Origin of the sequence: Paenibacillus enshidis (genome assembly GCF_042136365.1) — a bacterium.
In the GTDB taxonomy this organism is placed as follows: domain Bacteria; phylum Bacillota; class Bacilli; order Paenibacillales; family Paenibacillaceae; genus Paenibacillus; species Paenibacillus enshidis.
In genome coordinates this window covers 1-55,966 of sequence record NZ_JBHHMI010000022.1, presented here as the reverse complement: position 1 = coordinate 55,966, position 55,966 = coordinate 1, and the positions used below count along the sequence as shown (strand labels likewise).

General features: G+C 49.7%; 70 protein-coding genes, 1 rRNA gene and 1 other annotated feature (1 of these 72 cut by a window edge). Of the genes, 2 read left to right on the top strand and 69 right to left on the bottom strand.

Translation table 11 applies throughout. The annotated features are described in order from the left end of the window. A protein-coding gene (locus ACE41H_RS19665) for an NAD-dependent malic enzyme (RefSeq protein ID WP_375357263.1) crosses the window boundary here: on the top strand, positions 1-835 show its 3' portion. The gene continues 878 nt to the left of window position 1, outside the view; the window shows 835 of its 1,713 coding nt (coding positions 879-1,713); its start codon lies off the left edge, out of view; it ends in the stop codon at positions 833-835. A 160-nt stretch (positions 836-995) separates the two neighbouring features. On the opposite strand, the gene rpsI is transcribed toward ACE41H_RS19665, so the two are convergent. From rpsI to ACE41H_RS19365, 60 genes are all read right to left on the bottom strand, one after another. Beyond that, on the bottom strand, positions 996-1,388 hold the full coding sequence (rpsI, locus tag ACE41H_RS19660) for a 30S ribosomal protein S9 (protein ID WP_375357262.1): 393 nt from the start codon (positions 1,386-1,388) through the stop codon (positions 996-998). A gap of 19 nt (positions 1,389-1,407) precedes the next feature. After that, positions 1,408-1,845 carry a 50S ribosomal protein L13 gene (gene rplM / locus ACE41H_RS19655; protein ID WP_375357261.1) on the bottom strand — a complete coding sequence of 146 codons (438 nt, stop codon included), beginning with the start codon at positions 1,843-1,845 and terminating at the stop codon, positions 1,408-1,410. Positions 1,846-2,050: 205 nt separating this feature from the next. Continuing rightward, a complete protein-coding gene (gene truA / locus ACE41H_RS19650; protein ID WP_375357260.1) occupies positions 2,051-2,836 on the bottom strand; it encodes a tRNA pseudouridine(38-40) synthase TruA in 786 nt (261 codons plus the stop codon). 77 nt (positions 2,837-2,913) lie between these two features. After that, on the bottom strand, positions 2,914-3,069 hold the full coding sequence (locus ACE41H_RS19645) for a hypothetical protein (RefSeq protein WP_375357259.1): 156 nt from the start codon (positions 3,067-3,069) through the stop codon (positions 2,914-2,916). A 277-nt stretch (positions 3,070-3,346) separates the two neighbouring features. Beyond that, complete coding sequence (gene rplQ, locus ACE41H_RS19640) at positions 3,347-3,712, bottom strand: 50S ribosomal protein L17 (RefSeq protein WP_305753562.1); 366 nt, start codon at positions 3,710-3,712, stop codon at positions 3,347-3,349. Between the two features lie 33 nt (positions 3,713-3,745). Beyond that, positions 3,746-4,690 carry a DNA-directed RNA polymerase subunit alpha gene (locus ACE41H_RS19635; RefSeq protein ID WP_305753563.1) on the bottom strand — a complete coding sequence of 315 codons (945 nt, stop codon included), beginning with the start codon at positions 4,688-4,690 and terminating at the stop codon, positions 3,746-3,748. A 136-nt stretch (positions 4,691-4,826) separates the two neighbouring features. Next, positions 4,827-5,222: a 30S ribosomal protein S11 gene (gene rpsK / locus ACE41H_RS19630; protein ID WP_076315711.1), complete on the bottom strand. Its 396-nt coding sequence runs from the start codon at positions 5,220-5,222 to the stop codon at positions 4,827-4,829. 19 nt (positions 5,223-5,241) lie between these two features. Then, a complete protein-coding gene (gene rpsM / locus ACE41H_RS19625) occupies positions 5,242-5,610 on the bottom strand; it encodes a 30S ribosomal protein S13 (RefSeq protein ID WP_355325481.1) in 369 nt (122 codons plus the stop codon). A 21-nt stretch (positions 5,611-5,631) separates the two neighbouring features. Beyond that, positions 5,632-5,745: a 50S ribosomal protein L36 gene (gene rpmJ, locus ACE41H_RS19620; RefSeq protein WP_003333770.1), complete on the bottom strand. Its 114-nt coding sequence runs from the start codon at positions 5,743-5,745 to the stop codon at positions 5,632-5,634. Between the two features lie 124 nt (positions 5,746-5,869). Then, the gene (infA, locus tag ACE41H_RS19615; RefSeq protein WP_006212898.1) at positions 5,870-6,085 is read right to left on the bottom strand and encodes a translation initiation factor IF-1; all 216 of its coding nucleotides are present in this window, start codon (positions 6,083-6,085) and stop codon (positions 5,870-5,872) included. A gap of 2 nt (positions 6,086-6,087) precedes the next feature. Continuing rightward, the gene (locus ACE41H_RS19610) at positions 6,088-6,396 is read right to left on the bottom strand and encodes a hypothetical protein (RefSeq protein ID WP_375357258.1); all 309 of its coding nucleotides are present in this window, start codon (positions 6,394-6,396) and stop codon (positions 6,088-6,090) included. Positions 6,397-6,405: 9 nt separating this feature from the next. Beyond that, a complete protein-coding gene (gene map / locus ACE41H_RS19605) occupies positions 6,406-7,158 on the bottom strand; it encodes a type I methionyl aminopeptidase (RefSeq protein WP_375357257.1) in 753 nt (250 codons plus the stop codon). 5 nt (positions 7,159-7,163) lie between these two features. Next, entirely contained in the window at positions 7,164-7,808 is a 645-nt protein-coding gene (locus ACE41H_RS19600; RefSeq protein WP_375357256.1) for an adenylate kinase, read from the bottom strand. A gap of 90 nt (positions 7,809-7,898) precedes the next feature. Next, a complete protein-coding gene (gene secY, locus ACE41H_RS19595) occupies positions 7,899-9,197 on the bottom strand; it encodes a preprotein translocase subunit SecY (RefSeq protein ID WP_375357255.1) in 1,299 nt (432 codons plus the stop codon). After that, positions 9,197-9,637, bottom strand: coding sequence for a 50S ribosomal protein L15 (gene rplO / locus ACE41H_RS19590; RefSeq protein ID WP_375357254.1), 441 nt, complete (start codon positions 9,635-9,637; stop codon positions 9,197-9,199). The genes secY and rplO overlap by 1 nt, the downstream gene beginning before the upstream one ends. A gap of 40 nt (positions 9,638-9,677) precedes the next feature. Further along, complete coding sequence (rpmD, locus tag ACE41H_RS19585; RefSeq protein WP_375357253.1) at positions 9,678-9,863, bottom strand: 50S ribosomal protein L30; 186 nt, start codon at positions 9,861-9,863, stop codon at positions 9,678-9,680. 12 nt (positions 9,864-9,875) lie between these two features. Beyond that, the gene (gene rpsE / locus ACE41H_RS19580) at positions 9,876-10,373 is read right to left on the bottom strand and encodes a 30S ribosomal protein S5 (RefSeq protein WP_375357252.1); all 498 of its coding nucleotides are present in this window, start codon (positions 10,371-10,373) and stop codon (positions 9,876-9,878) included. Positions 10,374-10,400: 27 nt separating this feature from the next. Next, positions 10,401-10,769 carry a 50S ribosomal protein L18 gene (gene rplR, locus ACE41H_RS19575; RefSeq protein WP_375357251.1) on the bottom strand — a complete coding sequence of 123 codons (369 nt, stop codon included), beginning with the start codon at positions 10,767-10,769 and terminating at the stop codon, positions 10,401-10,403. 114 nt (positions 10,770-10,883) lie between these two features. Continuing rightward, positions 10,884-11,426: a 50S ribosomal protein L6 gene (gene rplF, locus ACE41H_RS19570; protein ID WP_375357250.1), complete on the bottom strand. Its 543-nt coding sequence runs from the start codon at positions 11,424-11,426 to the stop codon at positions 10,884-10,886. 31 nt (positions 11,427-11,457) lie between these two features. Then, positions 11,458-11,856 (bottom strand): 30S ribosomal protein S8, encoded by a 399-nt coding sequence (gene rpsH / locus ACE41H_RS19565; RefSeq protein WP_375357249.1) that lies wholly within the window; start codon positions 11,854-11,856, stop codon positions 11,458-11,460. Positions 11,857-11,888: 32 nt separating this feature from the next. Further along, the gene (locus ACE41H_RS19560) at positions 11,889-12,074 is read right to left on the bottom strand and encodes a type Z 30S ribosomal protein S14 (protein WP_013312154.1); all 186 of its coding nucleotides are present in this window, start codon (positions 12,072-12,074) and stop codon (positions 11,889-11,891) included. Positions 12,075-12,142: 68 nt separating this feature from the next. Beyond that, positions 12,143-12,685, bottom strand: a complete 543-nt coding sequence (gene rplE / locus ACE41H_RS19555; protein WP_375357248.1) for a 50S ribosomal protein L5 — start codon at positions 12,683-12,685, stop codon at positions 12,143-12,145. 30 nt (positions 12,686-12,715) lie between these two features. Beyond that, a complete protein-coding gene (gene rplX / locus ACE41H_RS19550) occupies positions 12,716-13,072 on the bottom strand; it encodes a 50S ribosomal protein L24 (protein WP_375357247.1) in 357 nt (118 codons plus the stop codon). A gap of 78 nt (positions 13,073-13,150) precedes the next feature. Then, entirely contained in the window at positions 13,151-13,519 is a 369-nt protein-coding gene (gene rplN, locus ACE41H_RS19545) for a 50S ribosomal protein L14 (protein ID WP_305753576.1), read from the bottom strand. A 35-nt stretch (positions 13,520-13,554) separates the two neighbouring features. Beyond that, a complete protein-coding gene (gene rpsQ, locus ACE41H_RS19540; protein WP_375357246.1) occupies positions 13,555-13,818 on the bottom strand; it encodes a 30S ribosomal protein S17 in 264 nt (87 codons plus the stop codon). Positions 13,819-13,867: 49 nt separating this feature from the next. Then, positions 13,868-14,065 (bottom strand): 50S ribosomal protein L29, encoded by a 198-nt coding sequence (rpmC, locus tag ACE41H_RS19535; protein WP_355325528.1) that lies wholly within the window; start codon positions 14,063-14,065, stop codon positions 13,868-13,870. Next, positions 14,055-14,489, bottom strand: coding sequence for a 50S ribosomal protein L16 (rplP, locus tag ACE41H_RS19530; protein ID WP_305753579.1), 435 nt, complete (start codon positions 14,487-14,489; stop codon positions 14,055-14,057). The genes rpmC and rplP overlap by 11 nt, the downstream gene beginning before the upstream one ends. A gap of 2 nt (positions 14,490-14,491) precedes the next feature. After that, positions 14,492-15,157, bottom strand: a complete 666-nt coding sequence (gene rpsC / locus ACE41H_RS19525; RefSeq protein ID WP_355325532.1) for a 30S ribosomal protein S3 — start codon at positions 15,155-15,157, stop codon at positions 14,492-14,494. A gap of 13 nt (positions 15,158-15,170) precedes the next feature. Beyond that, positions 15,171-15,503 carry a 50S ribosomal protein L22 gene (gene rplV / locus ACE41H_RS19520; protein ID WP_375357245.1) on the bottom strand — a complete coding sequence of 111 codons (333 nt, stop codon included), beginning with the start codon at positions 15,501-15,503 and terminating at the stop codon, positions 15,171-15,173. Between the two features lie 35 nt (positions 15,504-15,538). Continuing rightward, a complete protein-coding gene (gene rpsS / locus ACE41H_RS19515; RefSeq protein ID WP_375357244.1) occupies positions 15,539-15,817 on the bottom strand; it encodes a 30S ribosomal protein S19 in 279 nt (92 codons plus the stop codon). A gap of 66 nt (positions 15,818-15,883) precedes the next feature. Further along, positions 15,884-16,714, bottom strand: a complete 831-nt coding sequence (rplB, locus tag ACE41H_RS19510; protein ID WP_305753583.1) for a 50S ribosomal protein L2 — start codon at positions 16,712-16,714, stop codon at positions 15,884-15,886. Between the two features lie 30 nt (positions 16,715-16,744). After that, positions 16,745-17,035 carry a 50S ribosomal protein L23 gene (gene rplW, locus ACE41H_RS19505; RefSeq protein WP_375357243.1) on the bottom strand — a complete coding sequence of 97 codons (291 nt, stop codon included), beginning with the start codon at positions 17,033-17,035 and terminating at the stop codon, positions 16,745-16,747. After that, on the bottom strand, positions 17,035-17,658 hold the full coding sequence (gene rplD / locus ACE41H_RS19500; protein WP_375357242.1) for a 50S ribosomal protein L4: 624 nt from the start codon (positions 17,656-17,658) through the stop codon (positions 17,035-17,037). Before rplD ends, rplW begins: the two co-directional genes overlap by 1 nt. Before the next feature lie 26 nt (positions 17,659-17,684). Then, positions 17,685-18,308 carry a 50S ribosomal protein L3 gene (gene rplC, locus ACE41H_RS19495; RefSeq protein WP_375357241.1) on the bottom strand — a complete coding sequence of 208 codons (624 nt, stop codon included), beginning with the start codon at positions 18,306-18,308 and terminating at the stop codon, positions 17,685-17,687. 39 nt (positions 18,309-18,347) lie between these two features. Continuing rightward, entirely contained in the window at positions 18,348-18,656 is a 309-nt protein-coding gene (gene rpsJ, locus ACE41H_RS19490; protein WP_006676490.1) for a 30S ribosomal protein S10, read from the bottom strand. Positions 18,657-18,960: 304 nt separating this feature from the next. Continuing rightward, entirely contained in the window at positions 18,961-20,151 is a 1,191-nt protein-coding gene (gene tuf / locus ACE41H_RS19485; RefSeq protein ID WP_375357240.1) for an elongation factor Tu, read from the bottom strand. A gap of 92 nt (positions 20,152-20,243) precedes the next feature. Then, a complete protein-coding gene (gene fusA, locus ACE41H_RS19480; RefSeq protein ID WP_375357239.1) occupies positions 20,244-22,319 on the bottom strand; it encodes an elongation factor G in 2,076 nt (691 codons plus the stop codon). A gap of 46 nt (positions 22,320-22,365) precedes the next feature. Then, positions 22,366-22,836, bottom strand: coding sequence for a 30S ribosomal protein S7 (gene rpsG / locus ACE41H_RS19475; RefSeq protein ID WP_375357238.1), 471 nt, complete (start codon positions 22,834-22,836; stop codon positions 22,366-22,368). A 51-nt stretch (positions 22,837-22,887) separates the two neighbouring features. After that, the gene (gene rpsL / locus ACE41H_RS19470) at positions 22,888-23,310 is read right to left on the bottom strand and encodes a 30S ribosomal protein S12 (protein ID WP_375357237.1); all 423 of its coding nucleotides are present in this window, start codon (positions 23,308-23,310) and stop codon (positions 22,888-22,890) included. A gap of 148 nt (positions 23,311-23,458) precedes the next feature. Further along, the gene (locus ACE41H_RS19465) at positions 23,459-23,710 is read right to left on the bottom strand and encodes a ribosomal L7Ae/L30e/S12e/Gadd45 family protein (protein WP_375357236.1); all 252 of its coding nucleotides are present in this window, start codon (positions 23,708-23,710) and stop codon (positions 23,459-23,461) included. Positions 23,711-23,934: 224 nt separating this feature from the next. Continuing rightward, positions 23,935-27,549, bottom strand: coding sequence for a DNA-directed RNA polymerase subunit beta' (gene rpoC, locus ACE41H_RS19460; protein WP_375357235.1), 3,615 nt, complete (start codon positions 27,547-27,549; stop codon positions 23,935-23,937). A 120-nt stretch (positions 27,550-27,669) separates the two neighbouring features. Then, a complete protein-coding gene (rpoB, locus tag ACE41H_RS19455) occupies positions 27,670-31,215 on the bottom strand; it encodes a DNA-directed RNA polymerase subunit beta (protein ID WP_375357234.1) in 3,546 nt (1,181 codons plus the stop codon). 363 nt (positions 31,216-31,578) lie between these two features. Then, complete coding sequence (locus ACE41H_RS19450; protein ID WP_375357233.1) at positions 31,579-32,175, bottom strand: class I SAM-dependent methyltransferase; 597 nt, start codon at positions 32,173-32,175, stop codon at positions 31,579-31,581. Positions 32,176-32,271: 96 nt separating this feature from the next. Beyond that, entirely contained in the window at positions 32,272-32,637 is a 366-nt protein-coding gene (gene rplL, locus ACE41H_RS19445) for a 50S ribosomal protein L7/L12 (RefSeq protein ID WP_375357232.1), read from the bottom strand. 74 nt (positions 32,638-32,711) lie between these two features. Further along, positions 32,712-33,215 (bottom strand): 50S ribosomal protein L10, encoded by a 504-nt coding sequence (rplJ, locus tag ACE41H_RS19440; protein WP_375357231.1) that lies wholly within the window; start codon positions 33,213-33,215, stop codon positions 32,712-32,714. Between the two features lie 57 nt (positions 33,216-33,272). After that, positions 33,273-33,424 (bottom strand) — a sequence feature (ribosomal protein L10 leader region). 66 nt (positions 33,425-33,490) lie between these two features. Beyond that, a complete protein-coding gene (gene rplA, locus ACE41H_RS19435; RefSeq protein WP_375357230.1) occupies positions 33,491-34,183 on the bottom strand; it encodes a 50S ribosomal protein L1 in 693 nt (230 codons plus the stop codon). Between the two features lie 77 nt (positions 34,184-34,260). After that, positions 34,261-34,686, bottom strand: coding sequence for a 50S ribosomal protein L11 (gene rplK / locus ACE41H_RS19430; protein WP_375357229.1), 426 nt, complete (start codon positions 34,684-34,686; stop codon positions 34,261-34,263). A gap of 70 nt (positions 34,687-34,756) precedes the next feature. Next, positions 34,757-35,290, bottom strand: coding sequence for a transcription termination/antitermination protein NusG (gene nusG, locus ACE41H_RS19425; protein WP_355325582.1), 534 nt, complete (start codon positions 35,288-35,290; stop codon positions 34,757-34,759). A 22-nt stretch (positions 35,291-35,312) separates the two neighbouring features. Then, positions 35,313-35,504 (bottom strand): preprotein translocase subunit SecE, encoded by a 192-nt coding sequence (gene secE / locus ACE41H_RS19420; RefSeq protein ID WP_375357228.1) that lies wholly within the window; start codon positions 35,502-35,504, stop codon positions 35,313-35,315. Positions 35,505-35,525: 21 nt separating this feature from the next. After that, positions 35,526-35,675, bottom strand: a complete 150-nt coding sequence (gene rpmG, locus ACE41H_RS19415) for a 50S ribosomal protein L33 (protein WP_076176720.1) — start codon at positions 35,673-35,675, stop codon at positions 35,526-35,528. 318 nt (positions 35,676-35,993) lie between these two features. Beyond that, entirely contained in the window at positions 35,994-36,638 is a 645-nt protein-coding gene (gene sigH / locus ACE41H_RS19410) for an RNA polymerase sporulation sigma factor SigH (protein WP_355325587.1), read from the bottom strand. Between the two features lie 162 nt (positions 36,639-36,800). Further along, complete coding sequence (locus ACE41H_RS19405; RefSeq protein ID WP_375357227.1) at positions 36,801-37,322, bottom strand: NYN domain-containing protein; 522 nt, start codon at positions 37,320-37,322, stop codon at positions 36,801-36,803. Between the two features lie 3 nt (positions 37,323-37,325). Beyond that, the gene (gene rlmB / locus ACE41H_RS19400) at positions 37,326-38,072 is read right to left on the bottom strand and encodes a 23S rRNA (guanosine(2251)-2'-O)-methyltransferase RlmB (protein WP_375357226.1); all 747 of its coding nucleotides are present in this window, start codon (positions 38,070-38,072) and stop codon (positions 37,326-37,328) included. 69 nt (positions 38,073-38,141) lie between these two features. Further along, positions 38,142-38,597, bottom strand: coding sequence for a Mini-ribonuclease 3 (locus ACE41H_RS19395; RefSeq protein WP_375357225.1), 456 nt, complete (start codon positions 38,595-38,597; stop codon positions 38,142-38,144). After that, the gene (cysS, locus tag ACE41H_RS19390) at positions 38,594-39,997 is read right to left on the bottom strand and encodes a cysteine--tRNA ligase (protein ID WP_375357224.1); all 1,404 of its coding nucleotides are present in this window, start codon (positions 39,995-39,997) and stop codon (positions 38,594-38,596) included. Before cysS ends, ACE41H_RS19395 begins: the two co-directional genes overlap by 4 nt. A gap of 88 nt (positions 39,998-40,085) precedes the next feature. Then, a complete protein-coding gene (gene cysE, locus ACE41H_RS19385) occupies positions 40,086-40,733 on the bottom strand; it encodes a serine O-acetyltransferase (RefSeq protein WP_375357223.1) in 648 nt (215 codons plus the stop codon). A 492-nt stretch (positions 40,734-41,225) separates the two neighbouring features. Beyond that, entirely contained in the window at positions 41,226-42,686 is a 1,461-nt protein-coding gene (gene gltX / locus ACE41H_RS19380) for a glutamate--tRNA ligase (RefSeq protein WP_375357222.1), read from the bottom strand. Positions 42,687-42,713: 27 nt separating this feature from the next. Further along, positions 42,714-43,205 (bottom strand): 2-C-methyl-D-erythritol 2,4-cyclodiphosphate synthase, encoded by a 492-nt coding sequence (gene ispF / locus ACE41H_RS19375; RefSeq protein ID WP_375357221.1) that lies wholly within the window; start codon positions 43,203-43,205, stop codon positions 42,714-42,716. Beyond that, a complete protein-coding gene (gene ispD / locus ACE41H_RS19370) occupies positions 43,202-43,900 on the bottom strand; it encodes a 2-C-methyl-D-erythritol 4-phosphate cytidylyltransferase (protein WP_375357220.1) in 699 nt (232 codons plus the stop codon). Before ispD ends, ispF begins: the two co-directional genes overlap by 4 nt. 96 nt (positions 43,901-43,996) lie before the next feature. Further along, positions 43,997-45,079: a PIN/TRAM domain-containing protein gene (locus tag ACE41H_RS19365; RefSeq protein ID WP_375357219.1), complete on the bottom strand. Its 1,083-nt coding sequence runs from the start codon at positions 45,077-45,079 to the stop codon at positions 43,997-43,999. A 225-nt stretch (positions 45,080-45,304) separates the two neighbouring features. Between ACE41H_RS19365 and ACE41H_RS19360 the strand changes: the two genes are divergently transcribed. Then, complete coding sequence (locus tag ACE41H_RS19360; RefSeq protein ID WP_375357218.1) at positions 45,305-45,700, top strand: nucleoside triphosphate pyrophosphohydrolase family protein; 396 nt, start codon at positions 45,305-45,307, stop codon at positions 45,698-45,700. A gap of 284 nt (positions 45,701-45,984) precedes the next feature. Here the strand turns inward: ACE41H_RS19360 and pssA are convergent, their stop codons facing one another. From pssA to rrf, 9 genes are all read right to left on the bottom strand, one after another. Then, positions 45,985-46,722, bottom strand: coding sequence for a CDP-diacylglycerol--serine O-phosphatidyltransferase (pssA, locus tag ACE41H_RS19355; protein ID WP_375357217.1), 738 nt, complete (start codon positions 46,720-46,722; stop codon positions 45,985-45,987). Positions 46,723-46,775: 53 nt separating this feature from the next. Next, positions 46,776-47,852: a DNA integrity scanning diadenylate cyclase DisA gene (gene disA, locus ACE41H_RS19350; protein WP_375357216.1), complete on the bottom strand. Its 1,077-nt coding sequence runs from the start codon at positions 47,850-47,852 to the stop codon at positions 46,776-46,778. A gap of 14 nt (positions 47,853-47,866) precedes the next feature. After that, entirely contained in the window at positions 47,867-49,237 is a 1,371-nt protein-coding gene (radA, locus tag ACE41H_RS19345; RefSeq protein ID WP_375357215.1) for a DNA repair protein RadA, read from the bottom strand. Positions 49,238-49,499: 262 nt separating this feature from the next. Beyond that, complete coding sequence (clpC, locus tag ACE41H_RS19340; protein ID WP_375357214.1) at positions 49,500-51,944, bottom strand: ATP-dependent protease ATP-binding subunit ClpC; 2,445 nt, start codon at positions 51,942-51,944, stop codon at positions 49,500-49,502. Between the two features lie 52 nt (positions 51,945-51,996). Then, positions 51,997-53,058, bottom strand: coding sequence for a protein-arginine kinase McsB (gene mcsB / locus ACE41H_RS19335; protein WP_375357213.1), 1,062 nt, complete (start codon positions 53,056-53,058; stop codon positions 51,997-51,999). Positions 53,059-53,088: 30 nt separating this feature from the next. Then, a complete protein-coding gene (mcsA, locus tag ACE41H_RS19330; protein ID WP_375357212.1) occupies positions 53,089-53,613 on the bottom strand; it encodes a protein-arginine kinase activator protein McsA in 525 nt (174 codons plus the stop codon). 51 nt (positions 53,614-53,664) lie between these two features. After that, the gene (locus ACE41H_RS19325; protein ID WP_375357211.1) at positions 53,665-54,126 is read right to left on the bottom strand and encodes a CtsR family transcriptional regulator; all 462 of its coding nucleotides are present in this window, start codon (positions 54,124-54,126) and stop codon (positions 53,665-53,667) included. A 419-nt stretch (positions 54,127-54,545) separates the two neighbouring features. Further along, the gene (locus ACE41H_RS19320) at positions 54,546-55,715 is read right to left on the bottom strand and encodes a GNAT family N-acetyltransferase (RefSeq protein ID WP_375357210.1); all 1,170 of its coding nucleotides are present in this window, start codon (positions 55,713-55,715) and stop codon (positions 54,546-54,548) included. A 177-nt stretch (positions 55,716-55,892) separates the two neighbouring features. After that, positions 55,893-55,966, bottom strand: a 5S ribosomal RNA gene (rrf, locus tag ACE41H_RS25315); the annotation flags it as partial.

Below are 55,966 nucleotides of genomic sequence, written 5' to 3'. Positions count from 1 at the left end.
GGTCCCTCTGGCCGAGCAGCGGATCGTTGTCTTCGGTCCCGGGGCAGCCGGCATAGGCAATGCCGATCAAATTCTTGACGCCATGATGCGGAGCGGCCTGTCGGAGCAAGAAGCGCGAGGCTGCTTCTGGGCCTACGACTATCGCGGTTTATTAACGGATGAAACGGAGCATGTGCTCGGTTTTCAGAAGCCATATGTCCGTAAAGCATCTGAAGTCCATGAATGGAACCGCAGCCCAGATGGTACAATAACACTGCTTGAAGTCATTCGTCAGGTTAAACCGACGATGCTGATCGGAACGTCCGGTTCTGCCGGTGCTTTTTCCGAGGAAGTGGTCAGGGAAATGGCCAAACATGTCGAGCGTCCAATTATTATGCCGATGTCCAATCCTACACTGCTTGCCGAGGCGATTCCTGAAGAACTGATCCGTTGGACGGACGGCAAAGCGTTGATTGCTACAGGCAGCCCTTTTGAGCCTGTCGCTTATAATGGAACAACTTATGAAATCGGCCAATCGAACAATGCGTTTGTTTTCCCGGGTCTGGGCCTGGGTGCGATCGCCGTGAAAGCCCGCGTGATTACAAGCGGAATGTTTACGGCCGCTGCAGAAGCCGTTGCGCGCATGGTGGATCTGTCCCAGCCTGGGGCAGCCCTGCTGCCTAATATCAGCCAGCTGCGCGAAGTGTCGCTTGCTGTTGCGGAGGCCGTAGCTCAGGCGGCGATTAATGATAACGTCGCCCGTGTGCGTCCGAATGACGTCCGTCAGGCTATTGATCGTTTAATTTGGGAGCCAGCCTACCGGAGGGTAAAAGCTGTTATGCCTTTACCTGTTTAATATTTCGTACATATGAAATGTAAAGCCTTGAAACTCAGCTTCCTGCGCAGTTCACTGCTCCTTTGCATGAACTCACAGGGAGCTCTTTTTTATTTGGGCCTGCCAAAAAGCCCCTGGCCAAAAGGCCAAGGGCTTGGTGATCCTTGAAATACAAGGAATATTAACGTTTCGAGAACTGAGGCGCACGACGAGCGGCTTTGAGACCGTATTTTTTACGTTCTTTCATCCGTGGGTCACGAGTCAGGAAGCCAGCTTTTTTCAGAGCTGGACGGAACTCTGGGTCTGCTTTGAGCAGAGCGCGGGAGATCCCATGACGGATTGCGCCGGCTTGACCAGAAATACCGCCGCCATGAGCGATAACGATGACGTCATAGTTTCCAGCTGTTTCAGTCAGGTTCAACGGTTGCTTTACGATCATTTTCAGTGTTTCCACACCGAAATATTCATTGATATCACGTTTGTTAATGACAATGCGTCCTTCACCCGGTACGAGACGAACACGAGCCACCGAATGTTTACGACGACCTGTCCCATAGTATTGTACTTGTGCCATGAAACTGCCCTCCTTTTAATTAACCGCGAAGTTCGTAAACTTCAGGTTTTTGTGCTGCATGTGGATGCTCAGTGCCTTTGTAAGCTTTCAGTCTCAGCTTCATTTTCTCGCCCATGCGAGTTTTCGGAAGCATACCGTGAACAGCCAGCTCCAGCATACGTTCAGGCTTGTTTTTCACCATATCTTGAGCGGTCGTTACTTTCAGACCACCTGGATGCAGGGAGTGACGATAGTATTTTTTGTTCTCCATCTTTTTGCCTGTCAGAACGATTTTCTCCGCATTGATGACAACAACGAAATCGCCGCCGTCCACATGTGGAGTAAATTCAGGCTTGTGTTTGCCGCGGATCAACGCAGCCGCTTCACTGGCCAGACGACCAAGCGTTTTGCCTTCAGCATCAATAATATGCCATTTGCGCTCAACTTCACTTGGCTTAGCCATATACGTAGTACGCATGGAAAGTTTCCTCCTTCAGATCGCTCACAATTATGAAATTCATCTTTTTTCAAAAGTCTCATTTATCTTCGTTCATTAAGTCATTGCATTTGTGATGGATAGATGTTGCTATAAGGTGTAAATCTTAACTGGGGCTGTGGGAAAGCCATTAAGAAAACACAACTTATATGTTACATGATTTCTATACATTCCGCAAGCAAAAAACTCAAGTTTTTTGGACGTTTTCATCATATTCCACATTCCACAGCATCAGCCCGTACGCGACAGCCGTAGGCCCCGCTTTGATGCGATCCTTGGCCTCCAGAATGGCAGGAATATCCTCAGGCGACTTTTTACCTTCGCCCACGTCCATCAGCGTTCCGACCATAATCCGAACCATATGCTGAAGAAAGCCGCTGCCGGTCACATACGTATGGATGATTCCTTGATCATCCGAGCCAGGACGTGAAAAGGAATAATCGACTGTTATATAGGCCTCATAAACGGTCCGTACATGATTGAGTTTCTGTGACTGAGTGGACGCAAACGAGGTATAGTCATAGGTGCCGACCATCAGTTGCAGCGCCTTGCGCATCGCTTCAATATCCAGACGCGTAGGGTGATGAAACTGCGTGCGGCGATGAAAAATATCCGGAAAACGGTTAGCATTAATACTATAACGGTACGTCTTCCGTTTGGCCATGTGGCGTGCATGAAACGACAGCGGAACCTCTTTCGCATCCGTAAGAATAATATCCTCCGGCAGCCAGGCGTTCAGCGCCAGACACCAGCGGTGGATCGGAATAGGTGATTCGGTCATAAAATTAAAGACCTGACCGTAAGCATGCACTCCCGCGTCCGTGCGGCCTGAGGCCGTGAGTTTGACCTTCTCTCCCGTTAAGGAGTAGATGGCACTTTCTATATGATCCTGGATCGTATTGCCATCCGGCTGTGTCTGAAAGCCGTGATAGCCGGTTCCGTCATAGTTCACTCTCATGCAAATATTCCGCATGTTCCTAACACACCTTAGCATTTAAATCAGCAAGCTCTCCGAAAGCTTGCTGTTGATCTTTACGAGCCGTTGCTTCGTCAGCTATGCCTCCACATATTGCGAAACGCTGATCCGATATGAGGATCAGTCGTTTCGCCGTCATAGCGAAGCGCTGGCCCGAAGTAGGCCGGTCGCTTCGCAATTCCCGCGGAGCGCTGGCCCACAGCAGGCCAGTCGCTCCGCCCCGCTCGCATGAAAGGCTCTCCTGAATCGCTGCCCATGGGGTAGTGATTCAGGAGAGAGCCGCTCCTACACCAAAAGCCCTGTATCCCGCCATATTCCCGCCATACACCAAAATTTGCGGGGGTCCAGGGGGTCGCAGACCCCGCTGGGGTCCCCCTTGGCTAAGGGGGATTTAGGGGGATCGAAAAACATATAAAAGGAGAAGCCCACACAGAGCTTCCCCTACAGAGAAAAAAGGGCTGCTCAGAATCAACCGACTCTGCCCACCCTTTCCTCATCCATACCTGCTTACGCGCGGTCAACCAGTTCCAGGTAAACCATTGGAGCGGCGTCGCCACGACGAGGTCCCAGCTTCAGGATACGAGTGTATCCACCTGGACGCTCGGCATAACGAGTAGCCAGTTCGCTAAACAGTTTTTGAATTGCGTCCTGCTCACCATCCAAAGTTTCACGGCGAACGTATGCAGCTACCTGACGGCGTGCATGCAGATCTCCCTGTTTTGCTTTGGTGATCAGTTTTTCAGCAATAGAACGAACTTCTTTAGCTTTCGCTTCCGTAGTCTGGATACGCTCGTACAAGAACAAGTCAGTTACCATGTCACGGAACAAAGCTTTACGGGCACTGGAGTTGCGGCCCAGTTTTTGATATGCCATGTTTTTCCCCTCCTTCTTACAAACGTTGCTGTCCTACTCTTCCGTACGGAGTCCTAAACCAAGTTCCTCGAGCTTCTCTTGAACCTCTTCCAAAGACTTGCGGCCCAAGTTGCGGACCTTCATCATATCTTCTTCCGATTTCGTGGTAAGCTCCTGTACTGTATTGATACCAGCGCGCTTGAGGCAGTTATAGGAACGGACGGAGAGATCCAGCTCTTCAATCGTCATTTCCAGAACTTTTTCTTTCTTGTCTTCCTCTTTTTCAACCATGATCTCAGCATCTTTGGCTTCGTCGGTCAAACCAACAAACAGCATCAAATGCTCAGTCAGGATTTTAGCCCCAAGACTGACAGCCTCTTCAGGCCGAATGCTTCCGTCGGTCCATACTTCCAGTGTCAGCTTGTCATAGTTGGTCACTTGGCCTACACGCGTATTTTCCACACCGTAGTTTACGCGGGAAATCGGAGTGTAGATGGAATCGACAGGGATTACGCCAATTGGCTGATCCTCACGCTTGTTACGATCTTGCTTAACATAGCCGCGTCCGCGATTGGCGAAAATACGCATGTGAAGTCTCGAACCTGGTCCAAGCGTAGCGATATGAAGATCCGGATTCAGAATTTCAACATCGCTGTCCGCACGAATATCCCCTGCCGTTACGGCTCCTTCGCCTTCCGCGTCGATTTCGAGCACTTTCTCTTCATCGGAGTGGATCTTGAGCGACAAAGCTTTCAGGTTAAGAATGATCTCCGTTACGTCTTCCATTACGCCAGGAACCGTTGCAAATTCGTGTAAAACCCCATCAATCTGTACTGATGTGACTGCCGCACCCGGCAGGGAGGAGAGCAAAATACGGCGAAGCGAGTTGCCCAGCGTCGTACCATATCCGCGTTCCAAAGGTTCTACCACGAATTTCCCGTAGGTGCCATTATCATTGACGTCAACCGTCTCAATTTTCGGCTTTTCGATTTCAATCACTGCAATATCCCTCCTTCAAAACGTCGCTCCCATAATGAAACATTCACCTTATCCAAACTTTACCATGCAGTATGCCTAAACAACCATTCTTGGCAGAATGCGCCGGTTTTATACTACACGCTGAGGGAAAATCTCATTAGACACGACGGCGTTTTGGAGGACGGCATCCGTTATGAGGAACCGGAGTCACGTCTTTAATCAGGTTAACTTCGAGACCTGCAGCTTGCAGCGAACGGATAGCTGCTTCACGGCCTGCGCCTGGTCCTTTAACCATAACTTCAACAGTTTTCATGCCGTGCTCCATTGCAGCCTTGGCAGCTGTTTCAGCAGCCATTTGCGCTGCGAACGGAGTGGATTTACGGGAACCGCGGAATCCCAGACCGCCGGAGCTGGCCCAAGAGATTGCGTTACCGTGCGGATCCGTGATGGTAACGATCGTGTTATTGAACGTGGAACGGATGTGTGCCACGCCGGATTCGATATTTTTACGGTCACGACGTTTTGTACGTACGACTTTTTTCGGTTTAGCCATTGAATGTTATCCTCCCTTCTTATTTCTTTTTATTTGCTACAGTACGACGAGGTCCTTTACGTGTACGGGCATTCGTTTTTGTACGTTGACCACGAACAGGCAAACCACGACGGTGACGAATACCGCGGTAGCAGCCGATCTCAGTCAGACGTTTAATATTCAAGGAAATTTCACGACGCAGGTCGCCTTCCACTTTAACCGCTTTATCGATCGTTTCACGTAATTTGCTCACTTCATCTTCCGTCAAGTCACGAACACGAGTGTCCGGATTGATGCCTGTTTCTTTCAGAACTTTTTGGGAAGTCGTTTTACCGATTCCGAAAATGTAAGTCAAGGCGATCTCAACGCGTTTGTCACGTGGCAAATCCACACCAGCTATACGAGCCATTTTACGCTACACCCCCTTCTATTAACCTTGTTTTTGTTTGTGCTTCGGATTTTCGCAAATAACCATTACATTCCCTTTGCGGCGAATGACTTTGCACTTTTCGCAAATGGGTTTTACAGAAGGTCTTACCTTCATGTTCATTCCCTCCTCCAAGCTCTGCCACCGGCACAGCTCGTATCGTAAGTCTTCTTAAAGAGTTTTGCGGAACATAACCTGTTGATTCAGATAGTGCTGATCTCCCAATGAGATCAAACACAATTTATTTACGGTAAGTTATACGACCTTTGGTTAAATCGTAAGGTGATAACTGTACGACCACTTTGTCGCCTGTCAGAATGCGGATAAAATGCATGCGCAGCTTTCCGGATACGTGAGCAAGAATCTGGTGACCGTTCTCAAGCTCCACTTTGAACGTCGCGTTCGGAAGCGGCTCAATCACCGTACCTTCCACTTCAATGACATCTTCCTTGGCCAAAATTAGTCTCCTTTCTCTTCAGCGTGAAATTCGGCAGATTCCAGAAAACGGTTCACCGCAAAACGCAGCTTGCCGTTGGTAACCCGGCCACTTTCATTCAAACTGTTTACTACCTCGCTGCTGATCATCGGCTGGGGCTCCAGGTGAAGAATATTCTTCTTCTTGGCCTGGTCAAACTTCCGTTTGTCCCCGTCCGCAATATATACAAACCTGCTGTCCGCAATGGAAACGACGACCGCTGCCTGGCCGGCATCTCTGCCTTTCAGGATTTTCACAAGCTGACCTATTTGCAGGCTGCCTTGATCTTTCATCAATATCACCTACGAATTCAGTGTAGTGAAAATTTCCATGCCGTCCGGGGTTACTGCCACTGTATGCTCGAAATGGGCACACAATGACCCGTCCACCGTCACGACCGTCCAGTTGTCTTCCAGCGTCCTTACATGGCGGGCTCCGGCGTTAACCATCGGTTCAATCGCCAGCACCATGCCGGGTTTCAGTCTCGGTCCCCGATCAGCAATCCCGTAGTTTGGAATCTGCGGTTTCTCATGCAGCTTGGCTCCTATACCGTGTCCGACATATTCCCTCACTACCGAAAAACCAGCATCCTCAATATATTTCTGTATCGCATGCGATATAGTAAACAAGCGAACATCCGGTTTGACAAGTGCCAGTCCCGCCATCAGGGCCCCTTCCGTCACATCCAATAACCGCCTTGCATCTGATGAGATGCTGCCGACTGGATACGTCCAAGCGGAATCCCCATGGTACCCCCGGTACTGTGCGCCAATGTCAAACGTAACGATATCACCTTCGTTTAATGTGCGGCTGCCGGGAAATCCGTGAACCAGTTGTTCGTTGACTGAAGCGCAAATACTGGCAGGAAAACCATTATAACCTTTAAAAGACGGCACAGCTCCTTGACTGCGAATGTACTGATCAGCCATATGATCGAGTTCCCCTGTAGTTATGCCAGGCTCAATATGTTCGGCCAGTAGGCGATGACAATCCGCAACGATCCGCCCGGCTTCCCTCATAAAGCTCAATTCCGTTTCGGACTTGCAAATGATCATTACAGTTAACCCCGCAGCAAGGATACGATATCAGTGGAGACTGCATCGATATCCTGCTCCCCGTCTATTTGACGCAGAAGACCTTTATTCTCATAAAACGTGAGGAGTGGTGCTGTTTTGTTACTGTACTCGTCAAGCCGTTTTCCTACGCTCTCTTCGTTGTCGTCAGAGCGCTGGTACAGCTCGCCGCCGTCTTTATCGCAAATGCCTTCAACCTTGGGCGGATTAAATATCATGTGATAGGTCGCTCCGCAGGTTTTGCAAATACGCCGTCCGGTAATCCGCGCCATTAAACGGTCACGGTCTACTTTCAAATCAACGACATGATCGAGTTTGGTGCTCAGCCGACCAAGAATTTCGTCCAACGCTTCAGCCTGGGCCAGAGTTCTTGGAAATCCGTCCAGCAAGAATCCTTTCTCGCAGTCTGGCTGTTGGAGCCTTTCTTCGACAATGCCAATCGTAACATCATCCGGAACGAGTTCACCGCGTTCGATGTACTCCTTCGCTTTCACTCCGATTGGAGTTCCAAGCTTCATGGCCAGACGAAAAGCGTCTCCGGTTGAAATGTGAGGGATGCCGAACTCATTTACGATGACACCCGCTTGTGTTCCTTTTCCAGCCCCGGGAGGGCCCATGATAAGAATGTTCACAACCTGTCACTCCCTCAAGACGACCCCTACACAAGAAACAGCACAATAGGTGCCGTTGACAAGCAAATGACCTGTCCCGGAACCTATCGCCTATTTATTGATGAAGCCTTTGTAATGGCGTTTAATCAATTGGCTTTCGATCTGCTTCATGGTATCCAATGCCACACCGATGATGATGAGCAGTGAAGTACCGCCGATTTGCACCGAACGAGGCAGACCCGAAAGTGCCCCCAAGAATACCGGCAACACGGAGATGACAGCCAGGAACAATGCTCCTGTCATCGTCAAACGCGACATGACGCGAGTCAGGTACGTCTCCGTTGCTTTCCCTGGACGGATGCCCGGAATATAACCGCCGTTCTTCTTCATGTTGTCTGCCATTTGCTGCGGATTCATCTGTACAAATGTATAGAAGAAAGTAAAGCCGATAATCATCACAATGTACAAAACCATACCGAGCGGCTTGTCATAGTACAGGTGGTTGGTTACCCACTTAGCCCATTGCATATCTGCCCAGAAGCTTGCAATAATGATCGGAAACTGCAACAATGACACTGCAAAGATCACCGGAATAACGCCCGCTGCATTGATCTTCATCGGAATATGCGTGTTTTGGCCGCCGTACATTTTGTTGCCGACTACCCTTTTCGCATATTGCACCGGAATTTTCCGAATCCCTTGTTGGATAAAGATAACTCCGACGACGACCAAAAGAATGACCAAAGCAATGATAATTGCTTTCAGAATATTCAGGAAGAGCTGATCCGCCTGAATGAACTGGGATTCAGCGATCGTTCGGATATGTCTCGGAATGCCGGCAGCGATGCCCGCAAAGATGATAATGGAAATACCGTTTCCGATTCCCTTCTCGGTGATCTGCTCACCAAGCCACATCAGGAACGTAGTACCGGCCGTCAGTACAATCGCAATCACAATAAAATCCGCAATGGTTGCCCCTGGAATCATTTCTGCGTTATACAGACGATTAAAGCCGATTGAAGTACCAAATGCCTGAATCAGAGCCAGTATAACCGTACCATAACGGGTTATCTGTGCCAACTTCTTTTTGCCATGCTCCCCTTGTTTAGCCCATTCCGCCAGTTTCGGAATGACGTCCATTGAAAGGAGCTGCACGATAATAGATGCCGTGATATACGGCACAATACCGAGGGCAAAGACCGAGAACTGATACAATGCACCCCCGGAGAAGGTGTTCAGAAGACCGAACAATTCGCTTCCTGCCTGATCGGTTGCCGTAAAGACATCCTTATTTACTCCCGGAACCGGAATGAAGGAGCCAATACGGAACACAATCAGGATCATCAGTGTGAAGAGGATGCGAGTGCGAAGATCTTCAACCCGCCATATATTCTTCAGGGTATTGAACATTAGATCACCTCGGTTTTACCGCCGGCAGCTTCGATTTTCTCTACCGCAGATTGAGAGAACTTGTTCGCTTTGACAGACAGCTTTACAGTGACTTCGCCGTTACCCAGAATCTTGATGCCGGATTTAGCGTTTTTCACAATACCGTTTTCCATCAGGAATTCAGGAGTCACTTCAGTACCTTCTGCAAAACTGTTCAGATCTTCGATATTCACAACTGCATACTCTTTACGAGTCGGATTTACGAAACCGCGCTTAGGCAAGCGACGATACAGTGGGTTTTGACCACCTTCGAAGCCAGGACGAACACCACCGCCGGAACGAGCGTTTTGACCTTTGTGACCGCGACCTGATGTTTTACCTGTACCGCTACTTGTACCGCGACCAACGCGTTTGCGTTCTTTGCGGGAGCCTGGAGCGGACGAAAGTTCATGTAACTTCATCGTTCGTTGCACCTCCTTGTTTTTGTTGGAAATCTATAACTTAAGCCTCGATTTCTTTAACAGAAACCAGATGGCTGACTTGATTGATCATCCCACGGATCGCAGGATTGTCGTTGTGAACCACTGTTTGGTTGATCTTGCGTAGACCAAGCGTGTTTACAGTCGTTCTCTGTGTACCTGGACGGCCGATCAATGAACGAACGAGAGTAATTTGCAGTTTGCTCATGCCATTTCCTCCTTAGCCGCGCAGCTCTTCGACAGTTTTACCGCGCAATTTCGCAACGTCTTCAGCGCGCTTCAAGCGGGACAAACCTTCCAAAGTCGCATTGACCATGTTCATGGAATTCGAAGAACCCAGAGATTTTGTCAAAATGTCGCCTACGCCAGCCAGTTCCAATACGGCACGAACCGGACCGCCGGCGATAACGCCAGTACCTTCGGATGCAGGTTTCAACAGCACACGGCCTGCTCCGAACTTACCTGTGATCTGATGAGGGACGGTTGTTCCTACGAGCGGAACATGAATCAGATTTTTCTTGGCATCTTCAATACCTTTGCGAATCGCATCAGGTACTTCGCCAGCTTTACCAATTCCGGCACCAACCCAGCCATTGCCGTCGCCGACAACAACCAATGCGCTGAAACTGAAACGGCGTCCGCCTTTTACAACTTTAGCAACACGATTAATATTTACAACTCTTTCAGTCAGTTCCAAAGTGTTAGGATCTACACGCAAGTCGTTAACCTCCTTTTGAAAAATGTCTTAAAACTCAAGTCCTGCTTCACGCGCAGCTTCAGCCAACGCTTGAATACGGCCATGATACAAGTAACCTCCGCGATCGAATACGATCTCGGAAACACCTTTTTCTTTTGCACGCTTAGCAACCAGTTCTCCGACTTTACGTGCGGATTCAACGCTGCCGCCGTTTTGGATCTCTCCGCTCAGTTCTTTGTCCAATGTCGAAGCTGCAGCAAGGGTTACACCTGCCACGTCATCGATCAGTTGAGCATAGATATGTTTGGAGGAACGGAACACGTTCAAACGAGGACGTGCTGCTGTTCCGGTGATTTTTTTACGAACACGCAGATGTCTTCTTACACGCGCTTTGTTTTTATCCTGTTTCGTAATCATTTTCTCGTTTCACTCCCTTCAGTTTGCCTTTACAGCTTTATCTCAAGACGCACTGGGTAAAAAAGAAACACACTGTCTCTCCGGAGGAAAGACCGCGCAAAGGCGGCAAGAACATTATTTCTTCTTACCGGCTTTACCTTCTTTACGAATAATGCGTTCACCTTCATACTTGATTCCTTTGCCTTTGTATGGCTCAGGCTCGCGAACGGAACGAATTTTAGCAGCATATGCGCCTACACGCTCTTTATCGATACCGCGAACGATGATTTTTGTATTCGAAGGAACTTCGAATTCAATGCCAGGTTCCGGAGCGATTTCTACCGGATGGGAGTATCCGACGTTCAAAACGACTTTATCTCCGGATTTGCTTGCACGATATCCGACCCCAACCAGCTCCAGAGATTTTGCAAAACCTTCCGTTACACCACTCACCATGTTGTTGACAACGGAGCGGGTTGTTCCGTGAAGGGAACGGTGAAGTTTGTTGTCCGAAGGACGAACAACATTAATTTCATTGTTCTCCACAGTGACCTTCATGTCTTTATGAAGCTCGCGTGTCAAAGTTCCTTTTGGGCCTTTAACCGTGATTACTGTGTTGTTCAGTGTGATATCCACACCACTTGGTACTGCGATTGGCTTGCGACCAATACGGGACATATGTTGCACCTCCTATCTTGTTAACGTGGTATTACCAAACGTAGCAAACAACCTCGCCGCCGGCTTTGGACTGACGTGCTTCTTTATCAGTCATTACACCTTTGGAAGTCGAAATAATCGCGATGCCCAGACCGCCGAGTACGCGAGGAACTTCGTTGCTCTTCGTGTACACGCGAAGACCTGGCTTACTGATTCTTTTCAGACCAGTGATGACACGCTCATTGTTGGCACCGTATTTCAGGAAAACACGGATAATCCCTTGTTTGTTATCTTCAATAAACTCCGCATCCCGGATAAAACCTTCACGTTTCAGGATATCGGCGATTTGCTTTTTCATTGTCGAAGCAGGCATTTCTACTGTTTCGTGACGAACTGTGTTCGCGTTACGAATACGAGTAAGCATATCTGCAATTGGATCAGACATAGTCATTGTGTGTAAACCTCCTTCCCGTACAGGACTTTTTACCAGCTTGCTTTTTTCACGCCAGGAATCTGGCCTTTATAAGCTAATTCACGGAAGCAAATTCTGCAGATCTTGAATTTTTGCAGCACCGAATGTGGACGACCGCAACGCTCGCAGCGAGTGTACGCACGAACTTTGAACTTCGGCGTGCGTTGTTGTTTAACTTTCATCGAAGTTTTTGCCACTTAGCCTGACACCTCCTAAATATTTTCGGAGAATTGGGTTATCATAAACCCACTACGTTAAGCCGACATTATTTTACAAAAGGCATTCCCAATTGAGCCAACAGCTCACGGGACTCTTCGTCGGTTTTGGCAGTCGTTACGATAACGATGTCCATACCGCGCACTTTATCAACTTTATCATACTCGATCTCAGGGAAGATCAGCTGTTCTTTCAGACCCAGTGTATAGTTGCCACGGCCGTCAAAGGCTTTGCTGGATACACCACGGAAGTCACGTACACGCGGAAGCGTGATGTTGAACAGTTTATCCAGGAAGTAGTACATACGCTCACCGCGCAGTGTTACTTTAACCCCGATCGGCATGTTCTCACGCAGTTTGAAACCGGCGATCGATTTCTTCGCACGTGTGATAACCGGTTTTTGACCGGCGATCAGTTGCATGTCGTTGACAGCCGAATCAAGCACTTTGGAGTTTTGAACAGCGTCGCCAACTCCCATGTTGATTACGACTTTCTCGATTTTTGGAACCTGCATAACCGTTGTATAGTTGAACTTCTGCATCAAAGCAGGAGTAATTTCATTCTGGTAACGTTCTTTCAATCTTGCTGCCATAAATTATAGGCCTCCTTTCTTGCAACAGTCTTATTTATCGATTTGTTCACCGGAACGTTTTGCAATACGCACTTTCTTACCGTTCTCCAGCACTTTGTAACCGATACGGGTTACTTTTCCGCTCTTAGGATCGATGTGCATAACGTTGGACACGTGGATCGGAGCTTCCTGCTCGATAATACCGCCTTGTGGATTTTGCTGGTTAGGCTTTTGGTGTTTTTTGATCATATTCACACCTTCCACGAGCACGCGGTTTTGACGAGGATAAGCAGCGATAACGCGACCTTTCTTACCTTTATCCTTACCGGTAATCACCATAACCGTATCGTCTTTTTTGACGTGAAGCTTGTTGTTGTGGGATTCCAGGACCTTTTTCACTTTTGGCATTTCGTACACCTCCTATTGCTTTCTTCATAACAAGGGGCTAAGAACTCGCTCTATTCGAAATTCCGCAGAATCTGTTATTTAGATAACTTCCGGTGCCAAGGAAACGATTTTCATGAAGTCTTTATCGCGAAGTTCACGAGCAACCGGTCCGAAAATACGTGTTCCACGCGGGCTTTTATCTTCTTTAACAACAACAGCTGCGTTTTCGTCAAATCCGATGTAAGACCCGTCCTTACGGCGAGTGGAACGCTTCGTACGAACCACAACCGCTTTAACAACGTCACCCTTTTTGACAACGCCGCCTGGTGTTGCTTGTTTTACGGAACAAACGATCAGATCACCGATTTGAGCCGTACGACGTCCCGTACCACCAAGTACGCGGATACACATCAATTCCTTCGCACCGGAGTTGTCAGCCACAGCCAAACGTGTAAATGGTTGAATCATTTAGATTTCCTCCTTTCGGCAAAACTGCAGGTTCATTAGATGATTACTGCTTTTTCAACGATCTCGACCAGTCTCCAGTTTTTATCCTTGGACAGAGGGCGAGTTTCCATGATTTTAACAGTATCACCGATTTGCGCAGTGTTGTTCTCATCATGAGCTTTGAACTTTTTAGTGTACTTGATGCGTTTATGGTACAGATCATGCTTCTTGTAGGTTTCTACAGCAACCACAATCGTTTTGTTCATTTTGTCGCTAACTACTTTGCCAACTTGCACTCTACGGGCATTACGTTCGCTCATTGTGGGCCTCCTTCCTGAATACATACGGAATATGGATCAAGCTGTGATCTTAGCTAATTCCAAGTTCTCTTTCACGAATCACGGTTTTTGCACGAGCAATATCCTTGCGCACATCACGGATGCGGACAGGATTGTCGAGCTGACCGGTAGCGAGTTGAAAGCGGAGGTTAAAGAGTTCTTCTTTAAACCCGGAAATTTTTTGCTCAAGTTCAGCAGTGGTTAGGTTACGAAATTCATTAGCCTTCATTTACTTCACCACCCAATTCTTCACGTTTCACAAACTTAGTTTTGATTGGCAGTTTGTGAGCGGCAAGACGCATAGCTTCACGAGCAACCTCTTCAGGCACACCTGCAAGCTCAAACATGATCTTACCAGGCTTCACAACTGCAACCCACTTTTCCACATTACCTTTACCGCTACCCATCCGCACTTCAAGAGGCTTTTGTGTAATCGGTTTGTCAGGGAAAATTTTAATCCAAACTTTACCGCCACGTTTGATGTAACGAGTCATCGCGATACGGGCGGATTCGATTTGACGGTTTGTGATCCATGATGGTTCCAGAGCTTGCAAACCGTATTCACCAAAGTTCAATGTTGTTCCGCCTTTAGCACGGCCTTTCATGTGACCGCGTTGCTGCTTGCGGTGTTTGACACGTTTTGGTACCAACATGATTAGTTGCCTCCTTCCTGAGCAGCTTGTTTCTTAGCCGTAGGAAGAACCTCTCCACGATAGATCCATACTTTTACGCCGATACGGCCATAAGTAGTATGAGCTTCAGCTGTACCATAATCAATGTCGGCACGAAGCGTGTGCAGTGGAACAGTTCCTTCACTGTAGCCTTCCGAACGAGCGATCTCAGCACCGCCAAGACGGCCGCCCACTTGAGTTTTAATCCCTTTTGCTCCGGCACGCATCGTTCTTTGGATCGCTTGTTTCAAAGCACGACGGAAGGAAACACGGCGTTCCAGCTGTTGTGCGATGCTCTCGGCAACCAGAATTGCGTCCAGCTCAGGGTTTTTAATTTCAGAAATGTTAATGTGAACTTTTTTACCGCCTGCGATCTTGGTAATTTCACCACGCAGATTTTCAACTTCAGAACCACCCTTACCGATAACCATGCCTGGCTTCGCAGTGTGGATTGTTACGTTGATGCGGTTCGCTGCTCTTTCGATCTCGATACGGGATACAGCGGAGTCTTTCAATTTATTTTTCAGGTGTTCACGAATTTTTACGTCTTCCAGCAGAAGATCACCGAAATCTTTGCCTGCGTACCATTTGGATTCCCAATCACGGATAATACCGATTCGGAGTCCGACGGGATTTACCTTTTGTCCCACACGTTTTCCCTCCTTATTTTTCAGATACCACCAAAGTGATGTGGCTGGTGCGTTTGTTAATCCGGCTTGCACGTCCCATTGCACGCGGACGGAAACGTTTCATCGTTGGACCTTGGTTGACGAATACTTCGGAAACAACCAGGTTGTTTACGTCCATGGAATAGTTGTGCTCCGCATTGGCAATTGCAGAGTTCAGCAGCTTTTCAACTACCGGAGAAGCAGCTTTAGGTGTGTGGCGAAGGATAGCTACCGCTTCACCCACTTGCTTACCGCGAATCAAGTCAATCACGAGTTTGACTTTACGGGCGGAGATCCGTATAGATCTAGCGTGTGCTTTTGCTTCCATTGAGTTTACCTCCTCTCAAACATGGCGCTCGTTCATTATCTTCTTGTTTTCTTGTCGTCGTCCGTGTGGCCTTTGTACGTGCGGGTTGGAGCGAACTCGCCCAGCTTGTGGCCAACCATATCTTCAGTTACGTATACAGGCACATGTTTACGGCCGTCGTATACACCGAAAGTGTGTCCGATGAACTGAGGGAAAATAGTAGAACGGCGGGACCAGGTTTTGACTACGACTTTCTTGTCCTGCTCGTTCAGCACCTCAACTTTTTTCAACAGGTATCCATCAACAAATGGACCTTTTTTAAGACTGCGGCTCATGTGTAAATCCTCCCTTCGTCAAACATTCGTCCTTGTGGCTCGTTCACGCATTATGCACAGCGTGCATTACTTCGTGCGGCGGCGAACGATGTATTTATCAGAAGCTTTACCTTTTTTACGCGTTTTGTAACCAAGAGTCGGTTTGCCCCATGGAGACATAGGCGATTTGCGTCCGATTGGAGCACGACCTTCACCACCACCGTGTGGGTGATCGTTAGGGTTCATTACTACCCCGCGGACTTCAGGACGTTGTCCCAACCAGCGGCTGCGTCCGGCTTTACCGATTTTCACGAGCTCATGGTCTTCGTTGCCTACGGAACCGATCGTAGCGCGGCAAACTTTCAGAATGCGGCGTACTTCACCGGAAGAAAGGCGGACAGTTACATACTTTTCTTCTTTACCGAGCAATTGAGCTTCCGTACCTGCTGCACGAACCAATTGTCCGCCTTTACCAGGTTTTAACTCAATGTTGTGGATAACCGTACCTACCGGAATGTTTTCCAGTGGAAGAGAATTACCGATTTTGATGTCGGAACCCGCTCCGGATACCACTTCGTCTCCTACTTTCAGACCTTTAGGAGCGATGATGTAACGTTTCTCGCCGTCCACATAGTGAATCAGTGCGATGTTGGAAGTCCGGTTCGGATCATATTCGATCGTAGCAACGCGGCCCGGTATTCCGTCTTTGTTACGTTTGAAGTCAATGATGCGGTATTTACGCTTATGTCCGCCGCCATGGTGACGAACCGTAATTTTACCTTGGTTGTTGCGGCCGGCTTTTTTGCTCAGAGGCGCCAGCAAGGATTTCTCCGGCTGATTTGTCGTGATCTCTTCAAAAGTAGAGACGGACATTGCGCGTCTAGCCGGGGATGTCGGTTTGTACTTTTTGATTGGCACTGAATTTCCCTCCTTACTTTACAGTTTCAATTATACCGTTTCAAAAAACTCAAGCGGTTTGCTGTCTTTAGTCAGCGTTACGAAAGCTTTTTTCCACTCACTGGTGTAGCCGGAATAACGGCCGTAGCGTTTAGGCTTCGCAGGAACACGCAGAGTGTTCACATTTGCAACCTTCACGTTGAAAATCGCTTCGATCGCTTTCTTGATTTCCGTTTTGTTCGAGCGGATATCCACTTCAAACACGTATTTCAAGTCATTCATCATTTCAGCCGTACGCTCAGTGATGATCGGACGTTTGATAATATCACGAGGATCCTTCATTACGCGAACACCTCCTCAACTTTCTGGACTGCTTCTTTCGTAATGATCAGTTTGTCGTGTTTGAGCACGTCAAGAACATTAATGCCATCTGCCGCGACAAATTTCACGCCAGGAATATTCCGTGCGGAAAGAGCCACATTATCATCATAGCTAGGAGCTACGACCAAAGCTTTGCGATCTGCTTTGAGGTTATTCAAAATGGCAACAAATTCCTTCGTCTTAGGAGCGCTCATAGTCAGAGCGTCCAGTACGATAATTTGGTTCTCGATCACTTTGGAAGACAGTGCCGATTTGATAGCCAAACGGCGAACTTTCTTAGGCAGTTTATATGCATAGCTACGAGGTGTCGGTCCGAAAACAATACCGCCGCCTTTCCATTGCGGAGCGCGGATGGATCCTTGACGAGCGCGACCAGTGCCTTTTTGTTTCCAAGGCTTGCGACCGCCGCCGCGTACTTCGGAACGACCTTTCACTTTATGAGTCCCATGACGCAGGGATGCCAGTTGCATAACAACTGCTTCATGAAGAACGTGCTGGTTCGGTTCGATACCGAACACCGTATCTTTCAATTCAACTTCACCAACCTGGCTACCACTGATATTGTAGACTGCTACTTTTGGCATTTCGTGTTCCTCCTTTCTTCAGGCGATTATTTTTTCACCGTTGCTTGAATTTTTACGAAGCTGTTTTTCGGTCCTGGAATGGAGCCTTTCACGAGCAGCACATTGCGCTCTGCATCGACTTTTACAACTTCAAGACGTTGAATAGTTATCGTATCATGACCCATATGTCCTGGAAGACGTTTGCCTTTAGGAACGCGGTTCGCTTGGATGGAACCCATGGAACCTGGTCCTCTGTGGTAACGGGAACCGTGAGACATAGGTCCTGTACTTTGTCCCCAACGTTTGATTACGCCGGCAAAGCCTTTACCTTTGGATGTACCTGTTACGTCAACGAATTCGCCTTCTGCAAAAATATCGGCTTTGATCTCTTGACCAACCTCATATCCTGCCAGATCAACACTGCGGAATTCACGAACGTAGCGCTTAGGTGCAGTGTTTGCTTTTTTCGCATGTCCTGCTTCAGGTTTATTGGCATTCTTTTCTTTCTTATCGGAGAAGCCGAGCTGTACCGCTTCGTAGCCATCATTCTCAACGTCTTTCTTTTGCAGAACTACGTTAGGACCAGCTTCGATAACTGTAACGGCGACTACGTTGCCCTCAGCGGTAAATACTTGGGTCATTCCAAGTTTTTTTCCTAAGATACCTTTCATGTTGACACCTCTTTTCCTTTCTTTAATCACGCATGTTTATTACAGTTTGATTTCGATATCTACACCGGACGGCAGGTCCAAGCGCATCAAGGCATCCACAGTTTGTGGAGTCGGGTTCACGATGTCGATCAGACGCTTGTGAGTGCGCATTTCGAACTGCTCCCGGGAATCCTTGTACTTGTGCACCGCACGGAGAATAGTAATCACTTGTTTTTCAGTAGGCAGTGGAATCGGTCCGGAAACACCTGCACCCGAACGTTTCGCTGTCTCAACAATTTTCTCAGCGGATTGATCAAGAATTCTATGATCGTATGCTTTCAAACGAATACGAATTTTTTGCTTTGCCATTTTAGTCCCTCCTTCTATCGCCCAATTTGGTATCGGACATACTCCGTGAAAATTTTCTAACCACCGCTCCATGGCAAAGGGGCCGGGTGTGTCAGTAACCTCTCACATCATCGCACAGTCGCAAACAACATTCTTATTATATAGAATATAAAAGCCTAATGCAAGCAAAATCCTAAAAGATTTTCTTACCCCAACTCTTCAATGCAAAAAGCCCCCGTCTGAAAGACGGAGGCTTCTGAATCCTTTACAGTACACTGTTGCTCGTTCCAGTACATTGTTACTTATATGCAAGGGTTAACCCTTATTATTTCAGGATTGTTGCTACAGCGCCTGCACCTACTGTACGGCCGCCTTCGCGGATCGCGAAGCGAGTACCTTCTTCGATCGCGATTGGAGCGATCAATTGTACAGTAACTGCGATGTTGTCGCCAGGCATAACCATTTCAGTACCTTCTGGCAGGTTAATGATACCTGTTACGTCAGTTGTACGGAAATAGAATTGTGGACGGTAGCCAGTGAAGAAAGGCTTATGACGTCCGCCTTCTTCTTTAGTCAGTACGTATACTTGAGCCGTGAACTCCGTGTGAGGCTTAACGGAACCAGGTTTAGCAAGTACTTGACCACGCTCAATTTGGGCACGGTCAACACCACGCAGCAGAGCGCCGATGTTGTCACCAGCTTGAGCGGAATCCAGCAATTTACGGAACATTTCTACGCCCGTAACTACGGATTTCTTAGTTTCTTCGTGGATACCAACGATTTCAATTTCCTCGCCGACTTTAACAGTGCCGCGCTCTACACGACCAGTAGCAACTGTACCACGGCCAGTGATGGAGAATACGTCCTCGACTGGCATCAGGAAAGGCTTATCAGTGTCGCGTTCTGGAGTTGGGATGTAAGTGTCGATTTCTTTGAACATCTCAACGATTTTTTGTGCCCACTCGCCTTCAGGATTTTGCAGAGCCTCACGAGCAGAACCGCGAGTGATTGGAGTGTCGTCACCTGGGAATTCATATTCGTTCAGCAGGTCGCGAACTTCCATTTCAACCAGTTCCAGAAGCTCTTCGTCTTCAACCATGTCGCATTTGTTCAGGAATACGACGATGTAAGGAACGCCTACCTGGCGGGAGAGCAGGATGTGCTCGCGAGTTTGCGGCATTGGGCCGTCAGCTGCGGATACAACCAGAATCGCTCCGTCCATTTGAGCAGCACCAGTGATCATGTTTTTAACATAGTCAGCGTGACCTGGGCAGTCAACGTGCGCATAGTGGCGGTTGTCAGTTTCGTATTCAACGTGAGCTGTGGAGATCGTGATACCACGCTCTCTTTCTTCTGGTGCTTTGTCGATTTGATCGAATGCTACTGCAGCACCACCGTAAGTTTTGGACAATACAGTTGTGATTGCAGCAGTCAGAGTTGTTTTACCATGGTCAACGTGACCGATAGTACCAATGTTAACGTGTGGTTTAGTACGTTCAAACTTAGCCTTTGCCATTTGAACAATTCCTCCTCAATATCATGGGTTTATGTTTAGACCGTCAGGCGAACAAATAAAAATTCATGCACCTGACGCCCCCGTAAAACTTATTACTCGCCTTTGGCTTTGGAGACGATCTCTTCAGCGATGTTCTTAGGAACCTCTTCGTAGTGAGACAGTTCCATGGAGAATACGCCGCGGCCTTGTGTACCGGAACGAAGTGTTGTGGAATATCCAAACATTTCGGACAGAGGTACCTTAGCACGAATAATTTGAGCGCCACCGCGGGAGTCCATACCTTCGATACGGCCACGGCGGGAGTTCAGCATACCCATTACGTCACCCATGTACTCCTCAGGAACCGTTACTTCAACTTTCATAATCGGTTCAAGCAGTACAGGCTTACACTTGTCTTTCGCTGCTTTCAGCGCCATTGAGCCAGCGATTTTAAACGCCATCTCGTTGGAGTCGACATCGTGGTAAGAACCGTCAACGATTGTAGCTTTAACGTCTACAAGCGGGAAGCCGGCAAGTACACCGTTCTTCATTTGTTCTTCGATACCTGCAAGAGCTGGAGCGATGTACTCACGAGGAACGGAGCCACCGACAACTTTGCTCTCGAACTGGCTGCCTGTACCTGCCTCCAGAGGTTCGAATTCAACCCATACGTGACCATACTGACCACGGCCACCGGACTGACGAACAAATTTACCTTCAACGCGTGCAGCTTGACGGAATGTTTCGCGGTAAGCAACCTGTGGTTTACCCACGTTGGTTTCCACCTTGAACTCACGGCGCATACGGTCAATGATGATGTCCAGGTGAAGCTCGCCCATACCGGCCAGAATCGTTTGACCTGTCTCTTCATCAGTGTGTGCACGCAGAGTTGGATCCTCTTCCGTCAGCTTGCTGAGAGCATTACTCATCTTATCTTGGTCAGCTTTCGTCTTCGGCTCAACCGCAATTTCGATAACCGGATCCGGGAAGTTCATGGACTCCAGAATTACCGGATGCTTCTCATCACACAGTGTATCACCTGTGCCTGTATCTTTCAAACCTACGGCAGCAGCGATATCACCGGAGTACACTTCAGTAATCTCCTGGCGGCTGTTCGCATGCATCTGAAGGATACGTCCGATCCGCTCACGCTTGCCTTTGGTCGCATTCAATACGTAAGATCCGGATTGAAGCACTCCTGAATACACGCGGAAGAATGTCAGCTTACCAACGTAAGGGTCTGTCATGATTTTAAAAGCCAATGCAGAGAAAGGCTCTTCATCAGAAGACTTACGGATAGCTTCCGTACCGTCTTCAAGGACACCCTTGATGTCAGGCACGTCGATTGGAGCAGGCAGGTAATCGATAACAGCGTCCAGCATCAGCTGAACCCCTTTGTTACGATAAGAAGATCCGCAAATTACCGGGAAGATCTTAACTTCTACGACACCTTGACGGAGAGCGCCTTTGATTTCTTCAACCGTCAGCTCTTCCCCTTCAAGATATTTCATAGTCAGTTCTTCGTCCAGCTCGGCAACCTTCTCTACCAATTCCATACGAAGCTCTTCAACTTTGTCTGCATATTCTGCAGGAACTTCGGTTTCTTCGATATTTTGACCAAGGTCATCTTTGTACATGTAAGCCTTGCGCTCAATGATATCGATGATACCGACAAAATCATTTTCAGCACCGATTGGCAGTTGAATCGCCACAGCGTTAGCTTGAAGACGATCGCGCATGTCGTTCACAACGTTCAGGAAGTCGGCACCGATGATGTCCATTTTGTTTACATATGCGATCCGTGGAACGCCGTAACGGTCAGCCTGTCTCCATACGGTTTCAGACTGAGGCTCAACGCCTTCCTTCGCACTGAAAACACCTACTGCTCCGTCCAATACACGAAGGGAACGTTCAACTTCAACCGTGAAGTCAACGTGCCCTGGGGTATCAATGATATTAACGCGATGACCCTTCCAAGCGGCAGTGGTAGCAGCGGATGTGATCGTGATCCCGCGCTCCTGCTCCTGTTCCATCCAGTCCATCGTCGCAGCGCCTTCGTGAACTTCACCGATTTTGTGCGTACGGCCTGTGTAGAACAGAATCCGCTCAGTTGTAGTCGTTTTACCAGCGTCAATATGAGCCATGATCCCGATATTACGTGTATTTTTCAAGGAGAACTCTCTTGCCATGAAATGGGTCTCCCTTCAAAATTGAAGTTTATTAGTGAGCTGAATCCTACCAGCGGTAGTGAGCAAACGCTTTGTTCGCCTCAGCCATTTTGTGTGTGTCTTCACGTTTCTTAACGGAAGCACCGGTGTTGTTGGATGCGTCGATGATTTCTGCAGCCAGACGCTCTTCCATTGTTTTCTCACCGCGGCTGCGCGAGTAGTTCACGAGCCAACGGAGTCCTAGGGAAGTACGTCTCTCAGGTTTAACCTCGATTGGTACTTGGTAGTTGGCACCGCCTACACGGCGAGCTTTAACTTCCAGGACTGGCATGATATTCTTGATTGCTGCTTCAAATACTTCCATTGGATCATTGCCCGTACGCTCCTGAATGATGTTGAACGCATTATACAGGATGCTTTGAGCAACTCCGCGTTTTCCGTCGAGCATGATGCGGTTGATCAAACGTGTAACAAGCTTGCTGTTATACACTGGATCTGGCAGCACGTCTCTCTTGGTAACTGGACCTTTGCGTGGCATGGATATCCCCCTTTCTCAATTGTTCAACCGGCTGCTGCCGGGACATTTTCATTAAGCCTTTTTAGCTTTAGGACGTTTTGCGCCGTATTTGGAACGAGCCTGCATACGGTTGTTCACGCCTGCTGTATCCAAAGCACCGCGCACGATGTGGTAACGTACACCCGGAAGGTCTTTTACACGACCGCCGCGAATCAGCACGACGCTGTGCTCTTGCAGGTTATGTCCGATACCTGGAATGTAAGCCGTCACCTCTACACGGTTCGACAAGCGAACACGAGCATATTTACGAAGCGCGGAGTTCGGTTTTTTCGGAGTCATTGTACCTACACGAGTGCAGACACCGCGTTTTTGCGGAGAACTGATGTCGGTAGCTTCACGTTTCAAAGCGTTGAAACCTTTTTGCAAAGCTGGTGATTTTGACTTTTCGATTTTGGCTTTACGGCCTTTACGCACCAATTGGTTAATAGTTGGCATTGTACTGCCACCTCCTTCCTCAATTCTTCATGATCTTTTGATAAACACACTTTTAAGTCCACAGACCCAGGCGGTTCATAAAAGAACAAATGAAAAGTTTTTGCCTTTTGGATTCTCTTAAACCCTGCTGACAAAAACGTTCCTTACCTTATTGTTTTACGATAGCAGCCATTGCAGCTCCCACTTCGATTCCGCAGGCCTTGCCGAGATTGCTCATCGTATCGACCAGCGTTACTTTAACTCCGTGCTTGCCGCACAGTTCAATAAGTCTGGAAGTGAGACGCGAATCTGCGTCTTCAGCCAAATATACTTCTGAGGCGAAGCCCAATTCAACCATCTTAATGGTCTGTTTGGTACCGATCTTGACATGAGCATCCTGCAGACTTTGTTCTTTGGACATTTCGCATTCCTCCGAAAACACCTTAATCACAATCCTGCAACTCACGCACCTTTGCTATATTAGCACTGACGACTAGGCAATGTCAAGATATTAATTTGTATTAAATAACAAGGCTTTGGCACACGGTATGGAAGGGGATAAGCAGGCGCTCTCCCCTTCCTTTACCCATGTCCCTTACCTAATAAATCTTATTGATAGTGATGTTGACGTGCAGGCGGTTGATCTTAGTCAGCCGATACCGTTTCGAGCTCTTCCGGAGAAGCATCTCCGTTGTCAGGCTCCACGATTTGTACATTGCGATAGCGGTTCATGCCTGTGCCCGCAGGAATCAGCTTGCCGATGATTACATTTTCTTTCAGGCCAAGCAGTTGGTCCACTTTGCCTTTGATCGCAGCATCTGTCAGCACCCGTGTCGTTTCCTGGAACGAGGCAGCGGATAAGAAGGAATCCGTTTCAAGGGACGCCTTGGTGATCCCCAGCAGAACGGGTTTGGCTACCGCAGGCTCCTTGCCGTTCAGGATTGCTACTTTATTGGCTGCTTCATATTCATGGACGTCGACGAAGGATCCTGGCAAAAGTATTGTGTCACCCGCATCAATAATACGGATTTTACGCAGCATCTGACGAATCATAACTTCGACGTGCTTGTCGTTGATTTCTACGCCCTGGTTCCGATATACGCGCTGAACTTCCTGGAGAATATAGTTCTGAACGCCACGGATACCTTTGATGCGCAGCATTTCCTTAGGGTCAATGGAGCCGTCCGTCAGCTCGTCACCGGCTTCAATGGCCATGCCTTCGCTTACGCGCAGGCGGGAGCCGTAGGTAACAGAGTACGTTTTGGTTTCCGCTTCCCCTTCAATATCGATTTCACGGCGGTCTTTGCCTTCGCGGATCTCTTTGACCGTACCGTCAATCTCGCTGATTGTGGCTTGACCTTTAGGGTTACGGGCTTCAAAGAGTTCCTGAATACGAGGCAGACCCTGAGTGATATCATCCCCCGCAACACCACCGGTATGGAACGTACGCATAGTGAGCTGTGTTCCCGGTTCGCCGATGGATTGGGCAGCGATAATCCCAACCGCTTCACCGATCTCAACAAATTTCCCGGTTGCAAGGTTGCGGCCATAGCACTTTTTGCAGACACCGTGTTTGGCGCGGCAGCTAAGTACGGACCGGATTTGCACCTTGTCGATTCCAGCTTTAACGATTGCCTCTGCTTTATCAGAGTCGATCAGTTCGTTGCGGCGGGCAATAATTTCCCCCGTCTCCGGATGACGAACCGTTTCGAAGCAGTAACGTCCTTCCAGACGATCATAAAGGTCCTCGATAACCTCTTTGCCGTCCTGAATCCGGCCGACGGTAAAGCCTTTATCCGTGCCGCAGTCATCCTCGCGAACGATAACATCCTGTGCGACGTCAACGAGACGGCGTGTCAGGTAACCGGAGTCCGCCGTACGAAGCGCCGTATCCGCCAAACCTTTACGGGCGCCGTGTGTCGAGATGAAGTACTCAAGGACGGTCAGGCCTTCACGGAAGTTCGACTTGATCGGGAGTTCGATGATCCGTCCGGACGGGTTCGCCATCAGTCCGCGCATGCCACCAAGCTGGGTAATCTGCGACTTGTTACCACGCGCCTTGGAGTCCACCATCATCATGATGGAGTTGTAGCGGTCCATGGATTTCAGCAGTACGTCCGTCAGCTCATCCTTCGCCTTGGACCAGATGTCGATAATCCGGTCATAACGCTCTTCGTTCGTAATCAGACCACGACGGTACTGATTCGTGACGATTTGCGCCTTTGCATCGGATTCCTCCAGAATTTTCTTCTTTTCTTCAGGGACGATAACGTCGGAAACCGCTACCGTTACACCTGCGCGGGTAGAATATGTGAAACCAAGCTGTTTGATTTTATCCAAAATCACAGCGGTCTCTGTTGTATGGTAAATCTCGAAGCAGCGGGCGATAATGTTGCCCAGGTAGTCCTTGCCTACCCCATTCGCCTGCGACGCGTTCTGAATCGCTTCAGTAATGTTGACACCTTTATCGTAGACAAAGAATTCCTCTGCTGTTCCGTAAAGCAAGTTGGAACGTGTCGCATCATTGATATATGGGAAGCTTGCAGGGAAAATTTCGTTAAAGATAATTTTACCAACCGTAGTGATCAACAACGCACTTTGCTGCTTTTCGGTAAAGCTAGTTTTACCAAGCGCCTTCACCGGGATAGCCACGCGCGCATGCAGACCCGCGGTTCCGCGCTGATAGGCTGATACCGCTTCGTTGACGCTACCCAGAATCATGCCTGCGCCTTCTTCTTCTTTGTTGTCCATTGTCAGGTAATAAGAACCCAGAACCATATCCTGAGATGGAGTAACAACCGGCTTGCCGTCTTTCGGGTTCAGAATGTTCCCGGAAGCGAGCATCAGAAGGCGAGCTTCGGCTTGCGCTTCAGCGGACAGAGGAACGTGCACGGCCATTTGGTCACCGTCAAAGTCGGCATTGTATGCCGTACATACGAGTGGATGCAGACGAATGGCGCGTCCTTCCACCAAAATCGGTTCAAACGCCTGAATACCGAGGCGGTGCAGCGTTGGTGCACGGTTCAACAGTACCGGGTGTTCTTTGATCACTTCTTCGAGCACATCCCACACTTCGGCGCTTACGCGCTCAACCTTGCGTTTTGCGCTCTTGATGTTATGGGCAAGCCCTTTATTTACAAGCTCTTTCATTACGAAAGGCTTAAACAGTTCCAGCGCCATTTCTTTCGGCAGACCGCACTGGTACATTTTCAGGTAAGGACCTACAACGATAACCGAACGGCCGGAGTAGTCCACCCGTTTACCCAGCAGGTTCTGACGGAAACGGCCTTGTTTACCCTTCAGCATGTGGCTGAGGGATTTCAAAGGGCGATTGCCCGGGCCGGTAACCGGACGTCCGCGGCGGCCATTATCGATCAGCGCATCGACAGCTTCCTGAAGCATGCGCTTTTCGTTCTGTACGATAATGTCAGGCGCACCGAGGTCGAGCAGTCTTTTCAGACGGTTGTTGCGGTTAATTACACGGCGGTACAGATCATTCAGGTCAGAAGTCGCAAAACGTCCGCCATCAAGCTGAACCATCGGGCGAAGTTCGGGAGGAATGACCGGCAGCACGTCCATGATCATCCATTCCGGCTGGTTGCCGGAGTTGCGGAAGGCTTCGATGACTTCAAGGCGCTTGATCGCACGGTTGCGGCGCTGGCCTTGAGCTGTGCGCAGCTCTTCCTTCAGGAATTCGAGCTCTTTATCGACATCGAGATCCTGGAGAAGCTTTTTGACAGCTTCTGCACCCATGCCTGCCTGAAAGCCATAACCGTACTTCTCACGGTAGCTGCGGTACTCTTTTTCGGAAAGCAGCTGCTTTTTCTCCAGAGGCGTATCGCCCGGATCTGTTACAACATAAGATGCGAAGTAAATAATCTCCTCAAGGGAACGGGGAGACATATCGAGCGCCAGGCCCATGCGGCTTGGAATCCCTTTGAAGTACCAAATGTGCGATACAGGAGCAGCCAACTCAATATGGCCCATCCGTTCGCGGCGAACTTTGGCGCGGGTTACTTCCACACCACAGCGGTCGCAGACAACGCCTTTATAACGAACGCGTTTGTATTTACCGCAGTGACATTCCCAGTCCTTCGTCGGCCCGAAAATTTTCTCGCAGAACAGTCCTTCTTTTTCCGGTTTAAGCGTACGATAGTTGATCGTTTCCGGCTTTTTCACTTCTCCGCGGGACCAAGAGCGAATTTTTTCCGGGGATGCAAGCCCGATTTTCATGTATTCGAAATTGTTGACGTCCAACAAGGAGCAACCCTCCTTAACCCTATCCTAATTACTAGGTTCCATAACGGCCCATCTTCACGGACCGTTACGGGAGCCTGCACATTGCCATTGTCTTAGACGAGTTCACTTGCCAGAAAGAACTTATTCCATTCCGACTTCCGCGCCCTCCAAATTCAGGCTCAGCTTATCACCGGTGGTATCGTCTTCGTCATCGATTTCTTTCATTTCAATTTCCTGCTCGTCTTCGGACAGGATCTTGACATCCATGCCCAAGCTCTGCAGTTCCTTGATCAATACCTTAAAGGATTCAGGAACGCCTGGTTCCGGAACATTCTCGCCTTTGACGATCGATTCGTACGTTTTCACACGCCCCACCACGTCATCGGATTTCACGGTCAAAATTTCCTGCAGCGTATAAGCAGCGCCATAAGCTTCCAGTGCCCATACTTCCATCTCACCGAAGCGCTGGCCGCCGAATTGGGCTTTACCACCCAGCGGCTGCTGTGTAACGAGCGAGTAAGGACCTGTGGAACGGGCATGAATCTTATCGTCAACCATGTGCGCCAGCTTGATCATATGCATGACGCCGACCGTAACTTCACGCTCAAAGCGTTCTCCGGTACGTCCATCATAAAGCACGGTTTTACCATTACGCTGCATGCCAGCTTCTTCCATCGTATCGAATACGTCGTACTCGTTCGCTCCGTCGAATACCGGTGTGGCAACGTGAATGCCAAGACGCATGGCAGCCATTCCGAGGTGAACCTCCAGCACCTGACCGATGTTCATCCGTGAAGGCACGCCCAGCGGATTCAGCACGACCTGTACAGGTGTACCGTCAGGCAGGAACGGCATATCTTCTTCAGGCAGGATACGGGCAACGACACCTTTGTTGCCGTGACGGCCGGCCATTTTGTCACCTTCGGAAATTTTACGCTTCTGTGCAATGTACACACGGACAAGCTGGTTAACTCCCGGTGGCAACTCGTCGCCGTTCTCGCGGGTAAACACCTTGACATCAACCACGATACCGTCTGTACCATGCGGCACACGCAGGGAGGTATCACGCACTTCGCGTGCCTTCTCACCGAAGATGGCGTGCAGGAGACGTTCCTCCGCAGTCAACTCCGTTACCCCTTTTGGTGTTACCTTGCCGACCAGAATATCTCCGGCGCCGATCTCGGCACCGATGCGGATAATTCCGCGCTCATCCAGATTGCGCAGCGCTTCTTCACCGACGTTAGGAATGTCCCGTGTAATTTCTTCAGGTCCAAGTTTCGTATCCCGTGCTTCGGACTCGTACTCCTCAATATGAATAGAGGTATAGACATCTTCTTTCACGAGCTTCTCGGAGAGAAGGATCGCATCCTCGTAGTTGTAGCCTTCCCATGTCATGAAGGCTACGACCACGTTGCGTCCCAACGCCAATTCGCCCATTTCGGTCGAAGGCCCGTCAGCCAGAATGTCACCTTTCTTCACCACAGCCCCGCGTTTGATAATCGGACGCTGATTGATGCATGTTCCTTGGTTCGAACGCATAAATTTGTGTAATTTATATTTTACGATATCGCCTTTGACTTCATTGCCGTCCACCGTTTCAATACGGCGCAGCCAGATTTCATTGGCGGAAGAACGTTCAATAATCCCGTCATACTTGGATACAATACATACACCGGAGTCTTTAGCAGCTTTATGCTCCATTCCCGTACCTACCAAAGGAGCCTTCGGAATAAGAAGCGGAACAGCCTGCCGCTGCATGTTGGATCCCATCAGCGCACGGTTGGAGTCGTCATTCTCCAGGAACGGAATGAGCGCTGTCGCTACAGACACAACCTGCTTAGGCGAAACGTCCATGTAGTCTACCCGGCTGCTCGGCATCGGGAGGATGTTATCGGACTGCTTGTTGTAGCGTACAATGACGACTTCGTCCTTGAATGTGTTGTCCTCATTCAATTCCGCGTTCGCCTGGGCAACAATGTAGTTATCCTCTTCATCGGCTGTCAGGTAGTCTATCTGTTCCGTTACCTTGCCGGTCTTCGGATCAACCCAGCGGTAAGGGGCTTCGATGAAGCCGTACTCATTGATGCGCGCAAAAGTTGACAACGAGTTGATCAGACCGATGTTCGGACCCTCCGGCGTTTCGATCGGACACATCCGGCCGTAGTGGCTCGGGTGAACGTCCCGCACTTCCATGCCCGCGCGTTCGCGTGTCAGACCGCCCGGTCCGAGTGCGGACAAACGGCGTTTGTGTGTCAATTCCGCCAGCGGGTTCGTCTGGTCCATAAACTGGGACAGCTGCGAACTTCCGAAAAACTCCTTGATCGAAGCGATCACCGGACGAATATTGATCAGGGCTTGCGGTGTAATCACATTCGCATCCTGAATGGACATTCTCTCACGAACGACACGCTCCATACGGGACAGACCGATGCGGAACTGGTTTTGCAGCAGCTCGCCTACGGAACGCAAACGACGGTTGCCCAGGTGGTCAATGTCGTCCGTGCTGCCGATGCCGTGAAGAAGGTTAATGAAATAGCTGATGGAGGAGATGATATCCGCCGGCGTAATGTTCTTAACCATCTTATCGATATTTCCGTTGGCGATCAGTTTGATGACTTTACCGTCTTCAATCGGCGAGAACACGTCAATCGTTTGAAGAGGGATGTCGTTGCTGTCCAGCACGCCGCTCGCAACATGATACGTGCGGTGGCCGACCGAATCCTCCAGATGCGGCATGATTTCGTCCAGAAGACGGCGGTCTACCATTTGCCCAGCTTCGGCAATGATCTCGCCTGTAGTGGTATCAATCAGGGATTCAGCAAGCCGCTGGTTAAACAAACGGTTCTTGATATGAAGCTTTTTATTGATTTTATAGCGGCCTACATTGGCCAGGTCATAACGTTTTGGATCGAAGAAGCGTGCAACGAGCAGGCTTTTCGCATTTTCCAGTGTTGGCGGTTCACCCGGACGAAGGCGCTCATAAATCTCGATCAGCGCTTTCTCCGTGGAATCCGTGTTATCCTTGTCAAGCGTATTGCGGATGTATTCGTCATTGCCGAGCAAATCCAGGATTTCAGCATCAGTACCAAAACCAAGAGCGCGCAGCAGAACAGTAACTGGTATTTTACGGGTACGGTCGATGCGGACATAGATAATATCCTTTGCATCCATCTCCAGTTCGAGCCATGCACCCCGGTTGGGAATAACCGTCGCAGTGTATGCCGTTTTCCCGTTTTTATCTACTTTTGTGCTGAAATAGACGCTGGGAGAGCGAACCAACTGGCTGACAATAACCCGTTCCGCACCATTAATAATAAATGTACCGGTTTCGGTCATCAGCGGGAAGTCTCCCATGAATACTTCCTGCTCTTTCACCTCTCCAGTTTCTTTATTAATAAGCCGGACCTTCACCCGAAGCGGCGCCGCATATGTCACGTCGCGTTCTTTCGCGTCATCTACTGTATATTTAGGTTCTCCGAGGCTGTAGTCGATAAACTCCAAAACCAGGTTACCCGTGAAGTCCTGAATCGGCGAAATATCTTGAAACATTTCACGCAATCCTTCTTCCAAAAACCATTCATAAGATTTTTGTTGGATCTCAATAAGGTTCGGAACTTCTAGTACCTCGTTAATACGTGCATAACTGCGCCGAGTGCGTCGACCATATTGAACAAGATGTCCTGCCAACTTTAACTCACCCCTCATGTCTACTCACTTAAAAAATTTCATTGCGAACCTTTGTTTGGTACCTTATAATGGAACTCATACAACAGATTCGTTCTCCACAAATGAAGAAAAGCCCTTGCTCGAACATATTCGAAAAAAGAGCGCCTTAATCTGTGAAATCTTTCTGCCGGAAGCACCTTATCCTTGTAGATTTGCCCAAAATGTATATATTATACGTAGACAAGACAAAATATATGCCTCATCTATTATAACCTATTGACATTTCAGTTAACTAAAGACATAAAGGGCATCCTATATGCTGACATTTTATAATAATATCACAGACCATGACGCATGTCAACGGTCTTTTTGCTATTTTAGCCCTCATTTTGTAGCTTTAAAAATCCGATACCCTTTATCCTTCGTTACTTCCTCTACACGCGAGAACAGGTTTTCCAGCTTCGTCTTCGCAGAAGGAGCTCCTTGCTTCTTCTGGATGACAACCCACAAGGCACCGCCCTCATTCAGATGGTCAAAAGCCAGATTGAATATGGAATGCACGATCTCTTTGCCGGCCCGGATCGGCGGATTCGTCAAAACGACATCAAACCGTTTCCCCAGCACTGCCTGGAATAAATCACTTTGCAGTACAGTGACATTGTTAATCCGGTTGCGTTCTGCATTCTCCTTGGCCAGTTCAACCGCTCTTTCATTGATATCAATCATGGTCACCCGTCCAGCCGGTGCCAGTCTTGCCGCTGTCAGGCCGATTGGGCCATATCCACAACCGACGTCCAGGATTGCAGCATTTTCGGAAAACTCCATCGCCTCAATCAGCACCCGGCTCCCGTAATCAATGCCCTGCTTGGAAAAAACACCGGCATCACTTACAAAAGAGAGCCTCTCCCCGCGGAGGTCCGCTTCAAGTATACGCCTGTCATGCTCGGCGCCAGGTTTGCTTGAGTAGTAATGGTCAGGCATTGCCGTCCACATCCTTCGGGTATGGTTAATACAGCAACAAACCCCTTGAAGATCGCCTCAAGGGGTTTGTATTTTGCCGCTTATCTGTAAAGGCAATTATTTCACTTCTACAGTTGCGCCTGCTTCTTCCAATTTAGCTTTAACGGAATCAGCTTCTTCTTTACCCACTTTTTCTTTCAGTGGTTTTGGAGCGTTGTCTACCAGTTCTTTAGCTTCTTTCAAGCCCAGACCTGTGATTTCGCGAACAGCTTTGATAACGTTGATTTTGGAAGCGCCAGCGTTAGTCAGGATTACGTCGAATTCAGTTTGCTCAGCTTCAGCTGCGCCGCCTACAGCGCCGCCAACTACTGCTACAGGAGCTGCTGCTGTTACACCGAATTCTTCTTCGATTGCTTTAACAAGATCGTTCAGTTCCAGTACGGACATACCTTTAATTGCTTCCAGGATTTGCTCTTTACTCATGGTTGAACCTCCGTTTATATAATAGTTTTTTTAAAACTTAAACTGCCTGTCTTACATCGCGTCCGGTATTCCGGTTACGCGCTTTGCTCTTCTTTCTCTGCAACAGCTTTAACCGCAAGCGCGAAGTTGCGCACAGGAGCTTGAAGCACGCTGAGGAGCATGGAAAGCAGACCTTCGCGGGACGGGAGTTCAGCCAAGGCTTTAACTTCCTCAACAGATACCACGCGACCTTCCAACACGCCGCCTTTCAGTTTGAGAGCGTCGTTCTTCTTAGCGAAGTCGTTCAGAATTTTGGCTGGAGCCACTACGTCATCAGCACTGAAAGCAATCGCTGTAGGACCGGTCAAAGCCGAGTCCAGGTCAGTCAGTTCTGCTGCTGCAGTCGCACGGCGAAGCAGCGTGTTCTTCAGCACTTGGAATTCAATGCCGGCTTCACGAAGCTGCTTGCGCAGCTCAGTTACTTGGGCAACGGTCAAACCGCGGTAGTCAGCAACAACGGTAGTTGCACTCTCGCGCAATTTCGCAGTTACGGCTTCAACGGTTTCTTGTTTTGCTTGGATCACTTTTGCATTTGCCAAACTGTACACCTCCTGATAATTTTTTGCCGTTTCTATAATCTAAAAAAACGGAGCTACATAGGCATTAGAAAAGCCTCCGTAGCGTATACGAAGGCTTGATGAATCAACATGGGCGGCAGACCCGCCACACGCAACGTTCTATCATAACACCTCGGTAGGAAATTAAGCCTTCCGGCACCTACTGTCTACGGTAAGCATATTCAAATGTTAGGGTCGGTCATCTGACGCAACTCGTACATGATAACAGCTTGGATTGAATATGTCAATCCCTGATCTTATCTGTAGGTTGCTGCGTTCACGCGTGCGCTAGGGCCCATTGTGGAAGATACCGCAATGTTCTTCAGGTATACACCTTTAGCAGCTGCCGGTTTAGCACGGTTCAGAGCGTCGATCAACGCTTTGAGGTTTTCGTTCAACTGCTCGGCAGTGAAAGAAACCTTACCGATTGGCGCGTGAATTTGACCAGCTTTGTCGAGACGGTATTCGATTTTACCAGCTTTGATTTCTTGAACAGCCTTGGCAACGTCGAATGTAACTGTACCGGCTTTAGGGTTAGGCATCAAACCTTTACCACCGAGCAGACGGCCCAGTTTACCAACCTCACTCATCATATCAGGTGTAGCTACGCAGACGTCGAATTCAAACCAGCCTTGCTGGATTTTGTTGATCATGTCCTGATCGCCTACAAAATCAGCTCCAGCCGCTTCGGCTTCCTTCACTTTATCACCTTTTGCAAATACCAACACGCGTTGGGTTTTACCAGTACCGTGCGGCATAACAACCACACCACGAACAGCCTGGTCTTGTTTACGTGCGTCTACGCCCAGACGAACTGCTGCTTCAACGGTTTCGTCGAATTTAGCAGTGGCAGCCTTCTTCACCAGTTCAACGGCTTCCAAAGGCTCGTAAGTTGCTTCGCTGTCGATCAGCTTGGCAGCTTCCAGGTATTTCTTACCGTGTTTAGCCATTATATTTTCCTCCTTTGTGGTATTAGCGGATACTCCTCCCACATCACCGGCATTATGCCGGAAAACAAAGCTTGCGCTTAGTCAACGATGGTGATACCCATGCTGCGAGCAGTACCTTCAACCATACGCATAGCCGCTTCAACGGAACCAGCGTTCAGGTCAGGCATTTTTTGTTCAGCGATTTGACGAACGGCATCGCGGTTAACGGTAGCCACTTTCGTTTTGTTCGGTACGCCAGAACCTTTTTCGATCTTGGCAGCGACTTTCAGCAGAACTGCAGCCGGTGGAGTTTTGGTGATGAATGTGAAAGAACGGTCTTCAAACACCGTGATTTCAACCGGAATAATCAGGCCTGTCTGATCAGCAGTACGGGCATTGAATTCTTTACAGAATGCCATGATGTTGACACCTGCTTGACCCAAAGCCGGACCTACTGGAGGCGCTGGATTCGCTTTACCTGCAGGAATCTGCAGTTTTACCATTTTGATTACCTTTTTTGCCATGGTGACACCTCCTTGACTCAATAGTGGTCAATGGATCGCTAGATCCTCCCACAAGAAACCACCGAAAATCTTATATTTTCTCCACTTGAGTATAATCCAACTCCAGCGGGGTTTCCCGTCCAAACATGTTAACGTGTACTTTAAGCTTGCTCTTGTCAGCCAAAATTTCTTCCACGGAGCCCACAAAATTCGCAAATGGACCAACCTTGATCCGCACGGACTCTTTCACGTCGAATTCTATCTTCGGTTTCGGCTCAACCATGCCCATATGCTTCAGAATCTGCTCAACTTCCTCCGGAAGCAAAGGCGTAGGCTTGGAACCCGAACCCGTTGACCCTACAAAACCTGTTACACCCGGCGTATTGCGGACAACATACCAGGAATCATCGGTTTGAATCATTTCGACCAAGACATATCCGGGGTAAACTTTACGCATAACGGTCTTCTTCTTGCCGTCTTTGTTCACCAGTTCTTCTTCCATAGGAACAAGAACACGGAAAATCTTGTCTTCCATGCCCATGGATTCAACGCGTCTTTCCAAATTGGCTTTGACTTTGTTCTCATACCCGGAATAGGTATGGACGACATACCATCTTTTTTCCATATCAAGCCACCTGGGACCCTTCCTAGATAATCGCTTCGATCACAGCAGAAATGCCGATATCCAGAACCCAAAAATAAATCGTGACAAACGCAATCGTCCCAACGACAATTAACGTATAGTTAGTCAACTCTTTACGATTGGGCCAGCGAACCTTTTTGAGTTCAGCCCAGCTTTCAGAGAAAAAGGAAATCAGAGACTTGAAACTGCGTTTCACGCCGACTACACCTCCATAAAACTATCTAGTTTCACGATGAGGAGTCTGCTCGTTACAAAACTTGCAGAATTTCTTCATCTCCATGCGGTCGGGGTGATTACGCTTGTTTTTGGTCGTTGTGTAATTTCTTTGTTTGCAATTCGTACAAGCCAAAGTGATAATTACCCGCATGATGTGCACCTCCCGAAGACATCCGACGAACAGGAAGTCTCTAAATTGGTCCTAAAAAACGCAAATTTAGGCCTACCTAAAACACTTTATCATACGGGGTGTACCATGTCAACGAGTGTTTAAGCGCATCTTCCCTTTATGAACTAGCAAGTTTTTGCAAAAGCGCACAGGAAGTGATTCCCTTTTCAAAACTCTCAAACTGTCTGGCATTATACTAATCAAGTATAAATCAATTCGAAGCGTTATAAACCTGTGGATAAACGAATACATTAAAAAAAGACTCATATAACCGAGCCTTTTTCCTGCAATGTACATTCTTTAATTATCGCGGACTTCCAGATATTTTTCAAGCTTGCGCTTAACCCGCTGCAATGCGTTATCAATTGATTTCACATGGCGGTTGAGATCGACGGCGATTTCCTGATAAGACCTTCCGTCCAGATACAGCATCAGCACTTTTCGTTCAAGATCGCTTAAAATTTCCGACATCTTGTCTTCCAGCCCGACAAACTCTTCCTGATTAATAATGAGTTCCTCCGGATCACTTACCCGTGAGCCGCAAATCACATCCATCAGGGTACGGTCCGATTCTTCATCATAAATAGGCTTGTCCAGGGATACATAGGAGTTCAACGGGATATGCTTCTGGCGTGTCGCCGTCTTGATGGCTGTAATAATCTGTCTCGTGATGCAAAGCTCGGCAAATGCTTTGAAAGAGGCAAGCTTATCCCCCTTGAAGTCACGGATCGATTTGTACAAACCGATCATGCCTTCCTGGATGATGTCCTCCCGGTCAGCACCAATCAGGAAATAGGATCTCGCCTTGGCTCTGACAAAGTTCCGATATTTATTGATCAGAAACTCCAGCGCCTCACTGTCACCTTCATGGACCGCTACGACAATGTCTTCATCATTCTTGTAATCATACACTGACAACATGATATCTTTGAGGTCGACACTCACTAACAATCCCTCCGGCTGCAACGCAAGGTACCCGTTACTACTCAAAATATACGACAAGTATACGCCAAGGCCCTGAGAACCGTCAACCACACCCGTTACAAAAAGATTAATTTAAGTCTGATATGGAGCCAAATGATATCTCTTGAAATCAATGGGATTTCGCTACTGCCGCCGCCATTTTTCAAACATTTTTCTCATTTCCGGACTGAGCGAAGCATCAAGCGTGTTGCGTTGAAGCCGCTCCGTATTCTCTTCAATCCGCTTTTGAACCTCCCGTTCGGATTCCTCCAGCTCGGTTAGAAGCTCGCGGGCGGATACCCTGAGAGCTCCCTGTCCAAACGCGACATGCTGCTCGACCAGGTCGCTTGTGGCTACATATATGGACCTTCTTCGGCTGCTGAGCTCCCTGACCAGCCGCTCAATGCATTCATCGGCCGTTTCTTTTTCTTTGGTGAAATAGATCTGCACTTTGCTCTGTGAGAAGGTTTTGCCAAGCCCCGGCACCCGGTAGGCATCAAATACAACGATGACTTTTCTGCCGGAGTACGCCTGATGGTCAGCGAGCCGCTCAAGCAGCCTGTCCCGTGCTTCCTGCAGGCCGGACTTGGCAAGTGCGGACAGCTCGGGCCAGGCTCCGATCATGTTATAGCCATCCACCAGCAGAACATCGCGCGTATCCGCCATTTGCTAGGCCCGGGCCATTCGTCCGCGCAGCACTTCGTACATCACGATGCCTGCCGCCACCGAAGCGTTCAGCGAATTGATGCGCCCTTCCATCGGAAGCTTGACGAGCACATCGCACTTTTCCCGTACAAGCCGTCCCATGCCCTTGTTCTCGTTGCCGATCACAATCGCCACCGGACCGGTGAACACCCCGTTGCCAAAAACCGGCTCAGCAGCGTTGACATCTGTCCCCACGACCCAGATTCCTTCTTCTTTCAAGCGGTCGATCGTCTGGGCCAGATTGCTTACACGCGCAACCGGCACGTATTCGACAGCTCCTGCGGAAGTTTTCGACACCGTCGCCGTGACAGCCGCCGAACGCCGCTTGGGCACGATCACGCCGTGTGCGCCTGTGCAATCCGCCGTACGGAGAATCGAGCCCAGATTATGCGGGTCTTCAATTTCATCAAGCAAAATCAGAAAAGGAGCTTGTCCCTTCTCGGCCGCCGCCGCGAGCAAATCCTCCACTTCCGCATACGCATGCGGTGCAGCCTGAGCCACTACCCCTTGATGCTGAATGCCCGGAACCATCTGATCCAGCTTGCGCTTGTCAGCCTGCTGAATGATGACGCCGGCTTTTTTGGCCTCCGCGATAATCGGCTGTGTCAGATGCTTTTGCGCATTTTCCGCCAGCCATATTTTGTTGATTGTACGGCCTGAACGAAGGGCCTCAATCACGGAATGCTTGCCCGCGATCCATTCTTCTTCCATACTGCACTTCCTCTCTGAAGCGCGGTCTGCCTTATTGTCACTGTATTTATGGCAGTCCGCTCGTTTATGTTATTTATTGCTTTCGTCCATTAAACCGATACCCCTGCCAATCAACTCACGCAGCCGATCCAGCCGGCCGTCGCAGTACAGAAAGCCGAAAAGCCCTTCCAGCGCCGTGGCATGACGGTATTCGAGGACATCCGCATTTTTCGGCACACTGCCGGATTTTGCGTTCCGGCATTGTCTGACAATATCCTGCTCCTCCTCCGACAAATCCTGCTCCAGCATCTGCAAAATTCTGCTCTGCGCCTTGGCCGAGACGAATCCTGTCGCTCTGCGGTGCAGATGGTTCGGGCGCAGGTTCGCCTGGGCAAGCAGGTACTGACGGACGGCCACCTCGTATACCGCGTCTCCGATATAGGCAAGCGCAATCGGCGGGATTAGCCGGGCCGGCCTGGAGGGCGGGTACGGAAACCATACTCCGTCCATGCCCTCTCCCGGCAGGTTCATATGCTCCCCGCTCATTTGCGCCGCCAGCGCATGCCCTGCGCCGTATCCTCAAGCAGAATGCCCTTTGCAGCGAGCAGATCGCGGATTTCATCGGACCGTCCCCAGTTTTTAACCTTGCGCGCCTCCGCCCGTTCGGAGATCAACTGCTCGATCTCTTCATCCAGCAGCTCCTCACCAGCCTCTGAAAACAGCCGAAGCACACGGTTCAGATCCTGAAAGGTGTCCAGCAGCTTCTGCAGCTCGGCTTTATTGACTACGTCCTGCTGAAGCACCCGGTTTGTTTCACTTACCCATTCGAACAGTGCTGTGATAGCATCCGGTGTATTAAAATCATCGTCCATTTTCTCGCGGAAATGTGCACTGATTTGCTCCAGCTTCTCCTGAAGCTCCGCCGGCACTTTGCCATCTCCTTCAGTGGAGGTTTCAAGACGATGGTTGAGGTTCGCCACCGCATTCGCGATGCGCTCAACACTTTTTTCAGATTGCTCCATCGTTTCATCATTAAAGTTCAGCGGATTGCGGTAATGAGTCGACAGCATGAAGTAGCGGATGGCTTCTTTCTTGTAACGAGCGCGCAAGTCCTTGACAAGGATGCCGTTGCCGAGTGATTTGGACATTTTCTCGTTGTTGATGCGGATATATCCGTTATGCATCCAGTATCTGGACAGAGGTTTGCCGGTCAGCGCCTCGGATTGGGCGCATTCGCATTCATGATGCGGAAACTGCAGATCCTGGCCGCCGCCGTGAATGTCCAGCGTTTCCCCTAAATAATGGAGAGACATGGCCGAGCATTCAATATGCCAGCCAGGACGTCCATTACCCCATGGGCTTTCCCAGAAAATTTCGCCAGGCTTGGCGGCTTTCCACAGCACGAAATCCTCCGGGCGCTCCTTGCGCTCATCGACCCCGATGCGGATGCCGAACTGAAGCTGTTCAAGGTTCTGACCAGACAGCTTCCCGTAATCCTTAAACTTCTCCGTCCGGAAGAAAACATCCCCGCCGTTCTCATAGGCATATCCCCGGTCCACCAGATCCTGAATGAAGCGGATGATCATGTCCATGCTCTCCGTCACTCGCGGATGGGCATTGGCATGCGGAATGCCCAGGCCTTCCAGATCCTCATAATATGCCGCTATAAAGCGCTCAGCCACTTCGGGAACCGTTGTGCCGAGCTGCTCCGCTTTGCGGATCAATTTGTCGTCCACGTCCGTAAAATTCGACACATAATTCACATCGTAGCCGGAATACTGCAAGTAATTGCGGACGACGTCGAACACAATGATCGGACGCGCGTTTCCGATATGAATAAAGTCGTATACTGTAGGACCGCACACGTACATTTTCACTTTTCCCGGCTCAAGCGGCTCAAACCGTTCCTTGCTCCTTGACATCGTGTTATAGATTTGCAGCGCCATAAACGTACTCCTCCTATTTCTGTGCTCCTTCCGCCGTAGAGCCTCGGCAGCCGGAAGCAGGCCAGCTTTGCTGGTTAAATTGTAATTGTTAATTGCATCCGGCTTTTTCCCGCTTCAGCTCGGCCACCTCGGAGCGCAGCCGTTCAATTTCCTCCTGCAGCGAGCGGATCGAATCGACTACCGGATCGGGCAGCTGATGACTGAGCCGGTCCTGGCGTTTGCCGTCCTGGCGCACGATTTTGCCGGGAATGCCGACAACCGTACTGTTCGGAGGAACCTCTTTTAATACGACAGAATTGGAGCCTATGTTGGATTGATCCCCGACCTTGAAGGAGCCCAAAATTTTCGCCCCTGACCCGATAACTACATTATTGCCGATGGTCGGATGTCTCTTTCCCTTTTCTTTCCCCGTACCGCCCAGGGTTACCCCCTGATAAATCACGACATCATTACCGATTTCACAGGTTTCGCCGATCACGATCCCCATGCCATGATCAATGAACAGACGTTCTCCAATGCGGGCGCCCGGATGTATTTCAATGCCTGTCATGAAACGGGAAAATTGCGATATGATACGGGAAAGTGTGCACCAGCGGCGTTTATAAAAGGCATGCGCAATCCGGTGCGCCCAAATGGCATGCAGTCCCGAGTAGGTGGAAACCACCTCCAGCTTGCTTCTTGCCGCCGGGTCGTTATCCAATACAGCCTGAATATCAGATCTCATTTGCCTGAACATGCCCTTCCCTCCTTGCTCCTTCTGTAAGGCAGCCGCCGAGTTTTTTGAATTACTGGCAAACGGGACAAGAAAAAAACGCCCCTGCAGCCTGTGCTGCAGAGACGTTTCACCGTGGTTCCACTCTGCTTGAGGTGTTCCATGCTTCCATAGACAGGGCAGAACACGCCACCTCCTCTTTCACGTCCTGTAACGCGGACGAAACGGTACAATCTGGCCGGCATGCCGGTTCAACTGCACAGCTCCCAGGCGCATTTCCACTGCAGGTCATTTGAACGGCTCTCAGCCCCGGGAAGCACCCTTGACCGTTCTCTCTGAAAAAATGTCCTGTTGCAGCGTACTTCTCCTGTTCCCAGCTTTTTAACTAAATCATTTATATGAAACAACGATCAATTTGACAAGCAAAATGTTGGTTTTCTGATGGAGTTTATTATAACGAAAAGAAAACAATCTGACAAGAAAGCAGCTTCAGCCGCTTCATGCTATAAAACGCGATTATCCCTTGATCTGAGAGCGGAGACGGTCCAATACCGTATCCCGTCCAAGCAGATATATCGTTTCATTCAGGTCACGCCCGTGTGTCTGGCCGGTCAAAGCGACCCGGATGGGCATGAACAGCTGCTTGCCTTTAAAGCCTGTTTCCTTCTGTACCTCTTTGATTAGCACGGCCATCCGCGAAGCTGCAAATTCCTCGGATGCCTCAACCTTGTCGGCAAAAGCCTTAAGCACGACCGGGACCTGCTCTTCCGCCAGGATCGCTTTCCCTTCTGCATCCAGCTCCAGATGGGTGCGGAAAAATACGCCTGACAGTTGAACAATGTCCGATGCAGCTGTCATTTGCTCCTGATACAAACGGACAAGCGCCTTTGCCCATTCCTGCTGCTCCGCGGTGAGACTGGCCGGAAGGCGTCCGGCCTTCTGGAGGTACGGAACCGCCATGTCAGCGATCCGGTCAGGATCGGCGTGTTTAATATAATGGTTGTTCAAATGCGCCAGCTTGTTCGGATCAAACACAGCCGGGCTTTTGGACAAACGGTTGGCGTCAAAAATTTCAATCAGCCGCTCTTTGCTGTAAATCTCCTCTTCACCTTCCGGAGACCAGCCGAGCAGGGCAATGAAGTTGAACATGGCTTCAGGCAAATACCCAAGGTTGTCATACTGCTCCATAAATTGAATGATGGATTCATTCCGTTTGCTGAGCTTTTTGTGATCCTCGCCGACGATCAGCGTCATATGCCCGAAGATCGGCGGCTCCCAGCCCAGAGCTTCATAAATCATCAGCTGGCGCGGAGTGTTGGAAATATGGTCTTCGCCGCGCAGCACATGAGTGATTTTCATCAAATGGTCGTCAACGGCCACCGCAAAGTTGTAGGTAGGAATGCCGTCTTTTTTGACGATGACAAAATCGCCCGTCTCTTTGGAGTTAAACGTAATTTTGCCTTTTACCATATCATCAAACGTATATTCCCGCTCATCAGGCACGCGGAAACGGATGCTCGGTATACGTCCCTCCGCTTCGAAGGCCTGGCGCTGCTCAAGAGTGAGGTTGCGGTGCTTGCCGGAATAGCGCGGCGTCTCGCCGCGGGCAAGCTGCTCCTCCCGTTCCTGCTCCAGTTCTTCCTCCGTACAATAGCAGTGGTAAGCGAGGCCTTGGTCCAGCAGCTCCTGCCAATAGACCTTGTAAATGTCCAGGCGCTCCGTCTGGCGGTACGGCCCGTGTTCCCCGCCGACATCCACGCTTTCATCCCAATCGATGCCGAGCCATTTCAGATACTTCAGCTGGCTCTCTTCCCCGCCTTCAATATTGCGTTTCACATCTGTATCTTCAATCCGGATAATGAATTTTCCGCCCTGGTTTCTGGCATATAAATAGTTGAACAGCGCCGTTCTGGCATTGCCGATATGCAGATGTCCTGTCGGACTTGGCGCATAGCGTACACGAACCTCAGTGCTCATGTATATCCCCTCCGTGTCTCTAATCTCTCAAGATGATAGCATACCCTTGACAAGGCAGACAACAGACTGTGCCGCAATGCCCTCACCACGGCCCGTAAATCCGAGCTGCTCTGTCGTGGTCGCTTTGACGTTCACCTGGCTTGGGTCCTCCGCCCCAAGAGCGCGGGCGATCACCTCCACCATCTGCGGTATGTATGGGGCCATCTTTGGCTTCTGAGCGATGATCGTTGCATCGACGTTGCCGAGCCGGTAGCCCTGCTCCTGGGCAAGCGCCCAGACATGCTCCAGCAGCTTAAGGCTATCCGCATCCTTGAAGGCCGGATCATTGTCCGGAAAATGCTTCCCGATATCGCCGAGCCCCAGTGCGCCCAGAACGGCATCCGTAATCGCATGCAGCAGCACATCGGCATCCGAGTGTCCAAGCAGTCCTTTCTCATAAGGGATCGTCACCCCGCCGATAATGCACGGCCTTCCCTCCACCAGCTGATGAACATCAAAACCTTGTCCTATACGAATCATCTTGCGTCCTCTCCCTCTGTGCTTGTCCATAATTGCGCAATATCCAAATCTTCCGGTGTCGTAATTTTAATATTGGTGTATTTCCCCTCTACAACCCGCACCGGAATGCCCAGCCGCTCGACGAGCATCGAATCATCAGTCCCGAGGAACCCCGCATACTCAGCAGCCTCATAGGCCCGCAGCAGATCAGAAAGACGAAAAGTCTGTGGCGTTTGAATGCTCCACAGACTCCGGCGATCCGGCGTAGCCGTAATCACCCCTTCTTCATTGACCTGCTTGATCGTATCCTTCACCGGCACAGCAAGTACGGAAGCGCCGAACTCCCGGGCAGTCTCCAGGCATCTCCGGATTTCATCCCGGCCCACGAACGGGCGGACACCGTCATGCACCATAACCCATTCGGTCTGCAGGCATTCCAGTCCGCGGTATACGGAATGCTGTCGTTCGGAGCCCCCTGCGATGACGTCCGTAACTTTAGCGACCTGATGCCTGTCAATCCACTCCCGACACCGCTGCACATCATCCGCTCCGGTAACGAGTACGATTCCGCTTACCTCGGGCACAGCCGCGAACGCCTCAAGCGTGTATATAAAAACAGGTTTGTCCTGCAGCAGCAGAAACTGCTTGCTCTCCGCAGTTCCCATGCGGGTGCCGCGTCCCGCCGCCACAACGACGACGCCCAAGCTGTTGTTCATAGCGCGAATCCCGCCTTAACGTCAGTATGATATATGGAATGGAACGAACCGGATCTTCATCCCGGGCTCTTTCATCCAGCTATCATCATACCGCTTTTACTGGGCTTTTTCCAATAATTTTGGCTTGGCAAAGATCATTCGGCCCGCCGACGTCTGGAGCACGCTGGTCACCAGCACCTCCATCGTCGTCCCGATATAATCCCGTCCGCCTTCCACCACAATCATCGTTCCGTCGTCAAGATAAGCAACACCCTGACCGTACTCCTTGCCGTCCTTGATGATCTGCACCATGATTTCTTCTCCCGGAAGCACGACAGGCTTGACTGCATTAGCCAGATCATTGATATTCAGCACGGATACCCCTTGCAGCTCGCATACCTTGTTCAGATTAAAATCATTGGTTACAACCTTGCCCTGCAGCACCTTGGCCAGTTTGACGAGCTTGCTGTCCACCTCAGAGATCTCCTCAAAGTCCCCCTCGTAAATGAGAACCTTCACGTCAAGCTCCTTCTGGATTTTATTGAGGATGTCCAGTCCGCGCCGGCCGCGGTTGCGCTTGAGCAAATCGGAGGAATCCGCGATATGCTGCAGCTCTTCCAGCACAAATTCAGGGATGACAATAGTCCCTTCAATGAAACCCGTCTTGCAAATATCTGCAATTCTTCCGTCAATGATGACACTCGTATCCAAAATTTTATGCTCCTCGATTCGCCGGCCCTCCTCCACCTCCTCGCGTCCAAACCTGCCTGATTTCCAGAAGGAAGCCAGATCTTCCCGTTTTTCCAGCCCCACCATAAGACCGATATAACCGCAAACGATCATGACGCCTACTTGCAAAATCTGCCCGGCTTGTCCAAGCCAGGACAGACCCGGGTACAGCAGGATCGACAATATCAGCCCGGCGGCAAGTCCTGTCGTGCCAGCAGCCATTTCATTCATCGGAATTTTGGACAGATCCTCAATTCCTTTCTGCAGCCGATGCGCAGCTGCCGTGCCCGCGATACTGCAGAGCACCATGAACAGCACCGCACCAACAACCACCCAGATGAAGCCGCCCGCAGCGGTCGTTCTCATCCATTCCGGCATCCAGGACACGGTCCCGGACGCTTTTTGAAACAATGTGTAACCGAACCATGAACCGCATAAACCGGTAAAAATTAAGATAGCCTTTCTCCACATCGAATCCTACACCTCCTAAAACCTTTCAATTCCAAAATTTAGTTCCTTCTTTATTCAGTATGGTCCACTTTCATCTCTGATAATCGCTGGATGTAAATTTTTTACACAGCGTATACTTCCATGGAACCCCTAGCAGAATCCTTCTTTGGAATTTTATGTTGAAAGCCTGCAATTGGCTGTCTTATAATAAAATTATTCCTAATAACTAGAGGTGGGTAGCGATATATGAGCGCACAAAGCTTACATGCTTTTCAGGATCAGGTTTCCGAATTGCTGCTCCGTCACCGCAGTCTGCTGGACATTTTGTCCAAGACTGGCCAATCAGGCGCTGCCGTTAACCGCGTGGTTGCCAAATCTGTTACCGAGTGCGGCTGTATAGAGCTTCATGCCAGGAAACAGGACTATGAACCGGAAAGCGGGCTTGAACAAGCCAAAGTACTGCTGGACAATCACGTGCAGGGGCAGCTGTGCGAGAATTGCAGGGAAGCAATCACCGCCGAGCTGGGACGTAGTCTTTTTTACATGTCGGCCCTATGTAACTTGCTGGATATCCGTCTGGAAGACGTTGTTGAGAAGGAATCGCGCAAATGCTCCACTTTAGGTTTATTTAATATGTCCTGACCGTTTATATACCTCAGCAAGCATTACTCTACAAAAAAAAGCATTTATTTCGCCTGGATCATCAGGGAAATAAATGCTTTTTATTTTAGATGCGTGTTCAAAAAGTCAGGTTTTCAGCACCGAGAAGGTTGAATGAAGCTAGGGACTGAGGAGCGGAGCGTACTTGGGGTACGTGAGCACCGGAAGTCCCGGCTGAATTCAAGATTCGATGTCGAGCCCGCTTCCTGACTTACTTCGTGATCAAAAGATGACTTTTTGAACTACCTCTATAAGTATTTGATTGATCAACGCTCCGAGTGACGATAGCTACTGCTGTCCTCGGCATGACGGCGTTTGGCGCGTCTTTTTCTGGCAATTGCTTGAATGTTATGCTTCATGCCATATACCGCATAAAGCACAAGCGGCACAAAGATCAGCTTCGAGAGCTGATCGGAAAACTGGACAGCAACCACCACGGCACCGATCACAACGAGCGGTGCGATCCACACAGCCTTTTTGGGCAAGCCCACCCGTTTGAAATTGGGATACTTCAGCGAACTGACCATCAGGTAAGACAACAGCAGGGTAGCGACAGCCATCGAGAAGAGAGAGATGTCTTCATGAAACAGGGATAATGTAGCAAGTACGCCCCCTGCCGCAGGAATCGGAAGTCCTGTAAAATACCCGGCTGCTCCACCAACCACGTTAAAACGGGCCAGTCGAAGCGCTCCGCACATCGGAAAGATGGCCGTTACCGTCCAGGCCAAGGCAGGACTGGCTGATTGAAGGGCTACAAAATACATGATTACCGCCGGAGCGACGCCAAAGGAAATGACATCAGATAATGAGTCCAGCTCTTTGCCGAATTCACTTTGCGCGTTTAACGCCCTCGCTACACGACCGTCCAAACCATCCAACAACATGGCGACAATAACCATAATGGCTGCATGACTGTATTGACCATCGATAGCCATTAGAATGGCGATTATTCCGAGAAACAGATTACCAAGGGTAAACATGTTCGGAACAGATTTCATAATCATTGCTTCACCTCATAAAATCACGGATCAAATAACATCCACCAATTGTATGTTATTTACATTTGCCTGTCAATGAAAACCTGCTCTTGTAAACGTTTCAAGCCTTCCTTGATCGTGCGGGCACGCACCTCGCCAATACCGTCGACTTCATCCAGTTCCTCAATCGTCGCCATCATGACAAGGGGCAGCTGATTAAAACGTTCCACGAGGTTATGAATAATAACGTTAGGCAGGCGCGGAATTTTGTTCAGCACCCGATATCCGCGAGGAGCGACATAATCTTCGGATACGGCTGCGGAAGAAGGATAACCAAGCAACCGTACGATATGATTCATATCCAGCAGCTCCTCGTCGGTCAAATGCTTCAGCCCGTTGATGATTTCACGAATCTTCTCGTCGCTGACTTCCTTGGCGTAGTCTTTGTACAGCAGCCAGGCTTCTTCCACGGTATTGCCGATCAACTCCTCCATTTGCATGTTGATCAAACGCCCTTCATTGCCCAGCTCATTGACAAAGCGCTTGATTTCCATTTTAATGCGCAGCACCATTTGGGTCCGCTGGATCACATTGACCACTTCAGGGAGGGTGACAAGCTCCTCAAATTCGGAGGCGGTCAGGTTGGTCAGCGACTGTGTCAGGACGGATTTATATTTCTCCAGTGTTTGAATCGCCTGATTGGCCTTGCTCAAAATGACACCGATTTCTTTTAAGGAGTAACGAAGTGTACCTTGGTACAATGTTATAATATTACGGCGCTGCGAAATGGACACAACCAGCTTGCCCGTCTGCTTGGCGACCCGCTCAGCCGTCCGGTGCCGGATGCCCGTTTCGCTGGAAGAAATTGAGGAGTCCGGAATCAGCTGCGTGTTGGCATACAAAATCCGCTTGAGATCCTCGCTGAGGATGATGGCTCCGTCCATTTTGGCCAATTCATATAAATAGTTCGGGGAAAAATCACAGTTAATCGAAAAGCCCCCATCCACCACTTCCATAACCTCCGGACTGTAGCCCACCACAAGCAGCGCGCCAGTCTTGGCACGAAGCACATTTTCCAGTCCCTCACGAAAAGGTGTACCTGGCGCCACCAGCCGCAGCAGGTCATTCATTTTTTCCAGTTGGCTCGATTCTTTCATGTTTTCGTTGCCCCCTAATTTAATGCGGCTGCTAGTGCATCTGCCACAGTTCCGACTCCAATGATTTCCAACCCCTTGGGAGGTGTCCACCCCTTAAGGCTTTTCTCAGGCATGATCACCCTTTTGAAGCCCAGCTTCTCCGCTTCCCGCACGCGCTGCTCAGCCCGGGATACGGCACGCACCTCGCCGGTCAACCCCACTTCGCCAAAAATAACGTCATATGGCTTGGTCGGCATATCCTTGAAGCTTGACGCAATGCTTACCGCAATGGCCAGATCCACAGCAGGCTCATCCAATCTTACGCCTCCAGCCACGTTCAGATAAGCATCCTGGTTCTGTAAAAACATGCCCATACGCTTCTCTAATACAGCTATGATCAACCCCATACGATGGTGATCCACTCCAGTGCCCATTCTGCGTGGTGACGGGAAGTGCGTGGTTGCGATCAACGCCTGCAGCTCGACCAGCACCGGCCTTGTGCCTTCCATGCTGGCCACCACCGTAGAGCCTGCCACACCAAGGGGCCGTTCCGACAGAAACAGCTCGGAAGGATTGGCAACTTCGCGCAGCCCCTCTTCGCCCATTTCGAAAATTCCCATCTCATTCGTTGAACCGAAACGGTTCTTCACCGCGCGCAGCAGCCGGTACGTATGATGTCGTTCTCCTTCAAAATACAGGACACAGTCCACCATATGCTCCAGAAGACGAGGACCCGCAATAGCCCCTTCCTTCGTAACATGTCCGACAAGCACAGTAGCGATGCCCAGCCCTTTGGCAATGCGCATGAAGCGGGCGGTACATTCGCGCACCTGTGCTACGCTGCCAGGGGCGCTGGTCACTTCCGGCAAATACACTGTCTGTATGGAGTCAATGACCAGGAACTGGGGCTTCATGTTGTCTACGGCCTCTTCGATGGTCTCCAGATTGGTTTCGCAAAGGACATACAGGTTGGGAGATAAGGCACCAAGGCGGTCAGCCCGCAGCTTGGTCTGGCGCACCGACTCCTCGCCGGAGACATAAAGCACGCGAAGCCCGGTGCGGGCCAATTCATTAGATGTTTGCAGGAGCAGCGTAGATTTGCCGATTCCAGGGTCGCCCCCGACCAACACCAGGGAGCCCGGAACAACTCCGCCGCCAAGCACACGGTTCAATTCCGTGATTCCCGTCAGGATTCTCGGCTCCTGATCACTTTCAATTTCCACGATGGGAAGCGGCTTCTCTTTACTATTATGAAAAAGGGATGAATTCATCCCGGCGGTTTTTACCACAGTCTCCGTTGCTTCGATCATGGAGTTCCAGGCCTGGCAGCCCGGGCACTTGCCATACCACTTCGGAGATTCATATCCGCACTCTGTGCAGTAAAATTTAGTTTTTACTTTGGCCATTCAATTCTCCTTGCGATTATTCGACATCCTTGTCGTATTTCGTCGGCCTTGATTAAAAAAAAGCTTCAGTATTAAAAGTTTACCATTGAACCAGAGGGCCGTAAAGCAATATCACAAACTCTTCCAAGCGTTTTGCCGTATGGGAACAGGCTGATACAGACAAGAAAAAAAGGCTGCTTCCGCCGCGGTTCGTCCACGGGGAACAGCCTTTTTCCTGTTCGCTATTTTTCTCTCAAGCAGCCTCGGTCACCAATGACCGGCCTCAGGATTTTGCCGTTACGTTATCCTTCTTGGTTACGGTCAACTCGCCATTGTACTCATCGATCAGAAGCGAATCGCCTTTGGTAATACTGCCTTTCAGCATCTCCTCGGACAAGCGGTCCTCAATATGCTTCTGGATCGCCCGGCGAAGCGGTCTTGCTCCATAGGCCGGATCGAAGCCCTCCTTGGCCAGAAACGCCTTCGCTTTATCCGTCAGTTCGAAGTCGACATTGTACTCGTTCAGACGCTTGCGCAGCTCTTCGGACATGAGCGAAACGATTTGGCCGATATGCTGCTCTTCCAGCGAGTGGAAGACGATCGTTTCATCGATCCGGTTAAGGAACTCCGGACGGAAGCTTTTCTTCAGCTCATCCATCACTTTGCCCTTCATTTTGTCATAATTCGCACCGGCATCGGCTACGGCCGTAAATCCGAGCGTAGAATTACGTTTGATGGCTTCTGCCCCAACGTTGGAGGTCAGAATGATCAGCGTATTGCGGAAATCCACCACCCGTCCTTTGGAGTCTGTCAGCCGGCCGTCTTCCAGTACCTGCAGGAGGATGTTGAACACTTCCGGATGCGCTTTTTCAATTTCATCCAGCAGCACGACAGAATATGGCTTGCGGCGCACTTTCTCGGTCAGCTGTCCGCCTTCATCATATCCGACGTATCCCGGAGGAGCTCCGACGAGACGGGATGTGGAATGCTTCTCCATGTACTCGGACATGTCAATCCGGATGACCGCATTTTCATCACCGAACATCGCTTCTGCCAATGCGCGGGCCAGCTCGGTTTTCCCTACCCCTGTTGGTCCAAGGAAGATGAAGGAGCCCATCGGGCGCTTCGGATCCTTCAGGCCGGCGCGGGCGCGGCGGATGGCGCGGCTGACTGCTTTAACCGCCTCATCCTGGCCGATCACACGCTCATGCAGCAGCTGTTCCATATTCAGCAGACGTTCGGTTTCTTCTTCCTTCAGCTTGCTGACAGGAACGCCGGTCCAGATCGAAACTACCTGTGCAATATCTTCCGGGGTCACTTCGGAATCTGTACGGCCCTGCTTCTCTTTCCATTGATTCCGGGTCATGTCCAGCTCTTCGCGGATCTTCTGCTCCGTGTCGCGCAGCGCGGCTGCCTTCTCGAATTCCTGGCTTTGCACCGCGGAGTCCTTCTCCTTGCGGATATCCTCCAGACGGTTTTCCAGCTCCTTCAGATTTGGCGGTACCGTGTAAGAGTTCAGCCTTACTTTGGAGCCCGCTTCATCAATCAGGTCAATCGCTTTGTCAGGCAGGAAGCGGTCTGTAATGTACCGGTCAGACAATTTTACGGCTGCTTCAATCGCTTCATCCGTAATTTTTACTCTATGATGCGCCTCGTAACGATCCCGCAGACCATGCAGGATTTGAATCGCTTCTTCCGGAGACGGCTGATCCACCGTAATTGGCTGGAAGCGGCGTTCGAGAGCGGCATCTTTTTCAATATATTTGCGGTATTCATCAAGCGTCGTTGCACCGATACATTGGAGTTCACCGCGTGCCAGAGCCGGCTTCAGAATATTGGAGGCGTCAATCGCCCCTTCTGCGCCGCCAGCGCCGATCAGCGTATGCAGCTCGTCAATGAAGAGGATGATATTGCCCGCTTGACGAATCTCATCCATAATTTTTTTGAGGCGGTCTTCAAATTCACCGCGATATTTCGTACCTGCAACGACAGAACCCATATCCAGCGTCATCACACGCTTGTCGCGCAGCGTTTCAGGGATCTCATTCGCAATAATTTTCTGCGCCAGCCCCTCTGCAATGGCCGTTTTACCAACACCAGGCTCACCGATCAATACCGGATTATTCTTGGTACGACGGCTCAGCACCTGAATGACACGCTCAATTTCCTTGCTTCGTCCGATTACTGGGTCCAGGTTGCTTTCCTTCGCGGAAGCCGTCAGGTCGCGGGCCAGACTATCCAGCGTAGGGGTGCTGACATTCGAAGGAGCACCACTGTTGCTGGACACTGCCTCACTGCTGCCAAGCAGTTGAAGCACCTGCTGACGTGCTTTGTTCAGGCTGATGCCCAGATTGTTCAGCACACGCGCGGCAACACCCTCCCCTTCCCGGATCAGGCCAAGCAAGATATGCTCTGTCCCTACATAGGTATGGCCCAATTTCCGTGCTTCATCCATGGAAAGCTCAATCACTTTTTTGGCGCGAGGTGTGTAAGCGATGTTCGTAGGCTGCTCCTGACCACGGCCAATCAACGTTTCCACTTCGTCCTGGATTTTCTCCAGACCAAGGCTGAGACCGATCAGAGCTTTAGCCGCAATCCCATCACCTTCGCGAATCAAACCAAGCAGAATGTGTTCTGTTCCGATATTGTTATGTCCCAGGCGCACTGCCTCCTCCTGAGCCAAAGCGAGTACCTTCTGCGCTCGTTCCGTAAATCTTCCGAACATCATATTGTCCTGCACCTCCACTAAAAAATTTAATTCTGTAGACTATTATGGCTTCTTATGCGGTTCCCAGCTGTTCGCGGATCAGCTTGGCCCGGTACATATCACGCTCACCGGCACCCAGCGCTTCCCCGAACTTTTTCTGCAAAAAACCGGGCTGAGTCATGACATTCAACTCATTCAGTACCGGTATGGAGGGATTCTCAAGTATACCAAGATCCACGCCAAGGCGAATATCCGATAACCGCTGTGCCGCCTCCTTTGAATCCACTACAGCGGCATAGGACAGTATCCCGAAGGATCGCATCACCCTATCTGTAATCCGCAGCATGGACTCGCTCATAAGTCTGGATCTGGCAGCCCGCTCATGCTCGATAATCTGAAGCACTACGCCGTGCAGGTTCTCAATGATTTCCTCCTCGGTTGGCCCCAGGGTGATCTGATTGGATATCTGAAACAGATTGCCAATCGCCTCACTTCCCTCACCGTAGATGCCGCGCACTGTCAGCCCGACCTGGGAGACAGCCGATAAAATGCGGTTAATCTGGTGAGTCATGACCAAAGCAGGCAGATGCATCATCACCGAGGCCCGAAGGCCGGTTCCGACATTTGTAGGACAGCTCGTCAGATAGCCCCGCTGATCATCAAACGCGTAATCCAGATGCGCTTCAAACGCGTCATCAATAGCGGTGGCATTCTGCCATGCATCCTTTACCTGACATCCCGGATATAGACATTGTATACGAAGATGGTCTTCTTCGTTGATCATGATACTGACAGATTCGTCTTCATTGATCACCGCCGCCCCGTTACGGGACTCGGAAGCCAGATTCGGGCTGATCAAATGTTTTTCAACCAGCACTTTTTTATCCAGTTCTTCAGTGTCCGCCATTTTGACGATATGGAATGGACCAAACCGGTTAATATCCTCATGGCGCAGAACGACCGTCAGTTTATTCAGCACATCCTCGGACTGCTGGTTGGTAGCGAGCATCGGAAAAGGCAGATGCTGCAGGTTCCGTGCAATCCTGACCCGGCTGCTTATGACGATCTCGGAGTCTGCAGCATCTGTGCGCATCCAATCGCTAAGCGGTCTTTCCGTAAAGCGGAGATTGGGCATAAACGCATCCCTCCTACTCTTAACAAGACTTTACTCCTGTGCTATTTCTTTTTCAAGCTCTCGAATCTGATCTCGAATTTGCGCGGCGGATTCAAATTCTTCTGCGCGGATTTTGAACTGCAGCTCCTTCTTCAAGTCATCGATTCTGCGTCTGACCTTCATCCTGGCGCCGCTTCGTACCGGCACTTTACCCGCATGGGCAGTACTGCCGTGAACACGTTTGAACAACGGATCCAGACGGTCGTTAAAATATTTATAACAGGAGCTGCAGCCGAAACGGCCGATTTTGCTGAACTGCGCGTAAGTCATACCGCATTCCTCACAGCGGAGCAGCTGCGGGTTCTGTGTCCCTGCCGCCGCACTCTTGATTGTCGGATCAAAGTCGAGGAGGCCTGAAAGCAGACTGTGAATGGAGAAGCCATTCGACGTTCCGGGGATCAGCTCCCCTTTTTCCCTTGCACAGGTCTCACATATATGAAATTCGGTCTTCTCTCCGTTAATGATCTTCGTAAAATGGAGAGTTGCCGGCCTTTTACCACATTCCTGGCACAGCATGCACATACCTCCTTTACGTCAAAAGCCTAAATGACCGGTGGCAGCAGAGGACTATTTGGCCAAAAGCGCAATCAGCATCGCTTTTAGCAATCTGGCCCTCACCTGATCCCGGTAAGGAAGCTTTAAAGCAATGGTATCCCTGGATACCGCCGCTTTCATGATGGCAGCCTCCTTTTTGTTGAGAAATCCCCCTTCTTGCAGCTGGTAGATCAGCCCTTCTGCTGCGGATTGGCTAATCTCATCTCCTATGCTATGATGCAGATGCGTATGGAGTACGTGGTGAGCCGGGAGATCTACACGCTGAATGCGCACATAACCGCCGCCGCCGCGCTTGCTTTCCACAATGTATCCCTTTTCCAATGTAAAACGTGTGCTAATTACATAGTTAATCTGGGATGGCACGCAGGAAAAACGGTCAGCCAGGTCATTGCGCTGGATTTCCACAATGCCCTCAGTACTTTCAATTAACATGCTTTTTAAATATTGTTCAATAATATCGGAGACATTCCGCACATTTCATCATCCTCCACCGACAAAAATGTGAAGTCTTTTTTCACATTTACAGAATATGCCGTATATTGAACTTAACCAAACCGGAAAGTCACGAATCTGGAGTACGGCGTCCCCTCAGCCTGGTGATCGTCTGCACTCTGAACCAGTTCTTACGACTATGATCACGAATTAGTGTGACCTTTGACTCCCCCAATTCATACGCTGATCTTCTGAACAAGCCAGATTTGATGTAAAAATTCAATTCTTTGATCAAGTTGACTTTGACTTTCTTTGACTTTGTATTTATTATAACATAATTTTCTCATTTGCCAAGAGCTCAATTCCATTTTTCACAATATTTCTTTGATTCATTCATCGGAAGCCCTATCTCAAGCCAAAAAAGACCCTTTTCATCTCAGGAAAAGAGTCCTTGGCTTAATTTAAAAGAAGTCCATCAGGAAGGTTTGAGCGGAAGGAACCGTCTGCTCGAACAGATCCGCTGCCTCAGCGCTGCCCGTAAGCTTGCCCCAGCGGAACAACTCTTGCGGACGCTTATAACCGATCAGCATGGCTGATAACGCAGCTATATCACATTGGAGCTGGGCTTCGGTATTTTCATGGACAGGCTGGAGCCTTCCTTCTCCTTGCGCAGACACAGACAGCTTCCATGTTCCCTCATTCCAGGGCGCGTGTGTATCCGTGAGTGCCAAAGTGATTTCAGCTCCTTGTGCAGAGGACTGGAACGGGAACTGCTCTACAAACGCAGCCGCATCCACAATCCGGCCCATAAAATAAGGTATGATTTCCTGCTGGATGCGCGGGTCTGTCAGGAGATAGGAAAGAGAATCATTGGCCGGCATAAAGGTAAAGGTCCCTTTTTCAATCATGGAGTCGTGGTTTGCAAAGTACGTCCACAAGGCTCGACGCGCCTGTTCGCTCAGATAGACAAATTCGCCGCAGGAGAGCTCTTTTTTCTCCACTTTATACAAAACATACCCTTCAGGAGCGCCATTTTCCGCATAATAAACCGCTGTCTGATTATCTTCATCAAGTACGCGGTTCTTCCACCATTCCTCGTCTCTCACTAAAGTTCCGTTGAACCTTTGTGCATATTGCTGATACACCTTATTTAGTTCAGTTTTATCCCTGACGTTACGCTTGATCGTGCCTTCCACCGCCGTTTTGGCCGGAAACTTGTCTACAGGAATTGTGTATTTCTTGTATTCAACAAAGATTTCCCAGCCGAATTTCCGGTAAAAAGAGAAAGAAAACGGATGCAGGAAAGAAACAGTCTGCCCCGACGATTTCATTTGCTCAAGAGCATGCTTGAGCAGCCGGGACACCAACCCGCTGCGCCGCTTTTCCGGCCATGTCGCCACCCCGGCGATTCCTCCCATGGCAAACGGCTTTCCATGCAAGTACACCTGCAGCGGAAGCAGCGTAAACTTGGCATTCAGCTCTTCACCATCAAATACAGCCCACACTTGCTCAGGCTTGAATTTCTTTTTCTGCTCCTCAAGCTCTGCAGGAGACAAGGTGTATTGAAAAGCATATTGCGACAGTTCAACGCTGGCTTCGAACTCTTCATGACGCAGTTGCCTGATTTCCATATTCCCACCTCATATGTGTTTGTATGAAAGCAGTAATGCTAATGAAAGTGTCGCAAAGCCGCTCTGATCTGTCAACCATAATGACAAGTGACACACCTCACTATGAGGAGAGGTTTGATACTATTCTTCAAAAAAAGACAAAAACCACTGCCTATAATGACAGTGGTTTTACATTTTGCCTGGCAACGTCCTACTCTCCCAGGACCCTTCGGTCCAAGTACCATCGGCGCTGGAGGGCTTAACGGTCGTGT

Coding starts and splice junctions, on each gene's coding strand:
- rpsI (WP_375357262.1), bottom strand. CDS start 1,388: ATGGCACAAGTACAATACTATGGGACAGGTCGTCGTAAACATTCGGTG.
- rplM (WP_375357261.1), bottom strand. CDS start 1,845: ATGCGTACTACGTATATGGCTAAGCCAAGTGAAGTTGAGCGCAAATGG.
- truA (WP_375357260.1), bottom strand. CDS start 2,836: ATGCGGAATATTTGCATGAGAGTGAACTATGACGGAACCGGCTATCAC.
- ACE41H_RS19645 (WP_375357259.1), bottom strand. CDS start 3,069: ATGCGAGCGGGGCGGAGCGACTGGCCTGCTGTGGGCCAGCGCTCCGCG.
- rplQ (WP_305753562.1), bottom strand. CDS start 3,712: ATGGCATATCAAAAACTGGGCCGCAACTCCAGTGCCCGTAAAGCTTTG.
- rpsK (WP_076315711.1), bottom strand. CDS start 5,222: ATGGCTAAACCGAAAAAAGTCGTACGTACAAAACGTCGTGACCGTAAA.
- rpsM (WP_355325481.1), bottom strand. CDS start 5,610: ATGGCTCGTATAGCTGGTGTGGATTTGCCACGTGACAAACGCGTTGAG.
- rpmJ (WP_003333770.1), bottom strand. CDS start 5,745: ATGAAGGTAAGACCTTCTGTAAAACCCATTTGCGAAAAGTGCAAAGTC.
- ACE41H_RS19610 (WP_375357258.1), bottom strand. CDS start 6,396: ATGAAAGATCAAGGCAGCCTGCAAATAGGTCAGCTTGTGAAAATCCTG.
- map (WP_375357257.1), bottom strand. CDS start 7,158: ATGATCATTTGCAAGTCCGAAACGGAATTGAGCTTTATGAGGGAAGCC.
- secY (WP_375357255.1), bottom strand. CDS start 9,197: ATGTTCAATACCCTGAAGAATATATGGCGGGTTGAAGATCTTCGCACT.
- rplO (WP_375357254.1), bottom strand. CDS start 9,637: ATGAAGTTACATGAACTTTCGTCCGCTCCAGGCTCCCGCAAAGAACGC.
- rpmD (WP_375357253.1), bottom strand. CDS start 9,863: ATGAGCAAACTGCAAATTACTCTCGTTCGTTCATTGATCGGCCGTCCA.
- rplR (WP_375357251.1), bottom strand. CDS start 10,769: ATGATTACGAAACAGGATAAAAACAAAGCGCGTGTAAGAAGACATCTG.
- rplF (WP_375357250.1), bottom strand. CDS start 11,426: ATGTCCCGTATTGGTCGCAAGCCAATCGCAGTACCAAGTGGTGTGGAT.
- rpsH (WP_375357249.1), bottom strand. CDS start 11,856: ATGACTATGTCTGATCCAATTGCAGATATGCTTACTCGTATTCGTAAC.
- rplE (WP_375357248.1), bottom strand. CDS start 12,685: ATGGCAGCAAGATTGAAAGAACGTTACCAGAATGAAATTACTCCTGCT.
- rplX (WP_375357247.1), bottom strand. CDS start 13,072: ATGCCAAAAGTGAAAAAGGTCCTGGAATCCCACAACAACAAGCTTCAC.
- rplN (WP_305753576.1), bottom strand. CDS start 13,519: ATGATTCAACCATTTACACGTTTGGCTGTGGCTGACAACTCCGGTGCG.
- rpsQ (WP_375357246.1), bottom strand. CDS start 13,818: ATGAGCGAACGTAATGCCCGTAGAGTGCAAGTTGGCAAAGTAGTTAGC.
- rpmC (WP_355325528.1), bottom strand. CDS start 14,065: ATGAAGGCTAATGAATTTCGTAACCTAACCACTGCTGAACTTGAGCAA.
- rplP (WP_305753579.1), bottom strand. CDS start 14,489: ATGTTGGTACCAAAACGTGTCAAACACCGCAAGCAGCAACGCGGTCAC.
- rplV (WP_375357245.1), bottom strand. CDS start 15,503: ATGGAAGCAAAAGCACACGCTAGATCTATACGGATCTCCGCCCGTAAA.
- rpsS (WP_375357244.1), bottom strand. CDS start 15,817: ATGAGCCGCAGTCTTAAAAAAGGTCCATTTGTTGATGGATACCTGTTG.
- rplW (WP_375357243.1), bottom strand. CDS start 17,035: ATGAAGGATCCTCGTGATATTATCAAACGTCCGATCATCACTGAGCGT.
- rplD (WP_375357242.1), bottom strand. CDS start 17,658: ATGCCAAAAGTAGCAGTCTACAATATCAGTGGTAGCCAGGTTGGTGAA.
- rplC (WP_375357241.1), bottom strand. CDS start 18,308: ATGAAAGGTATCTTAGGAAAAAAACTTGGAATGACCCAAGTATTTACC.
- rpsJ (WP_006676490.1), bottom strand. CDS start 18,656: ATGGCAAAGCAAAAAATTCGTATTCGTTTGAAAGCATACGATCATAGA.
- tuf (WP_375357240.1), bottom strand. CDS start 20,151: ATGGCAAAGGCTAAGTTTGAACGTACTAAACCACACGTTAACATTGGT.
- fusA (WP_375357239.1), bottom strand. CDS start 22,319: ATGGCAAGAGAGTTCTCCTTGAAAAATACACGTAATATCGGGATCATG.
- rpsG (WP_375357238.1), bottom strand. CDS start 22,836: ATGCCACGCAAAGGTCCAGTTACCAAGAGAGACGTGCTGCCAGATCCA.
- rpsL (WP_375357237.1), bottom strand. CDS start 23,310: ATGCCAACTATTAACCAATTGGTGCGTAAAGGCCGTAAAGCCAAAATC.
- ACE41H_RS19465 (WP_375357236.1), bottom strand. CDS start 23,710: ATGTCCAAAGAACAAAGTCTGCAGGATGCTCATGTCAAGATCGGTACC.
- ACE41H_RS19450 (WP_375357233.1), bottom strand. CDS start 32,175: ATGCCTGACCATTACTACTCAAGCAAACCTGGCGCCGAGCATGACAGG.
- rplL (WP_375357232.1), bottom strand. CDS start 32,637: ATGAGTAAAGAGCAAATCCTGGAAGCAATTAAAGGTATGTCCGTACTG.
- rplA (WP_375357230.1), bottom strand. CDS start 34,183: ATGGCTAAACACGGTAAGAAATACCTGGAAGCTGCCAAGCTGATCGAC.
- rplK (WP_375357229.1), bottom strand. CDS start 34,686: ATGGCAAAAAAGGTAATCAAAATGGTAAAACTGCAGATTCCTGCAGGT.
- nusG (WP_355325582.1), bottom strand. CDS start 35,290: ATGGAAAAAAGATGGTATGTCGTCCATACCTATTCCGGGTATGAGAAC.
- rpmG (WP_076176720.1), bottom strand. CDS start 35,675: ATGCGGGTAATTATCACTTTGGCTTGTACGAATTGCAAACAAAGAAAT.
- ACE41H_RS19405 (WP_375357227.1), bottom strand. CDS start 37,322: ATGGCGGATACGCGCGATGTTCTGCTGGTGGATGGCTATAACATGATC.
- rlmB (WP_375357226.1), bottom strand. CDS start 38,072: ATGGAAGAAGAATGGATCGCGGGCAAGCATTCCGTGATTGAGGCCCTT.
- ACE41H_RS19395 (WP_375357225.1), bottom strand. CDS start 38,597: ATGAGCGGGGAGCATATGAACCTGCCGGGAGAGGGCATGGACGGAGTA.
- cysS (WP_375357224.1), bottom strand. CDS start 39,997: ATGGCGCTGCAAATCTATAACACGATGTCAAGGAGCAAGGAACGGTTT.
- cysE (WP_375357223.1), bottom strand. CDS start 40,733: ATGTTCAGGCAAATGAGATCTGATATTCAGGCTGTATTGGATAACGAC.
- gltX (WP_375357222.1), bottom strand. CDS start 42,686: ATGAGCACTGAGGTTCGTGTACGCTATGCGCCAAGTCCGACAGGACAT.
- ispF (WP_375357221.1), bottom strand. CDS start 43,205: ATGATTCGTATAGGACAAGGTTTTGATGTTCATCAGCTGGTGGAGGGA.
- ispD (WP_375357220.1), bottom strand. CDS start 43,900: ATGAACAACAGCTTGGGCGTCGTCGTTGTGGCGGCGGGACGCGGCACC.
- ACE41H_RS19365 (WP_375357219.1), bottom strand. CDS start 45,079: ATGTGGAGAAAGGCTATCTTAATTTTTACCGGTTTATGCGGTTCATGG.
- ACE41H_RS19360 (WP_375357218.1), top strand. CDS start 45,305: ATGAGCGCACAAAGCTTACATGCTTTTCAGGATCAGGTTTCCGAATTG.
- pssA (WP_375357217.1), bottom strand. CDS start 46,722: ATGATTATGAAATCTGTTCCGAACATGTTTACCCTTGGTAATCTGTTT.
- disA (WP_375357216.1), bottom strand. CDS start 47,852: ATGAAAGAATCGAGCCAACTGGAAAAAATGAATGACCTGCTGCGGCTG.
- radA (WP_375357215.1), bottom strand. CDS start 49,237: ATGGCCAAAGTAAAAACTAAATTTTACTGCACAGAGTGCGGATATGAA.
- clpC (WP_375357214.1), bottom strand. CDS start 51,944: ATGATGTTCGGAAGATTTACGGAACGAGCGCAGAAGGTACTCGCTTTG.
- mcsB (WP_375357213.1), bottom strand. CDS start 53,058: ATGCCCAATCTCCGCTTTACGGAAAGACCGCTTAGCGATTGGATGCGC.
- mcsA (WP_375357212.1), bottom strand. CDS start 53,613: ATGCTGTGCCAGGAATGTGGTAAAAGGCCGGCAACTCTCCATTTTACG.
- ACE41H_RS19320 (WP_375357210.1), bottom strand. CDS start 55,715: ATGGAAATCAGGCAACTGCGTCATGAAGAGTTCGAAGCCAGCGTTGAA.